Annotated in this window: 50 protein-coding genes, 1 tRNA gene, 1 riboswitch and 1 other annotated feature (2 of these 53 cut by a window edge); of the genes, 6 read left to right on the top strand and 45 right to left on the bottom strand. The window is 36.8% G+C overall.

What is annotated here, in order from left to right:
* The 14 genes from KHA87_RS10420 to KHA87_RS10485 form a co-directional block, all read right to left on the bottom strand.
* Window positions 1-604, bottom strand: partial view of a rod shape-determining protein gene (locus KHA87_RS10420; RefSeq protein ID WP_213093988.1) — the 5' portion only. The gene continues 410 nt to the left of window position 1, outside the view; 604 of the gene's 1,014 nt are visible here — the first part of the coding sequence; the start codon lies at window positions 602-604; its stop codon lies off the left edge, out of view.
* 245 nt (window positions 605-849) lie between these two features.
* Window positions 850-1,521 carry a RadC family protein gene (radC, locus tag KHA87_RS10425; protein ID WP_213094316.1) on the bottom strand — a complete coding sequence of 224 codons (672 nt, stop codon included), beginning with the start codon at window positions 1,519-1,521 and terminating at the stop codon, window positions 850-852.
* 57 nt (window positions 1,522-1,578) lie between these two features.
* Complete coding sequence (locus KHA87_RS10430; protein ID WP_213094317.1) at window positions 1,579-2,142, bottom strand: Maf family protein; 564 nt, start codon at window positions 2,140-2,142, stop codon at window positions 1,579-1,581.
* A 118-nt stretch (window positions 2,143-2,260) separates the two neighbouring features.
* Window positions 2,261-3,253 (bottom strand): hypothetical protein, encoded by a 993-nt coding sequence (locus KHA87_RS10435; RefSeq protein ID WP_213093989.1) that lies wholly within the window; start codon window positions 3,251-3,253, stop codon window positions 2,261-2,263.
* A 118-nt stretch (window positions 3,254-3,371) separates the two neighbouring features.
* Window positions 3,372-4,121 carry a hypothetical protein gene (locus tag KHA87_RS10440; protein WP_213093990.1) on the bottom strand — a complete coding sequence of 250 codons (750 nt, stop codon included), beginning with the start codon at window positions 4,119-4,121 and terminating at the stop codon, window positions 3,372-3,374.
* The gene (locus KHA87_RS10445; protein ID WP_213093991.1) at window positions 4,118-4,759 is read right to left on the bottom strand and encodes a hypothetical protein; all 642 of its coding nucleotides are present in this window, start codon (window positions 4,757-4,759) and stop codon (window positions 4,118-4,120) included. The genes KHA87_RS10440 and KHA87_RS10445 overlap by 4 nt, the downstream gene beginning before the upstream one ends.
* Window positions 4,759-5,712 (bottom strand): type IV pilus biogenesis protein PilM, encoded by a 954-nt coding sequence (gene pilM, locus KHA87_RS10450; protein WP_213093992.1) that lies wholly within the window; start codon window positions 5,710-5,712, stop codon window positions 4,759-4,761. Before pilM ends, KHA87_RS10445 begins: the two co-directional genes overlap by 1 nt.
* Before the next feature lie 189 nt (window positions 5,713-5,901).
* On the bottom strand, window positions 5,902-6,645 hold the full coding sequence (locus KHA87_RS10455; RefSeq protein WP_213093993.1) for a prepilin peptidase: 744 nt from the start codon (window positions 6,643-6,645) through the stop codon (window positions 5,902-5,904).
* Between the two features lie 12 nt (window positions 6,646-6,657).
* The gene (locus tag KHA87_RS10460) at window positions 6,658-7,152 is read right to left on the bottom strand and encodes a type II secretion system protein (RefSeq protein WP_213093994.1); all 495 of its coding nucleotides are present in this window, start codon (window positions 7,150-7,152) and stop codon (window positions 6,658-6,660) included.
* Window positions 7,153-7,262: 110 nt separating this feature from the next.
* On the bottom strand, window positions 7,263-8,477 hold the full coding sequence (locus KHA87_RS10465; RefSeq protein WP_213093995.1) for a type II secretion system F family protein: 1,215 nt from the start codon (window positions 8,475-8,477) through the stop codon (window positions 7,263-7,265).
* Complete coding sequence (locus tag KHA87_RS10470; RefSeq protein WP_213093996.1) at window positions 8,478-9,518, bottom strand: type IV pilus twitching motility protein PilT; 1,041 nt, start codon at window positions 9,516-9,518, stop codon at window positions 8,478-8,480. It lies immediately after the preceding gene.
* Window positions 9,519-9,527: 9 nt separating this feature from the next.
* A complete protein-coding gene (locus KHA87_RS10475; RefSeq protein ID WP_213093997.1) occupies window positions 9,528-11,186 on the bottom strand; it encodes a GspE/PulE family protein in 1,659 nt (552 codons plus the stop codon).
* Between the two features lie 9 nt (window positions 11,187-11,195).
* Window positions 11,196-12,539, bottom strand: coding sequence for a VanW family protein (locus tag KHA87_RS22415; RefSeq protein ID WP_213093998.1), 1,344 nt, complete (start codon window positions 12,537-12,539; stop codon window positions 11,196-11,198).
* 87 nt (window positions 12,540-12,626) lie between these two features.
* Window positions 12,627-13,373, bottom strand: a complete 747-nt coding sequence (locus tag KHA87_RS10485) for a hypothetical protein (RefSeq protein WP_213093999.1) — start codon at window positions 13,371-13,373, stop codon at window positions 12,627-12,629.
* A 110-nt stretch (window positions 13,374-13,483) separates the two neighbouring features.
* Between KHA87_RS10485 and KHA87_RS10490 the strand changes: the two genes are divergently transcribed.
* The 3 genes from KHA87_RS10490 to KHA87_RS10500 are packed head-to-tail and all read left to right on the top strand — an operon-like array spanning window position 13,484 to window position 16,642.
* A complete protein-coding gene (locus tag KHA87_RS10490; protein WP_213094000.1) occupies window positions 13,484-13,987 on the top strand; it encodes a type IV pilus modification PilV family protein in 504 nt (167 codons plus the stop codon).
* On the top strand, window positions 13,929-14,570 hold the full coding sequence (locus tag KHA87_RS10495; protein ID WP_349305568.1) for a PilW family protein: 642 nt from the start codon (window positions 13,929-13,931) through the stop codon (window positions 14,568-14,570). The genes KHA87_RS10490 and KHA87_RS10495 overlap by 59 nt, the downstream gene beginning before the upstream one ends.
* Before the next feature lie 2 nt (window positions 14,571-14,572).
* The gene (locus KHA87_RS10500) at window positions 14,573-16,642 is read left to right on the top strand and encodes a right-handed parallel beta-helix repeat-containing protein (RefSeq protein ID WP_213094001.1); all 2,070 of its coding nucleotides are present in this window, start codon (window positions 14,573-14,575) and stop codon (window positions 16,640-16,642) included.
* 70 nt (window positions 16,643-16,712) lie between these two features.
* Here KHA87_RS10500 and KHA87_RS10505 read toward each other — a convergent pair whose 3' ends face one another.
* The 4 genes from KHA87_RS10505 to KHA87_RS10520 form a co-directional block, all read right to left on the bottom strand.
* On the bottom strand, window positions 16,713-19,547 hold the full coding sequence (locus KHA87_RS10505) for a vWA domain-containing protein (protein ID WP_213094002.1): 2,835 nt from the start codon (window positions 19,545-19,547) through the stop codon (window positions 16,713-16,715).
* Between the two features lie 135 nt (window positions 19,548-19,682).
* The gene (locus KHA87_RS10510) at window positions 19,683-21,383 is read right to left on the bottom strand and encodes a sensor domain-containing diguanylate cyclase (RefSeq protein ID WP_213094003.1); all 1,701 of its coding nucleotides are present in this window, start codon (window positions 21,381-21,383) and stop codon (window positions 19,683-19,685) included.
* A gap of 114 nt (window positions 21,384-21,497) precedes the next feature.
* The gene (locus KHA87_RS10515; protein WP_213094004.1) at window positions 21,498-22,781 is read right to left on the bottom strand and encodes a bifunctional folylpolyglutamate synthase/dihydrofolate synthase; all 1,284 of its coding nucleotides are present in this window, start codon (window positions 22,779-22,781) and stop codon (window positions 21,498-21,500) included.
* Window positions 22,782-22,983: 202 nt separating this feature from the next.
* Complete coding sequence (locus tag KHA87_RS10520) at window positions 22,984-25,629, bottom strand: valine--tRNA ligase (protein WP_213094005.1); 2,646 nt, start codon at window positions 25,627-25,629, stop codon at window positions 22,984-22,986.
* Between the two features lie 53 nt (window positions 25,630-25,682).
* Window positions 25,683-25,918: a binding site (T-box leader), on the bottom strand.
* A gap of 192 nt (window positions 25,919-26,110) precedes the next feature.
* Between KHA87_RS10520 and KHA87_RS10525 the strand changes: the two genes are divergently transcribed.
* Window positions 26,111-26,302, top strand: a complete 192-nt coding sequence (locus KHA87_RS10525; RefSeq protein ID WP_213094006.1) for a hypothetical protein — start codon at window positions 26,111-26,113, stop codon at window positions 26,300-26,302.
* Window positions 26,303-26,372: 70 nt separating this feature from the next.
* On the opposite strand, the gene ysxE is transcribed toward KHA87_RS10525, so the two are convergent.
* The 8 genes from ysxE to hemA form a co-directional block, all read right to left on the bottom strand.
* Window positions 26,373-27,407: a spore coat protein YsxE gene (gene ysxE / locus KHA87_RS10530; RefSeq protein ID WP_213094007.1), complete on the bottom strand. Its 1,035-nt coding sequence runs from the start codon at window positions 27,405-27,407 to the stop codon at window positions 26,373-26,375.
* Between the two features lie 122 nt (window positions 27,408-27,529).
* Window positions 27,530-28,684, bottom strand: a complete 1,155-nt coding sequence (gene spoVID, locus KHA87_RS10535; protein ID WP_213094008.1) for a stage VI sporulation protein D — start codon at window positions 28,682-28,684, stop codon at window positions 27,530-27,532.
* Between the two features lie 182 nt (window positions 28,685-28,866).
* Window positions 28,867-30,156, bottom strand: a complete 1,290-nt coding sequence (hemL, locus tag KHA87_RS10540; RefSeq protein WP_213094009.1) for a glutamate-1-semialdehyde 2,1-aminomutase — start codon at window positions 30,154-30,156, stop codon at window positions 28,867-28,869.
* A 21-nt stretch (window positions 30,157-30,177) separates the two neighbouring features.
* A complete protein-coding gene (hemB, locus tag KHA87_RS10545; RefSeq protein ID WP_213094010.1) occupies window positions 30,178-31,155 on the bottom strand; it encodes a porphobilinogen synthase in 978 nt (325 codons plus the stop codon).
* On the bottom strand, window positions 31,152-31,943 hold the full coding sequence (locus tag KHA87_RS10550; RefSeq protein ID WP_213094011.1) for a uroporphyrinogen-III synthase: 792 nt from the start codon (window positions 31,941-31,943) through the stop codon (window positions 31,152-31,154). Before KHA87_RS10550 ends, hemB begins: the two co-directional genes overlap by 4 nt.
* Window positions 31,940-32,875 carry a hydroxymethylbilane synthase gene (gene hemC / locus KHA87_RS10555; protein WP_213094012.1) on the bottom strand — a complete coding sequence of 312 codons (936 nt, stop codon included), beginning with the start codon at window positions 32,873-32,875 and terminating at the stop codon, window positions 31,940-31,942. Before hemC ends, KHA87_RS10550 begins: the two co-directional genes overlap by 4 nt.
* Before the next feature lie 13 nt (window positions 32,876-32,888).
* The gene (gene ccsA, locus KHA87_RS10560; protein ID WP_213094013.1) at window positions 32,889-33,722 is read right to left on the bottom strand and encodes a cytochrome c biogenesis protein; all 834 of its coding nucleotides are present in this window, start codon (window positions 33,720-33,722) and stop codon (window positions 32,889-32,891) included.
* 5 nt (window positions 33,723-33,727) lie between these two features.
* On the bottom strand, window positions 33,728-35,083 hold the full coding sequence (gene hemA / locus KHA87_RS10565; RefSeq protein ID WP_213094014.1) for a glutamyl-tRNA reductase: 1,356 nt from the start codon (window positions 35,081-35,083) through the stop codon (window positions 33,728-33,730).
* Window positions 35,084-35,495: 412 nt separating this feature from the next.
* Between hemA and KHA87_RS10570 the strand changes: the two genes are divergently transcribed.
* Window positions 35,496-35,978: a LiaI-LiaF-like domain-containing protein gene (locus KHA87_RS10570; RefSeq protein ID WP_213094015.1), complete on the top strand. Its 483-nt coding sequence runs from the start codon at window positions 35,496-35,498 to the stop codon at window positions 35,976-35,978.
* A 74-nt stretch (window positions 35,979-36,052) separates the two neighbouring features.
* On the opposite strand, the gene yihA is transcribed toward KHA87_RS10570, so the two are convergent.
* The 18 genes from yihA to KHA87_RS10660 all read right to left on the bottom strand — a co-directional run bounded on the left by yihA (window position 36,053) and on the right by KHA87_RS10660 (window position 55,056).
* Window positions 36,053-36,634 carry a ribosome biogenesis GTP-binding protein YihA/YsxC gene (gene yihA / locus KHA87_RS10575; RefSeq protein WP_213094016.1) on the bottom strand — a complete coding sequence of 194 codons (582 nt, stop codon included), beginning with the start codon at window positions 36,632-36,634 and terminating at the stop codon, window positions 36,053-36,055.
* On the bottom strand, window positions 36,631-38,955 hold the full coding sequence (gene lon / locus KHA87_RS10580; RefSeq protein WP_213094017.1) for an endopeptidase La: 2,325 nt from the start codon (window positions 38,953-38,955) through the stop codon (window positions 36,631-36,633). The genes yihA and lon overlap by 4 nt, the downstream gene beginning before the upstream one ends.
* A gap of 238 nt (window positions 38,956-39,193) precedes the next feature.
* Window positions 39,194-40,861, bottom strand: coding sequence for an ATP-dependent protease LonB (gene lonB, locus KHA87_RS10585; RefSeq protein ID WP_213094018.1), 1,668 nt, complete (start codon window positions 40,859-40,861; stop codon window positions 39,194-39,196).
* 213 nt (window positions 40,862-41,074) lie between these two features.
* Window positions 41,075-42,337 (bottom strand): ATP-dependent protease ATP-binding subunit ClpX, encoded by a 1,263-nt coding sequence (gene clpX / locus KHA87_RS10590; protein WP_213094019.1) that lies wholly within the window; start codon window positions 42,335-42,337, stop codon window positions 41,075-41,077.
* 573 nt (window positions 42,338-42,910) lie between these two features.
* Window positions 42,911-44,194 carry a trigger factor gene (gene tig / locus KHA87_RS10595; RefSeq protein WP_213094020.1) on the bottom strand — a complete coding sequence of 428 codons (1,284 nt, stop codon included), beginning with the start codon at window positions 44,192-44,194 and terminating at the stop codon, window positions 42,911-42,913.
* A 167-nt stretch (window positions 44,195-44,361) separates the two neighbouring features.
* Window positions 44,362-45,369 carry a tetratricopeptide repeat protein gene (locus KHA87_RS10600; protein WP_213094021.1) on the bottom strand — a complete coding sequence of 336 codons (1,008 nt, stop codon included), beginning with the start codon at window positions 45,367-45,369 and terminating at the stop codon, window positions 44,362-44,364.
* A 124-nt stretch (window positions 45,370-45,493) separates the two neighbouring features.
* Window positions 45,494-45,570, bottom strand: a tRNA-Arg gene (locus KHA87_RS10605).
* 556 nt (window positions 45,571-46,126) lie between these two features.
* Window positions 46,127-46,636 carry a metallophosphoesterase gene (locus KHA87_RS10610; RefSeq protein WP_213094022.1) on the bottom strand — a complete coding sequence of 170 codons (510 nt, stop codon included), beginning with the start codon at window positions 46,634-46,636 and terminating at the stop codon, window positions 46,127-46,129.
* A gap of 16 nt (window positions 46,637-46,652) precedes the next feature.
* Window positions 46,653-47,264, bottom strand: a complete 612-nt coding sequence (locus KHA87_RS10615) for an XTP/dITP diphosphatase (RefSeq protein ID WP_213094023.1) — start codon at window positions 47,262-47,264, stop codon at window positions 46,653-46,655.
* Complete coding sequence (rph, locus tag KHA87_RS10620) at window positions 47,257-48,015, bottom strand: ribonuclease PH (protein ID WP_213094024.1); 759 nt, start codon at window positions 48,013-48,015, stop codon at window positions 47,257-47,259. The genes KHA87_RS10615 and rph overlap by 8 nt, the downstream gene beginning before the upstream one ends.
* 122 nt (window positions 48,016-48,137) lie before the next feature.
* Complete coding sequence (locus tag KHA87_RS10625) at window positions 48,138-49,181, bottom strand: GerMN domain-containing protein (RefSeq protein WP_213094025.1); 1,044 nt, start codon at window positions 49,179-49,181, stop codon at window positions 48,138-48,140.
* Window positions 49,182-49,275: 94 nt separating this feature from the next.
* On the bottom strand, window positions 49,276-50,082 hold the full coding sequence (gene racE, locus KHA87_RS10630) for a glutamate racemase (RefSeq protein WP_213094026.1): 807 nt from the start codon (window positions 50,080-50,082) through the stop codon (window positions 49,276-49,278).
* A gap of 10 nt (window positions 50,083-50,092) precedes the next feature.
* Complete coding sequence (locus KHA87_RS10635; protein WP_213094027.1) at window positions 50,093-50,551, bottom strand: MarR family winged helix-turn-helix transcriptional regulator; 459 nt, start codon at window positions 50,549-50,551, stop codon at window positions 50,093-50,095.
* 148 nt (window positions 50,552-50,699) lie between these two features.
* A complete protein-coding gene (locus KHA87_RS10640; RefSeq protein WP_055739090.1) occupies window positions 50,700-50,924 on the bottom strand; it encodes a helix-turn-helix domain-containing protein in 225 nt (74 codons plus the stop codon).
* 174 nt (window positions 50,925-51,098) lie between these two features.
* The gene (locus KHA87_RS10645; RefSeq protein ID WP_213094028.1) at window positions 51,099-51,545 is read right to left on the bottom strand and encodes an acyl-CoA thioesterase; all 447 of its coding nucleotides are present in this window, start codon (window positions 51,543-51,545) and stop codon (window positions 51,099-51,101) included.
* A gap of 136 nt (window positions 51,546-51,681) precedes the next feature.
* A complete protein-coding gene (sdhB, locus tag KHA87_RS10650) occupies window positions 51,682-52,449 on the bottom strand; it encodes a succinate dehydrogenase iron-sulfur subunit (protein WP_213094029.1) in 768 nt (255 codons plus the stop codon).
* A 78-nt stretch (window positions 52,450-52,527) separates the two neighbouring features.
* Window positions 52,528-54,279, bottom strand: coding sequence for a succinate dehydrogenase flavoprotein subunit (gene sdhA, locus KHA87_RS10655; protein WP_213094030.1), 1,752 nt, complete (start codon window positions 54,277-54,279; stop codon window positions 52,528-52,530).
* Window positions 54,280-54,426: 147 nt separating this feature from the next.
* Window positions 54,427-55,056, bottom strand: coding sequence for a succinate dehydrogenase cytochrome b558 subunit (locus KHA87_RS10660; RefSeq protein ID WP_213094031.1), 630 nt, complete (start codon window positions 55,054-55,056; stop codon window positions 54,427-54,429).
* A gap of 665 nt (window positions 55,057-55,721) precedes the next feature.
* Here KHA87_RS10660 and KHA87_RS10665 point away from each other — a divergent pair.
* Entirely contained in the window at window positions 55,722-56,183 is a 462-nt protein-coding gene (locus KHA87_RS10665; protein ID WP_249310257.1) for a YslB family protein, read from the top strand.
* Between the two features lie 56 nt (window positions 56,184-56,239).
* On the opposite strand, the gene KHA87_RS10670 is transcribed toward KHA87_RS10665, so the two are convergent.
* Entirely contained in the window at window positions 56,240-57,469 is a 1,230-nt protein-coding gene (locus KHA87_RS10670; RefSeq protein WP_213094032.1) for an aspartate kinase, read from the bottom strand.
* 159 nt (window positions 57,470-57,628) lie between these two features.
* A riboswitch (Lysine riboswitch) is annotated at window positions 57,629-57,671 on the bottom strand (it continues 139 nt past the right edge of the window).

Genomic DNA, 57,671 nt, shown 5'->3' on the forward strand with positions numbered 1-57,671 from the left:
CACCGATAAGCAGATTATACGTTTTTCTTATATAGCTGATTATAGAATCATCCATTTCATCCCCAGCAATACGGATGGATTGGCTTGTAACAATACCTCCTAATGAGATAATCGCTACTTCTGTTGTTCCTCCGCCAATGTCCACTACCATGCTTCCTGTTGGTTCCCAGACAGGCAGATTTGCACCGATTGCTGCCGCAAAAGGCTCTTCTATCGTATAGGCATCTCTTGCACCAGCTTGCCTTGTAGCGTCAATAACCGCTCTTTCTTCCACTGCAGTAATCCCGGATGGAACACATATCATGACGTAAGGCTTACGAGCAAATGCTCCCTTTTTTGATGCTTGTCTTATATAATATTTCATCATCGTAGCAGTCGTTTCATAATCAGCAATTACGCCATCCTTCATAGGACGCGTCGCTACTATATTTCCAGGAGTACGCCCAATCATATTTTTGGCATCATTTCCAACTGCTCTAATTTGCTTTGTGTCCGTTTCAATCGCTACAACGGAAGGCTCGCGAACTACGATGCCCTTTCCCTTAATAAACACTAATGTATTTGCTGTCCCTAGATCAATTCCAAGATCTCTACTACCAAACATGGATGTATCTCCCTTTCTAACTAAAATACTTCTTAGGAATAATAAAAATCAGTCTATTTGTGTATTTAAAAAGCACAGGACTCCCTTTTAGCTTGTGTACTTTACGCAAAAATATTTTATCAAAGTGGTGTTTTTCCAAAAACCATAAACAATATTATAACGTATCGACAAAAAAATGCATAGTGCTGCAAGATTGTTTCGGGCAGTATTTATTTTAAAAATATCTAGCTTTTATTAAAAATCGGTTACAAATATCCTTTTTCTTTTAAACTCACGTATTTTTTATCTCCGATTATCAAGTGGTCTAAAATATCAATGCCTATGATTTTTCCGCATTCCACTAGTCTTTTCGTAACCTCTATATCTTCTCTGGAAGGGGCCGGGTCGCCTGAAGGATGATTATGGATGCAAATGATGGATGCAGCTGAGCGCCGGAATGCTTCTTTGAAAACTTCGCGGGGGTGTACAATGGAGGCATTTAAACTACCTATAAATATCGTTTGTTTATGCAAGACTTGATTCTTAGTGTTCAAATACAAGCAAACAAAATGTTCTTGTGACAAAAATCGCATATCATTCATGACAAAATTTGCCCCATCTTCAGGACTTCTTATAACATACCTGTCATCATATGAAAGATTCGCTATCCGTCTCCCTAATTCAAGAGCAGCCAATATTTGCACAGCCTTTGCCAGTCCAATGCCTTTAATATTTATTATTTCTTCAAGAGATGCTTCCTTCAGCAAATTTAAGCCTTCAAATTTTTTCAGCAAACGATTTGCCATTTGGATAACGGACTCTTGTTTTGTTCCGGTCCGCAGCAATATAGCAAGCAGTTCCTGATTAGAAAGGCTTGCAGCACCGTTTTGAATAAGACGCTCACGGGGTCTTTCATCCAACGGAAAATCCCGTATCATTAATTTCTCCAACTGATTTTTGACCTCCTTTTAGACGAATATTCGGCGAATATAGTTTCAAATTAATTTATTTTCCTTTAAAAATTGATTCAACCTAGAGATAGGTAGTCCAACCACCGTATAGTAATCACCGTTAATGGATTTTACAAATAAGGAGCCCAGCCCTTGAATACCATAGGAGCCAGCTTTATCAAATGGCTCCCCGCTATCCAAATAAGTATCGATTTCTTTTTTTGTTAATTCCCAAAACGTTACTTCTGTTTTTTCATAAAAGGTTTGAATGGTTCCTTGATGAATTACGGCAACCCCAGTATAAACAAAATGTTGCTTTCCCGATAATCTTTCCAGCATCGTTTTGGCCATTTCACGGTCTTTTGGTTTTCCTAGAATTTCGTTATTCAATACAACGACTGTATCTGCTCCAATCACTATCTCTTCCTGATAGTCTGAAGCAATGGCTTTTGCTTTTCGTGCTGCTAATTCCATAACAGCTTCTTCATGTGTTTGGTTTTCAGAAAGTTGTTCGTCGGCATTACTAGTGATTGAATCAAACGGGATTTGCAGCTTTTGGAGGAGTTCTCTTCTGCGAGGTGATTGCGAAGCTAGGATTAGTTTTGGCATATCATTTTCCCTTTCTACTTGAATTTGGAGATACATCCAATTTCATCCTATCAAAAAAACTCGTTAGAAACAACGGATTAATCAAAATAGAGAGGATAGATTATAAGCTATCCTCCCGCTACATATCACTATATTCCTTTAAATATGATAATAGGGCTTGCTCAGCATTTAATATTTCCTTTTGATCATTGTTCTTTTGAAACTTCAATAAATGCTGATAGCACACTGTTTGGGCTGTATATAGATTTTTTAGGTGATTATTTTTTATATCCTTTAAACCTTCGAGCTGTTTATAAGCGTTTTCCATTTTTGATAATTCGTCTGAACTTATTGTACTAGACAAATAGGCATCAGATGTAATGCCAGCCATCAGTTGAAAGAGGGTGCCTGTTTGATTGATAAAAGTCTTTTCATCCTTTGTTGATATGTCCAATTTCTTTTCGTCAAACGTTATTTGTTTTGCAAATACCTCAACATCTTGCTTTTTCAGCTCGGTAGCTAATTGCTTTGCCGATGCTAAATCTCCTGAAACCCCAATGAAAATATATTGTTTTCCATCCAGCTTCAATATTGCTGTTGGTAACCCTTTTGCCTTTAATTCATTCGCAGGACCAGATGCATCTGCACCATTAAAAACACCACCTTGTATTATGGAAGTTGTTAAGGCTGGGAAAGCAACGGTGTTTTTTTGCTGCTGAAGTGCTCCTGTAGGAATAGTTTCCTTATTTCCTAACGATTTTTGTGAAATTCCTTCACTTTGGTTGGCAATAACCTTTAGCATGATAAGTCCAAATAAGACGCCGATCGAAATGGCTGTTCCTGCAGAAATAATAATGGTTAATAAAGGAGAGCGGGAATTTTTTTGGAAGCTTTTAATTGCTTTGCCTGTTTCAAGCGCCGGTTCATAATAGATCTTCTTAAACTCAGGAACAGGATTTTCCTCCACCTCCGGCAATACCCAGTCAAACTGTTCTTCCTCGACAGTATTTTCAGTCGTTGCGGCTGCCTCTATATCACTTTCATTCCATTTGTGAATGGAAACCTCCTCCTGAAATGGACGATCATCACCATTTATTTTTATTTTGATTTGATTCGCTGGTTGCTTGTCCATTTTTTTGTCCCTCCCGCACATGTATTTGTTAAATGCTAACATACGCGAAATAAAAAAGAACAAGACTTTTGTCGTCTTGTTCACTAAGGTTTTCGTCAAAGTTTTTATGCTTTAAAACTTAAGGGGTACCGTCACTTTGGTGGTCAGCATTTGGAAAGTTTGGAAAAGGATCTACTTTACCGCTCGCACTTGGTACATCCATTTTCGGAAGCTGATCCACTAAATCCTGCAATGATGGCATATAAAATGCGGAAGCAGTTACATGAAACACGATGGAAGTGTCCGCTTGTCCATTCAATACTTCCTCCGTTGGCCCATTGAAATCAATCTTTTGAATATCCGTTATTCTGGATAAAGATTGCAGTTGGTTAAGAAACTCTTCCATTTCAAAATAGGTTGGCGCTTTCACTGATAATGTGAACGGAATACTTTGCATACCATTTGGCACTGTCCCTTTTGAGGCATTATTTTTACCCTGTTGATCCTCCGATGAGTTATCAAGATTATATCTATCTTGAAGGACATCCGTTTGATTTTCATCCATATTAAAATTGATTTCTTTTATTTCAGCTCCAGAGATCGTTTCTGCCTTTTGTATTTGTATAAGTAATTGATCCGTTAATGGCTTAACTGGCACCTTTTTTTGCAGGGACAAAGTACTCTCATACGTTTCATCATTAATTTGGCCAACCTTAGATTGGAGGATAGCGTACCCTCTTTTCTCCGTTTTGAGTTCCATCTTTTTTTGATCTAATAATAAATTGGCAGGCTGATAAATTTTGAAATATAAAATTGTAATAATGCTTCCAAACAATATAAAAGCTAACAAAAGGAGAATGATTTCCTTCTTTTCTATACGAAGGGTCATGATCCGTCCCCTCCTTTTTTCACTTTCTCTTTTATATATTCAAGATCTAATTGGATCTTGTAATCTCCAATATATCTCGGAAGAACATTTTCTTTCTTATCCGCATCTTGTTCATTTGCAACAGTGCTATTTTCACCGTTCAGACTGGTTGCATCCGTCAATTCTGCCGTGGTAATCGATGTTATGGATGCATACTTAATCCATTTAGCTGCTGTTAACCTGCTTAAATAATAGGCAGCATCATTGCTTGTATCAAATTGCACTTTAACCTCTAACGAACCATCATCATTTAATGTGAAAGATTGATAAAATCCTCTTTCCGGCAGTAAGGCAATGAGATGCTTTAAAATCCATACCATATTGATCAGCGTTTTTTCTGCCCACTGTACAGCTGATGCTAATGTTTCACTGGAAGAGTTATTTTCGTAATGGGATAGCTTTTGCTGTAAAACCTGACTGAATTTTTTAGTTTCATTGATTTGCCTCTGAACGGTTTTAATATTGGTATTAATAACATGGGCATGAACTAGAAGAAAAATAGATATTAAGATTGTTATTAGCAAAAGTACAAGCATCATATAGTACGGTGCACGTGATCTCGTTTCTTTTTCTTGTAAAAGATTAATTTCTACTAACATTAGTGCACCTCTTTTAACGCTAGTCCAAGTGGAATACTGAATCGATTAGGAATCACCGTACTAGAAGCATTCTTCCCAAACAATAGCTCAATTTCAATGTCAAGCCTGTCTGCTAACATAGCTCTAAAGGTTTCTATGCTCGGATGGTCTCCACTTACTAAAATCCGATTTACTTCATGATTCCCATTTTGCAAATTATATTGGTAAAAGGACATTATTTGTGTAACATCCTTCAAAAGATCCTCTAATTGAAGCGAGGAATTGGAAGAAAGTACAGATGATTCCTTAACCTCCACCACATCTTCTTCTTTTATAATTGGTACAGGCCGCATAAAAACCGGGATATGCTGATGAAAAATAGATATAGTAAGCAGCATTTGGTCAAAATGTAAAAGCATAAAGTGATCCTTATCATTTGTCCTACCTACCGCATGATATAACCGATAGAGGGATAAAGGAGAAATATCTGCAGCCTTAGGCTTCAGTTTTGCTTCCTCTAAAATAGTTTTATATGATTCTACGACACTTTCCTCTGTTGCTACTAAAAGTACTTCTCTTTTTTCACCTTCCTGTGGCAAAGGATACACATCGAATAGCGGATTCTCAAAGGGAAGATGGATAGTGGTACCAATTTCCAAAAATAAATAACCCTTAAGTTCATCCTCTTTAATATCGGAAGGAATGATTTGTTTGCGAATCGCAATTAACGAATCAGGCACAATAAATCGAACCGGTTTCCTTCTCATCCCGCTTTCCTCCACAATATCCTCCAGAATCAAGCGAAGCAGTTCTTTATCAAGGATATGTCCATCTTTAATAACACCGCTATTTAAGAAACGCTCACCATATTGCTGGACTACCAAAGGAGAACGTGTCTTTAACTCAACATATCGAATTACATGGTCGCTAAAGGCCAAATTTAAGGTTTTTTGTTCTCGTTGCCAAAATGCCATATCAAATTCTCCTTTGATGATTAGAAAGGCTGTTTTCGTATAAAGTATTGTTTTTCATATATTGTTATAAATCTTAATATAGTCAAGCTAGAGGCAGCTATTCTTAAGAAGGATATTCATTCATAACTGAAGATCATTGTTTAATAATATTTTCGTCTGAAAAAGTAGCAAAGTTTAAGAATAGAGCCATTAGAAAAAGGAAAGGTACCATGCAAGGATTTCGTCGTAAAAGAAATACGATGTCAGCGCACCCATTACTATAAATGGGCCAAAAGGGATCGGTTTCCCTTTTTGAAAGATACGAAGCAAAAGCCCAATTCCACCGATTATCGCTCCATAAAAAGTGGCGAGGAAAAAGGTTAAAAGAACTAGCTTCAGTCCTAATACAAAACCAAGCAGGGCAAATAATTTAATATCCCCTCCGCCCATTCCTCCTTTGCTAATTACAGCAATAGCGAGCAATAGCAAGAAGGCAAGAGCAGCCCCCAACAGACTGTCCCACCATGGATGGAGTGGATAAATGATTCGTTCCATCAAAAATATACCCGCGAAGACAAGTAAGATTTTATCCGGAATCAGCATATATGCGATATCCGATACAAAAATAATGATAAGAAGGGAAATTAGCGTCCAGGCAATAACAAGTTCCATACTCCATCCAAACTGAATAAAGGCATAGACAAATAAAATGGCAGTCATCAATTCTCCAAGCGGATAAAGCGGAGAAAGCCGCCCTTTGCAGTGGCGACATTTCCCTCCTTGGATGATATAAGATAAAACAGGTATTAACTCGAGCGGAGTTAATGTTTTATGACAATATGAGCATGCCGAACGCGGCTTTACAATTGACTTTTTAACTGGTACCCTCATGCCTACGACGTTAAAGAAGGAGCCGAGGAGGAGGGCGTAAAGTGTAATTAATAAAATGTACATATTTCAATCCAATTAATTATTAGATGGCGTTTTTGGAATTTCAGTTAATTTAACTACATTTGCTCTTTTTAATCCTTTTTCAGTAGCAAAGATGCCTCTCTCAGAATTTACTAATTTTACAGTGTACGAAAAACTAGTTCCACTTTTTGAAATTTGCACATATGAGCCAGAATCATCATTCTTATCTGCAGTACCCGTATTGTATCCTGCTTTATCAGGATCAGTTATTTCATCAATTAAGTTCATCTTATATAAATCCTGTAATGATAATACTTTAGTAGTAGAAGTTCCAAAATCATCTGCATTTCCAGAAACCCAAATCTTTGCCGAACTAATCATTTGTTGCGCATTCGCTACATGTGCATCCTTCTTCGAGTTATCTATCAACCCGCCAATACTAGGAATCGCAATAGCTGCGATGATTCCCAAAATAACAACTACCGCCAATAATTCGATAAGTGTTAGACCGCTTTGTTCCTTTAATTTCTGCTTCAGTTTCTTTATCAATTGTTATTCCTCCTATTATCTTATTTTCTATGAAAAAAGTACTATTTTCGATAATTATAGCTGATAGATTCATAAATATCGACAACTTTTTTTGTCGACTTTTGCGCTAATTATTGGTATGTTTGCACGTTATTATAGATATCAAACATCGGTACGATGATAGCTGTTACGATGGTTCCGACAAGACCCGCCAAGACAACGATCATAAGTGGTTCGATGAGTGATTTCAAGCGATCGGTAGAAGCCTCTACTTCCTTCTCATAGAAGTCTGCAACCTTTGCAAGCATCGCATCAAGTGAACCTGTTTCTTCACCGATTGCAATCATTTGTGCAATGAGCGGCGGAAAAGCCCAATGCTTTTTCATCGGCTCCGCCAATGATTGTCCCTTTTCTAATGCATCCTTAGATTGATGGAGAACTCTCCCTATAACGTCATTCTCTACTATTTTCTCTACCATTGCTAATGCTTGTAAAATAGGTACGGAGCTAGAAAACATAGAACTAAGAGATCTTGTCATTCTTGCAAGCGTTGCCTTTTGCACAATCTTCCCGAAAAAGGGAATTCGTAATAGAAAGTAATCAAAATAATATTTTGTGACCTTATTTTTTCGAACGGTCATAATCCCGAAAACAATTAAAATGAACAACAGAACAATGAAATACCAATACTTTTGCATGAAGTTACTGGAGTCAAGGACAATTTGCGTGATTACCGGCAGCTTTGCACCAAAGTCTTTAAACATCGACACAAAGGTCGGGACAACTGCAACTAACAAAAAGATCACTACTCCAACCGCAATAAAAGCAACCACAATCGGATAGGCAAGTGCCGAAACAACCTTCTGACGTGTATGATGCTGCTTCTCGTAATGCTCTGCCAGCCTCTCTAGTGTATCATCCAAGCTGCCGGATGCTTCTCCAGCCTTTATCATATTAATAAACAACGGTTCAAATATTTTACTATGCTTTGAGCAAGCGTCTGAGAACGCCTTTCCGTCACGAAGCTCTTGTTCAATATCCGTTAATGCTTTGCTTAATTGCTTGCTTTCTGTTTGTGCGGACAATATTCTCGTAGCATCTACGATCGTGACTCCCGCTTTAATTAATGTTGAAAACTGTCTTAGGAAAATGACGATATGCTGCAATTTAACCGGTTTTCCAATGGAAATATCCTTTGTCAGCCATGTCTCCGGAATTTCTTGGACCTCGATTACTCGAATGCCTTGATTCTTTAATTTGAGCATTGCTTCCCGCTTAGAAGAAGCATTCAAAGTGCCGTTTTTCTTGCCAGATTGATCCCGACCCACATATTTAAAACGTGCCATCTATAAAATCTGCTCCTTTAAAAAGGGTAGCACGGATTCCCGTGATATTTTTCCTAATTGGACTAATTCCTTAATATGTGTTTCCAACAATTGCATGCCGCTATCCCTTGATGTTAAAAGAATATTAGGGATTTGGTGGATTTTTTCACTGCGAATTAAATTTGCTATTGCCGAATTATTAAGGAGAATTTCCATCGCTGCCCGCTGTTCCTTTTTATCAGGTGTTGGAAACAGCCTTTGAGAAACGATTGCCACTAAAACGGAGGCAAGCTGTATCCTAATCTGAGACTGTTGTGTCGGCGGAAAGACATCAATAATTCGGTTAATGGACGACGCTGCACTAGATGTATGCAAGGTACCAAGAACTAAGTGTCCTGTCTCAGCAGCTGTAATCGCGGTTTGAATCGTTTCCATGTCTCGCATTTCCCCAACCAAAATGACATCGGGATCTTGGCGTAACGCACTGCGCAAGCCATTTGCAAAATTCTTTGTATCAAATCCAACCTCTCTCTGATCTATCACCGAATGTCTATGCTTATGCAAATATTCGATTGGATCCTCTAAAGTGATTATATGCCTTCGCATCGATTCATTCATATAATCAATCATGGAAGCCAAGGTGGTTGATTTTCCACTCCCGGTTGGTCCGGTAACCAGGATAAGTCCTTGTGGCTTAGCAGCTATTTTTTTCAATACTGGAGGTATATCCAGTTCATCAATCGTCGGTATTTTTGTCGGAACAATTCTGATTGCCATCGAAACACATCCGCGTTGATGGAAGGCGTTAATACGAAAACGCGAAATACCTGGAATGCCATAAGAAAAATCTAACTCTCCATTTTCCTTGAAATTATTCCAAAGATGTTCCGGAATAATAGCCTTCGCCATTCCTTCCGTATCTGCCGGCAGCAAAGCATCTTTCCCATACCGTTTCAATTCACCATTTATTCTAACCACCGGTGCTGTTCCGACGGTTAAATGAATATCAGATGCTTTTAACTCAAAGCCTGAACGCAGCAAATAATCAATTTTTTCCTTCATATTCCTCACCTATTCTGTATTAGCAACCCTTAATACTTCTTCTGTCGTCGTAATCCCTTGCTTAACCTTGTACAAACCATCATCGATGAGAAAAATAGTCTTATTCTTGAATGCCAATTGCCGCATATTCGAAAAGCTTTCATTATTCATGAGCACTCGACGCATTTCATCGTTTATTTCTAAAATTTCATGGATGGCAATCCGTCCACGATAGCCTGTCATATTACAGGAAGAACATCCGCGGCCGCGAAAGACCTTATCGATTTTCATATTTCTTTTCGCAAAAATCTCCACTTCTCTTTTGGTAGGAAGTTGTTCCTCACCGCAATCCCGGCAAACACGCCGTACAAGCCGTTGCGCGATAATCCCGCTTATCGAGGTGGCAACTAAAAAAGGCTCTACTCCCATATCTAAGAGTCTCGTAATGGTACTTAAAGAATCGTTCGTATGGATCGTGCTTAAAACTAAATGCCCAGTTAAAGCCGCACGTATCGAAACCTCTGCAGTTTCCTTGTCACGAATTTCCCCCACCATTATGATATTTGGATCCTGTCTTAATATGGATCTGAGTCCAGTGGCAAAGGTCATACCTATATTTGGATTCACCTGAATCTGATTAATACCCTCTAATTGATATTCAACCGGATCTTCAATCGTAATGATATTTACTTCTTCACGATTTAAATGGTTTAAAGCAGCATATAGCGTTGAGGATTTCCCAGATCCTGTCGGGCCAGTGATTAGCACGATCCCTGATGGATTTTCAATTAATTGCTTAAACCTTTGAAGATGTACTTTATTAAATCCTAATTGATTAACATCGTTCAAGGAACTTGCCAAGTCTAAAATCCTTAATACGATCTTTTCTCCATATACTGTCGGAAGGGTAGAAACCCTTAGATCAACATGCCGAAAATCCATACTTGTTTTAATCCTTCCATCCTGCGGAATACGATGTTCGGTAATATCGAGATTTGCCATAATTTTGATTCTAGCGGTTAACATGCTTTGCATATTTTTCGGCAAGGTTCTTTCAGAATGTAGGATACCATCTATTCGGTAACGAACTACTAGTTTCGTTTCTTGTGGATCAATATGAATATCACTTGCTTTTTGCGAAACGGCATTGGAGATTAATTGATTCACCATTCGAACGATTGGGGAATCCTGATCCGTTATGGTTTCTTCTTGAACAGGTTCATTATCGATAGTAGCTTCGAGATCCTCGAACCCTTCTTCTGAATTGTAATGTTTATTAATCGCCTTTAAAATATCGTCCTTGGTTGCGATGGCGGTTTCGATTTGAAAGCCTGTTGATAGCCTCAGGTCTTCCAGCAAATAAAAATCCATTGGATCTGCCATTGCAACAAATAAGCGATCCCCTTCTTTTCTTAAAGGGATAATCAATTCCTTTTTGGCTACTTCCTTTGGTATCAAGGTAAACAGCTTTGTATCAAATGGATAACGGTACAAGCTTACATGCGGAATGCCAAGCTGGAACTCTAACACCTCTATTAATTGCTGTTCGGTTACAAAACCGTGCTCTAAAAAGACTTCGCCTAGCTTTTGACCAGGCTTTTTTTCCTTTAAGGCAGTCTGTAATTGTTCTTCTTTTATTAATCCTGCTTCAACGAGCAAATCACCTAATCGTTTTCTCGTCTGCTTCATGCCTGCTCCCTACTTTTGTCCAAGATTTTGATTGTTTTTGCTGGAATTTGTATCTTGATTACTTGAAGTCTGATTATTTTTGTCATTATTATCTTGCTGCTGTGAATTAGAATCACCTTCTGCAGTAGTTTCACTTTGATTATCGGTCACATTATCTGCATTTCCGCTTTCCGTTTGACCACTATCGGTTAAAGGAGTCTTCAGAGGACCATATACTCTTACAACAGGACTAGGAGGATAGAAATCCTCACCTATTATGGTGCTTTCTAATCGTTTACCTGATTGATTACGAACTTCCCGCACCATTTTGATTAAAGTACCGTCTTTGCCATTTTCTTTTGTCACATAAGAGCCTTCTGCCACAAATGGACTGTACTGTTTCACTAGTTTCGGCGCGAAAGTTTGTTTATCTTTTATAAAGTAACGGTATTGATAGACAAAAGGCATGCCTTTTAAGCTAGCATACAAATTGTTGTCTATCATTTGAAGCTCGATAATATAACTTATTTTATTTGGATTTGCGAACGTAAAATCTTCATGAAAAGCAGGATCCACTTTCGCCTCATAACCTAGATTAATATAATCGGGCAAGCTTGTACTTTGATTTCTTTCTATTATAGAAAAATTGGTTTGTAAAATAAGTTCATACATTAACGAGGAAAGAATGCTTAAATCCTTCGCAGATGCTTCGGAAAAGTTTTTACTGCGAATCAAATCAAGCACGGAGAACTCAGAACTTTCATTTACTTTTATATTAGAAAATTTATTTATGAATGCTTTTATTCCCGCTGAAGGTTTAATATTTTGATGGAATGCCTCGGCAACAATAGTTTGGTACTTTGAATCTGATACTAGATACTGATCTAATGAAATATCGAATGGATCTACAGCTAATGCGGTAGCTCTATCTGCTAATATAGTTTTCAAGAGAGCCTTATTAATAGTTGCAGGATTTAAGCTAGGGACATTTTTACTTATTACCTGATCTAGCTTGTCATCCGCAATACTTACAGAGATAGGTTTTTTCATCCCGCTTTTTAAATTTGCCATCGTATGATTAATATCAAATTGAAAAAGGGAGTGTGGGTCAACCTTTACACTTACCTCCATATAACGAAGCGTACATTGAAAACTATTTTCCCATTCATTGATTTTTTCCGTTAACTCATTTCTTGCTTCTGCTTTTGATTTCCCACCAAGCTTTAAAGGTCCAATCATTGTACCGTCTGCAAGAACCTGATCATGATTAGAAATTGATCGATAAGCCAATGCGCCATAATGTGAAAAAGCAAGAAGATATACTGTGCAAAGAGTTAGCACAGCAAAAATTTTTAACATGTGTTTGTAGTTCACATTCGACGCTCCCCTCATAACTGTTCCAGTTCCATCGATAAATTATCTCTAACAAGCTGTACCATAATAATATCCGTTCTTATCTATTTATTTTGAGCCCTTTTCTTCCAATTCTATGTATGGTATGATACCATCTTCTTCCACTTGGTCTGATTCATTTGATTCCAATAAGAGATCTTGATTAGTATTAATGTCTAATAGTTCTTCCCAATCTTCTTTGTCCTCACTTGAGGCAGATATCTCATCCAGTACCAAATTTCCTTGCGTTTGTTCGATATCTTCTAACTCCATAATCCATTTTTCCATTTCACTTAGACCCAATTCATTAGCTTGTTCTTCTTCATGTGTTAAAGGCAGATCATCTAAAATTAGATAATCCTCCACTTCTTGAAAGTCATCTGTATGTTGATTCAAGAAAAACTCTTCTTCCTCCAATACATTAGGGGACAAGATTTCCTCCATGTCCTCTACCGTTTCCATGTCCAAATCATGTAAGGATGATGGATAGGTGGCCTTAGTGTCGACATCCACCTTTCTTCGCTTTTGTTCCGTGGCGAAATCTAATGCAATATCCTTCATTCCCGAATTGCTTGTAACCGTCCGATTGGGAATTCTTTTCGCCAATATATATGAAAATAGTAAAAGCAAAAGAAAGAAAGATAGAATCAATTGCCAAGATTGAAAAATACGATCCGCTAATATACCAATACTCGCTACGAGTAAAGCAATGATTACCATTAACCCCTTCTCTTTTACACGAAAACCGATTGGTAAAAAGTACATAATGGGCAAAAGGATGATAAGTCCTATCATTCCAATAATTCCAGTAACCATTACATCACTCCTTCACAAGTGTATAGACCTATAAAAAATGTCAGAAAAAGTCTGATTTTGATTAAATATATTGTATAATAAAGTCGAGGTTTTTGAAAGAAGGTGTTGGGTTGAAAGCAATAAAATTATTGCGGAAACAAGAGGGTTTAACATTAATTGAAGTTTTGTTATCCATTACCATTTTATCAATAATTTTGTTTTCTTTTATGAGATTTTTCCTACAGGCGGGAAACTTTACAAATTTAAATGAAAAAAAGACCGTTGCAGTTAATGTTGCCCGAAATGTATTAATGTTTATGAAGCAGCAAAGCTTTATTGAGATTAAAGATAAAATTGCCAAGCTACCAGAAGAAAACGGGCATTTTAATCTGTATATTTGCGACAATAAATATCAATATTTCAACAATACAGAAACACCCCTCACCTCATGTAAATCCATTCAAATTAATAACGAAGACTATAAAGTATCTCTATACTCTAATTTGGAAGATTGCAAGGCTGAAGGAAATTGTAACTACTATATCCCAATTACAGTAGAAGTGCGGTGGAGTATACGTGATAAAATCTATAAAACTACGATTGATGGAACAATTGAAAGCGAAGATCTTCGATAATAGAGGCATTACTTTAATAGAATTATTGGTGACTGTTGCTATTTCAGCGATTTTTATACCTGTTATTTACGGTACATTTATTACTGGGTATAAAGTGTACGAAAAAATTTCAATCGAATCTCAGTTACGTGATGACGCAGATTACATATCCTCTATGATTATGAATTCCCTTTATTCCATGCCCTTTAATGAGATAACTTCTTGCGATGGATCAAAGGATGATAATTGTTTCGAAATTAAAAATACAGTAGAAACCCAATTAAAAGGAGCGGGTGATAAAGGCTTCATTGATGTGGAAAGAGGAAAAAAGAGTACAGAAATTAATCAATTAAAAATACAGCTTGTGCCGTTTGAAAAAGACGGAATAACGTTACAAGGAATAAAAATTGGAGACCAGCTTCTCACAACCCAATCAAACTTCAATGGTTCAAAATTTATTATTCATTGTGGAGATGAAAGCTCCAATGGAGTATGCACAGAAGGCGGTACAATCGAATTACAGCTTCAGGTATCTAATAATAGAAACAGTAAAAATCTTCATTTAAATAGTGACTTTGGTTTTTATGCCAGAAAGGGGAACTAACAATGTTCACCAATGAAAAAGGAAATACTCTCATTACTGTTTTACTTACGACAGTTGTATTTTTGACAATTGGTCTTGCGCTAGTATCTGGCACGATAAACGGATCCAAAAGAACAGAAGTACGAAAAACAGATATTCACATTACCTATGATGCCGTAAAAGCCATTGATCAAATAACAACTGATTTATCGATTGCTTTATCTTCTGATGCTACTCTTGCCGTGGACAGTCTTACTCCTGACAGTATAAACAGCAAACTAAAGTCCGTGTTACCTAATATCGTTAATAAAAATATTGATTTTCCATCATTTGAATGTATTAATATCGCTGATACTACTGGGGATTCGGTCCGCTATTTATTAAATAATACATGTAAAAATGAAAAAGGAGCTATTACTCAAACGTATAAGCTGGATGAATCGTCCACCTTAACTAGAGCATTAGAAATTATAATAGTTACAAAAACACCGAACGAAAGCGACGGATATATTTCACGTACGATACGAAAAAAAATAATAATTTCACCAATGCCCAGCTTTTTAAAATACGTGGCAGGTACGAAAAAGGAGCTTGTCTTAAATGGCTCACCCAATTTTATAGGAAATGTATATGCAAATATATTAACGATTCATAAGGATGCAAACTATGAGCTTGGGAACGGCACGAAATTATCTGTTTCCACTCCTTTACCGTCCATTCATGGGGATATTTATTCTAATTCTCCTTCTATTTTACCTGTATTAGTAAAACAGAACTTTTATAATGGAGAGGTTCCTGCTTTAAAAAACGACAGTCAATTTGCTGATATTAATTTTGATGAGGCATTTAGAGACCAGGTTGATCAGTTTTTTACAACAGTTGGATTTTCCGGTATGCAATATGGCGATATTGGTAGTTCATTAAAAAACAGCATTATTAACCAATTTCAATTAGATAAAATTTCAGATGTACCTGATATATTGAAAAACCAACAATTGAATGCTGAAAATCAAATAACCTCCACCGGAAATTTGCCGAAAAGCGCATATAAATTAATAGATTTTAATACAGAAACACCTTTAAAGGTTCCAGGCACCCTGATCGTTTCTAACACTGATCAGGATATACAGTTAAAGGATCTATATGTGAATGGAGACTTATACGTATATTCAAATAAAAATATTAGTCTAAGTAATATTGTCGCTTCAGGAAATATTTATTTAGAAAATTCAAATGGGAATATCACAATAAATGGAAATATATATGCAGCAAATTCCATAGTTATTAATAATTCACAAAGCTTATCTATTACTGGAAATCTTGTATCCGCAAATGATTTATCGCTTATAAACAGCGGAAATTCCCTTGTTCAAGGAAATTTATTAGCCGGGTACAATCTTTCTATTGAAAGCAGCCATAATTCGGTGATAACAGGAAATATGTTTTCTGGTAGTAATATGAGCTTAAAATCGATCGACTCATCCCTTTCCATTAACGGGACACTGCTTTCAAATGGGAACTTTACTGTGAAAGGAAATAACAATGACAATGGCAAAGAGGACGATGAAGTAATCTTTGATTCGGTAGTTTATGCAAACGGAGCAGCTACAATTTCCAATGTAAATATTTTAGGAGCCAACCAGAATCAAAAAGAGCTAATCTTGTTGTCAAAAGGTAAGCTCATGATTACGAGGATGAATGAATTTAATAATTATACAAATGAACAGGAGGTGGCAGGAGATAATGGACTTCCTCCCAATTCATCGAATATTAAACCGCTGCAAGCTTTCTTTTATACAGAACAAAATGCTGAGCTTTATGGAGTCGGCTCCCTATTTTATATAAATGGCGGGATATTTTCTGCCGGAAATATTATAAATGAACAAGATCAAAATAATCAGCTTATAATAAACGCAATACGTGGTAGTGTTAAAAGCATAGATGAAGTTAGATATAAAAATGAAGCGGATCAGCAAGGGCATTTTTCCAGATTCATTGTAAACTATGACAAAGAGGTTCTATTAAGAAAAATTGATGCACTGCCTAAGGTTAAAACGTTAACTCTCTATTCAGATGACCTAATTATTAAGTAACCTCACTATCAGCTTAATATTTCAAAAAAAGGAAATGCAGCTGCCTGCATTTCCTTTTTCATTATTCACTCTACCATTTCCCATCCGAGTCATCAGTAGAGCCTCCGCCGCCATTATTTGGCTGTACTACTTCAAATACAGCAGTATCGGTGATAGCAGGGTTATCATCTGATATGATTTTAATGGTTGAATAACCAAGCTTATTTGCTTGTAGCCACCATGTACCATCCGCTTTCTTCACTATCTGAATAACACTGTTAGAAGAAGAAGTAACATCTCTAAGCCATTTATTTGTAGCATTATCAGGAGTAAATAAAATATTTGGCAAAATCGGAATATTATCACCGAGCAATAATGTATATTTGGCTTTTGTAAATCGCATATCAAGAAGCTTGACATATGGGTTCTTGACTATAATAGGAACTTCAACATGAATATTGGAACCGTCGGTTGAATTTATTATCAGCTTTGCAGTTCCTTCACGAACGCCTAAAATACTATTACCATTTATTGAAGCATTTGAATTAGAAATAGACATATTAAGATTCATGTTTAATGCATCATTAGGTACAATAGTCACGGTAAAGTTGACTGATGTTCCCACATTTACTTCTATTGGATTTGGTGTAACGGTTATACTTGTGATCTTCTTATTGATGAAAATAAACTTTTTCACTGCTTCTGGATCACTAGTAAATCCGCCTGTTGTTCGCACATCTACCTCGACATTTCCGTAGAAGTTGGCTGGTATTGGAATGGTATCGCTCGGATTAAAGCTTGTCCAATTCGTGGTACCTGTATCAGATATTATTTTGTATTCATAAGCTACATTTTTACCGGCCACTAAATTGGTAATATTAAACTGAGCGGAACCCGATGTTGATGAACCATCAGGCAAGATTTTTCCTGTGGCTGTTTCAGACATTTGAAAATCAGTTTTCAGATAAATATATCCTTTTGTATTGTCTGAATAGGTAATTTCTATTGTTTGATTATTGTTTTTCAAATCCATTCCCATAATAGGCTTATTAGATATGTTCGGTGTTTTCTGATCTGTTTCAGCAATAACAGCCTGGGTATTTGATACTACTTTTTGTACCTTTCCACCATAATCACCAATAAAGCTGTAATCTGAGCCATCAATATGAACTTTCATCCCTACCATTCCGGTTGATGCAGAAAGTGACAATTGCTGACTACCGAAACGGGAATCATTGTATTGTAAATTTGCAATTGGCATGGCTGTATATGACATCGCCCAATTTGCCTGCAAATTAATAGAAAAGGAAAATTCATTTGTGCTAAAGCTTCCTAGTGCATATGTTATTGATTTTGGAATGGTTATCTGGACAACTCTTTGTCCATTTTGATTGATTTCTTGAGCAGTAGCACCAGTTAAGATAGATGCTCCACTTAAAATATTCACTTGTGAATTGACTAAAGTTATACCAACAGGAAGCGGTTGGTATATCTTCATTCCGGAAATGGTTCCACTTGCCGTTAAATTAAGCAAGCCAGTCGGATTTAATGTGTACTTCACAAAGAATTGGTTTCGCTCCGTATTTGTTGATCCTAATTTCACTAAGCTTTCCGGAGGAAAAAACTGATTACCTACTAATTCAACTGCACTACTGAATGTAGGAGCAACATCCTTCTTCACATCCACTGTAACAGGTACATGTTTTTTCTCCACTTGCTTTCCATTTAAATCAGTATAGGACAAATTTATATCATCAAAAGTATAAGTTCCCTCTTGACTGAACGTAAGTGGCAAGGAAACATTGATTCCATTTGGGGATGGATTACTATTGATTGGATAGCTAAAGTTAAAAATAATATGAGCAATATTGTTGCTGTCTACAAATGCATTTGCCCCATCCTTCACCTTCACTTTTCCGTTAAACTTGCTTAAATCGACAGTAACCTCACCATTTATTGCCGGCGCATCAAATTGAGAAGTGATTCCTGTAAATAAACTGGTCAAGCTGTTAGTGTTCCCTTGTGCTGCAAAACCGCCTGTTTTCTTAGCCATAGAGTCTAGGAGTTGGTAATTAACATCTCCTGGTTTAGCAAAAGCGATGCTGTACATCGTAATTTTATTAGCCCCTAGAGAATCGGCCGTATTCAATGCCTCGCTGTTAATCGTACTTTGAATTCTAGTGTAATTTGTATCTAATACAACACTAGATCCCTTCTTATTATTATAAAATCTCTTAGCTGTATGGTTGGTATATAATTCGTAATTAACAGTTGTATAATATGGCGTTTTATATGAATTATCCGATACTAATTCAGTCTTTTTAAGTATGGTAGGTTCACCATCAGTAAGTAAAATGACATATTTTTTCGTTTTAGTCACAGGTGATGTTTGGTCTAATATTGACTGTAAAGGCTGTGTATAGTTGGTTCCTCCGTTACTTGCAGAATCTAAATATGGAACAATGCTTTTAATATTAGCAAGACCTTCAGAAGGTTGGATTACTACATTTCCGTATCTACTATAAATTACCTTTCTACTAATATCTGAGTCAAAAGGTATAAAATGATAAGAATCATTTGATTGAGAATTATTACTAAAGAAGTCTACTGCAGTAGAAAGTGCATTTTCCGCACTGGTAGCCTTCATTGCACCATTAAAGTTATCGGCCATGGAACCTGAAGTATCATGAACAAAGTAAACTTCAATCGGCTGCCTCTGTTCATTTGTGGCCATGCCTTTTGGAGTGATGCTAATATCCAATCTTCCCTCAGCATCACTATTAACTGGCTTTATATATTCTTTTGCTGATGGTTGAACGGAAAAATCAATATACGGCCCACTCGTCGCAGCGCTTATTCTATGTAATTGGAAGGGCAGAAATAAAACGAATAGAAAAGTTACAACGAAAATAGCTTTTCTTAGCATAAGGCACATCCATTCTCTTAGATATTTATTAGAAACAATCTATTATTTTACCATTATAACAATTTGCCTAATACTATTGTAGTACTCTAAGCGGATAGATGAATATTATTAATGCTATTCAGATTAAAACAAACTCTACTTCACATACTCCGCCACTCGATTTTTCCCTGCTCTTTTTGCACCAATATAAAGGGCACGATCAGCATGTCGAATTAGTGATAAGGCATCATCAGCATCAAAAGGTGCAGTTGCCACACCAATACTAACCGTTATATTGATACTCACTTGAGACATGTCATTATCCAATGAATTCGTAATCATAAAAGGACGGTTGGCTATGGTCAAACGGACCAGTTCTGCAAGCCTCATGGCAGCATGCTTATTAGTATCTGTGAGCAGGATGACAAATTCCTCTCCGCCATAACGTGCAACAGTTCCCCGATTGCCAATTAAGCTTTTAATACGCTTAGCCATCATCGAAAGAATTTCGTTTCCGCTTTGATGTCCATATGTATCATTAATCATTTTAAACGAGTCTATGTCCAGCATAATAAGTGATAATTCCTTACGAAATCCTTTATTTAACAGTTCAAATTCATTTGATAATAGATTATCAAAATAGCGATAATTATATAATTTAGTTAAAGAACAATGTTCACTAATCATCTTCGTTTGTTCATAATGCCTTGCATTTGAAATAGCGACGACAAAATAGGAACAAAGAATATCTAAAATTGGGAGTTGATATTTTTCATACTGCCCGCTTTTAGTGGATGCCAAAAACAGTACTGCTTCGACTTTCTTTTCCTTGAAAATAGGAACACATAAAATACTTTCTGCATTATCGGGCATATATCCAGAGGCGAAATTTTCCCATTCCTCTCTACTATTATAGAAAACTGGTTTTTCATTAGCCCAAACTTGACCGCTGATTCCTTCATACCTTTTGATTGGCGGAATAATATCAGGCTTTTGAAGTCCAAATTCCACGCCACGCAAAAGTACCATTTCATCGCCCATTACGTCTAAAATATATGTATAGTCTACCGTTAATGTTTGGGAGACCTTCTGAACAAATAGATCCAGAACCTCATTAACCTCCAGACGCTCTGTTAATTGGTGGCCAATTTCTGCTGCCTTATGTAAATAATCATTGATTCTTTCAGAAGAATTATATAGTCGCAAAACATAGCCGAATCCCATAAAAGGAAAGAATATTAACAGAAAGCCGGCATATCCAATAACTCCATTTAAGTAATATAAAGTTATGCTTAGAGGCACCACGATACATATAATCATTATTTCCCATAAAAAATCTAAGGCAAAAAGGTTTCGTTTCTTCCCCACAAATGGACCGGAAATTACTAGAAATAACTGATTAATAAATACATTCGCGATGGCATAAATAATAATCGGAAGAATATTATCATGAAGAGTTGTGAAACCTGTTTCCCCGCCAATTGCATAATAAAGCAGACCGCTTAAGATAGAGATCCCAAAAAACATAATAGAATTAAAAGGATAGCGGTATGCTTCCTCTTTTTTCACCTTCAGAGAAATTAACACTACAATGATGGAAAACTGAGTTAAAATTAGTTCAAAAAACAATCCATAGGATAAAAGCCCCGCCATAGTAACCCATTGAAACATATAAATAGGGTTGGAGCTAATATTAATCGGAAAATACGATACAATTCCTGTCAAAATGCAAAAAGCAGCAATAACTAGAAAGCTTACATGCTTTGGAGGAAAAAGATGATAGGAATAATAAACACCAATTGGAACAACAAGTAGCCAAAGTACTATCGTAATCGCCAATTTTTTATCTATTTTCATCTTTTTCACCACCTTTCGCATAGTAAATAAGTCACAATGTTCTAAAATATTCTATCAAACTGGATATAGAATGTCACTATTTTCAGAGAATATTTTCTATTAAAATATTACGAATTAAGAAATAATGTTTTTCAAAAATGGTTTTATTTCCGCCAAAAAGTAGAGAGACCCGCAAATGATAAGCATTTCATTGTTATTCAAGCCTTTGATTAAATCAGTTAGAATTGGTTTCCAATCAGCATAGGCAGTTCCGTTTTCTACCTTGCTTAATTCAGCAAGTTTTGCTGCCGATTCAATTCGTGGCGATTGAAATTGTGTAAAATAAAAATCTGCCTCTAGTTTCCTTAGCTCCACAAACATTTTTGTTAATTCCTTATCCCTTAATGCCGCAAATAATACCTTTTTCTTTTTAGTTGAATATCGCTTATTAATTGCTTTAACCAATGCTTCAACACCTTCAGGATTATGGGCTCCATCTACTAATATTAATGGATTTTTTTGCACAATTTCCATGCGCCCCGGCCACATGGCATTTAATAATCCTCTTCGCACAAACGCCTCATCAATATCTAAAAGTACAGAAACCATGACCGCTAGTGACGCATTTTTCGTTTGATGATAACCAATCATTCCAATCTCCAAGTCTTTAAGGGTTCTATCCTTTACAGAAAAGCAAAAACTCTCCCCTGTTTCTATCGAATGATTCTCTCCTACTTGAAAATCACGGCCAAGCACGTACATAATTGAATTCATTTTTTCTGCTTTTTCTTCTATAACAGTCAGAGCCCCATATTGTTCTACTGCAGTTATGAGAGGAATATTCTTCTTAATAATCCCCGCTTTTTCAAAAGCAATTTTCTCTACAGTATCCCCTAAAATATTTACATGATCTAAACCAATATTGGTTATAACTGTAAGTATTGGCTCTAGTATGTTTGTGCTGTCTAATCTACCTCCTAAGCCTACTTCAAAAACAGTATAGTCAACAGGATTCACCTTGGAAAAATAGTAAATTGCCATAGTGGTAATCACTTCGAACTCCGTCAATGGCCCAAGCTCTGTTTCCGCCAATTCCTCCACTAGTGGTTTTATAATATTTACAAGATCCATCATTTCACTATTGGAAATTGGAATGCCGTTTAAACTAATTCTCTCATTAAATGATTCAATCGCTGGTGATGTGAAGGTTCCAACGGAATATCCAGCCTCATTTAATATGGAACGTATATAGGTTACAGTCGATCCTTTACCATTCGTTCCGCCTACGTGGATGACTTTTAAATCCTTTTCTGGGGATCCAAGCTTTTCCATCATCCATTTCATGCGATCCAGTCCCGGCTTCATGCCAAACTGCAGACGTGACAATATCCAATCTAACGCTTCTTCATATGTATTCATTAACACTACACCTTCTTTTTAAATCGCTGATTTCGTATATCGCTATAAATCCTCGTATAGTCGTAGCTCGGGGCATCTTTTCTTATGAAAGTTACAGGTCATTACAAAGATTTCGTCTGTAAGAGCAACAAAGTTTAAGAAAAGAGCCTTAATAGAGGGAAGACGAATCCCATAATGTGATTCGCCTTCTTTATCTTACTTATTATTCCCCTTTTAATTCTGCAATTCTAGCTCTTACCACAGCTTGTTTTTCCAGATAATCCTTTTCTTTCGCGCGTTCTTCTTCCACAACCTTCTCAGGTGCTTTGCTTACAAACTTTTCATTGCTTAGTTTCTTCTGAACTCGCTCCACTTCCTGTGTCCATTTATCCAATTCTTTTTGGAGACGGGCAAGTTCTTCGTCAATGTTGATTAAGCCTTCAAGTGGAAGGAAAATTTCCGCTCCTGTAACAACAGCAGTCATTGCTTTTTCGGGAGCTTGTAATTCTACATCTATTACTAATTCCTCAGGATTACAGAAGCGCTCAATGTATGCTTTGTTAGAATTTAAGGTTTGCAGAACCGTTTCATCCTTCGCTTTTATCACCATTTTAATCTTTTTGCTTAGCGGAGTATTAACCTCTGAACGTATATTACGAACGGAGCGTATAATTTCTACTAAAAGCTTCATTTCATTTGCTGCTTGTTCATCATGGAGGTCTTGATTCACTTGTGGCCAGCTAGCAACGGTAATAGAATCGCCTTCATGAGGAAGGTTTTGCCAAATTTCCTCGGTAATAAACGGCATGAATGGATGGAGCAGTCTCATTGTATTGTCAAGTACATAAGCTAAAATAGATCTTGTTGTCTTTTTCGCTGCTTCATTTTCACTGTATAATGGAAGCTTAGCCATTTCAATATACCAATCACAGAAGTCATCCCAAATGAAGTTATATAGGGCTCTACCCACTTCACCGAATTCATATTTGTCAGCGAGCTTCGTTACACTTTCAATTGTTTCATTTAAACGAGTAAGAATCCATTTGTCCGCAACAGATTTTTCCCCAGATAGATCAATTTCTTCAAAGGTTAGCCCATCCATATTCATTAGGGCAAAACGCGATGCATTCCAAATCTTATTTGCAAAATTCCATACGGATTCAACCTTTTCCATGCTGAAACGCAAATCTTGGCCAGGAGAGCTTCCTGTAGAAAGGAAATAACGTAAAGCATCTGCACCATATTGGTCAATTACATCCATTGGGTCAACACCGTTACCAAGGGATTTACTCATTTTTCTGTTTTGATCATCTCGAACAAGACCATGAATTAATACGTCTTTAAACGGCCTTTTACCTGTAAATTCCAATCCTTGGAAAATCATTCGAGAAACCCAGAAAGTTAGGATGTCATAGCCGGTAACTAATGCATTTGTTGGGTAATAACGTTTGAAATCAGCAGCTTCTTCATTTGGCCAGCCCATCGTTGAAAACGGCCATAATGCAGAACTAAACCAAGTATCCAATACATCATTATCCTGCTCCCAATTTTCAATATCTTGCGGTGGTGTCACATCAACATAGATTTCCCCAGTTTGCTTATGGTACCATGCCGGAATGCGATGTCCCCACCATAGCTGCCTAGAAATACACCAATCGTGGATATTTTCCATCCAGCGCAAATAGTTATTTTCAAAGCGTTCTGGAACAAAAGTAACTTTATCCTCAGTGCTTTGTAATTCAATTGCAGTTTTCGCAAGTGGCCCCATTTTAACGAACCATTGTGTCGATAAATATGGTTCTACAATCGCATCACTGCGTTCAGAATGTCCAACGGAATGCAAGTGATCTTCGATCTTAAATAATACTCCTAGCTCCTGCAAGTCTTTTACAATTTGTTTACGGCACTCGAAGCGATCCAATCCTTCGTATTTACCAGCATTTTGGTTCATTGTACCGTCTTCATTCATTACCAGGATACGAGGAAGATTATGACGATTACCAATTTCAAAATCATTCGGGTCATGTGCAGGTGTAATTTTTACCGCCCCTGAACCGAATTCCATATCCACATAATCGTCACCAACAATTGGAATTTCACGTCCTGTAATTGGCAGGATTACCGTTTTACCAATTAAATGCTTGTAGCGGTCATCTTCCGGATGAACAGCAACTGCAGTATCACCAAGCATCGTTTCAGGTCTTGTTGTAGCAATTTCGATAGAGCCTGAACCGTCTGCAAGCGGGTAATTCATATGATAGAAGGCTCCTTGAATATAATTGTAGATAACCTCAATATCAGAAATAGCTGTTTTAGTTGCAGGATCCCAGTTAATAATATATTCGCCACGGTAAATGAGACCTTTTTTATACAATGTGACAAATACTTTTTTAACCGCCTCAGATAAACCTTCATCAAGGGTAAAACGTTCACGGGAATAGTCTAATCCAAGCCCCAATTTTGCCCATTGCTTGCGGATAAATTCTGCATATTCTTCTTTCCATTTCCATGACTCTTCCAGAAATTTTTCGCGTCCAAGATCATAGCGGCTTTTCCCTTCTTCGCGCAATTTCCCTTCTACTTTTGCTTGAGTAGCAATACCTGCATGATCCATTCCTGGAAGCCATAAAACATCATAACCTTGCATTCTTTTCATTCTAGTTAAGATATCCTGCAGTGTTGTATCCCACGCATGGCCCAAATGAAGCTTTCCAGTTACATTCGGAGGCGGAATCACAATCGTATAAGGCTCCTTATTCAGATCGTCCTTTGCTTCGAAAAACTTTCCGTTAGTCCACCAATCATATCGGCCTTCTTCCACCAACTTTGGGTCATATTTCGTCGACATCTTTAAATCATTTGTTTCCATTTTGTTTCCTCGCTTTCTTAAAAAGTACCGAAAAAATAAAAAGCTCCCATCGTCAAAAGGACGAAGGGAGCGGATTCGCGGTACCACCTTTTTTCACAGACATTCAGAACAAACATCTGGCACTTAAAACTCATAACGGCTCTTCACCGGCTTCAATTACTCCTAATGTTTCACTGAAGCTGCTCATGGGCGACCTTCTGATGTGTCATCACTTAGGAAATATTTCAGCAAGTAATTTCCCTCTCTTTAAGGAGACAGCCATCGTACTCTTCCCAATCAAAGCTTTTCAAATTATTATTTTCTATATAGTATCGAAAATTGATGGTTATAGTCAATTATTTTTTCCTATTTTATAAAAAATATTTAAATTCATTATTTCTAGCTCATTCCATACGGATCTTTCTTCCGAAGTGTTAGGCATAATCACCATTTTTCCCTTCTCTCATACATTATATGGTATAAAGATGGGGAAGGTGAGGAGATGAAAAAAAAGTTCAATCAACATACATTTCAATCCTGGATGAAAACATGGAAAGGAGTTTGTAAGCAGCTAATCATTCCCTTTGCAATATTCCAAGGCATTCGCACTATACTGATTCCTACAACCTTTGATGTATTGCTTTTAGCAATCTTTATATTAATCGCTCTTGCTTTTTATTTTGAATGGTTTTAAGTTTTATGTAAAGGAAGCCAAAATAAAACTAGTACAATACTTTTTAAGCAATTGATAGAACCCAACCCTTTTAATCCTTAGGCTTGGGTTCCGCTTCTTGCTTTGCGCGATTTTCCATTTCATTCATTCTGATTACAATATATTCTGTATTTTTTAAGAGCCAATAATTATATTGCAATTCCTTCACGAATTTAATTTCTGTCTTTTTTGTTCGTTGAAGCCGATATGCCTGCACGGTTCTGAAAATCGGGCCGGGATGTGCTAAATAGCTTAAAAACAACAATTTTTCTTCCTCACGAAATGGAAAATGTCCAAAATAAGTATATAGCCAGTCAATACATTCATCCATTCTCTTTGGATAGGTTTTCAACGTTCGGGATAAAAAAGGCAATAAATCCTGTAAGGGAGAAGCGATCTTCGAGTTTTCAAAATTAGAAAAGTAGCCGTAACCTCTATCATCATATAAAAAATGCTCCGTTGATATTTTTCCATGTGTAATTACCGTTCTACCCGTTGTAACCTCTTTGGAATTTTCATACCACTCCGTAAGTTTTTGTTTGGCAAAATCATGTGCTCTTCGTATATCATTATTAAACATACAAAATAGTAATTCGAAAGGAGACATATACCATTTCTTTTCACTAGTTTCTAAGAACTCTGTTAAGAATTCCTCTTCTCTTTCCCACTCATCAAGTGTATTTTCAAAATGAGCTTTCCGCTCTTCCGCTTCAATTTCTATATTTTTCATGGACAAGGTATGAAGTCTGGCGAGTTCCCGAAACATCTTTTGGTGCTTTTCATTTCTTTCCTCTTTTTCTTCATTTGAAAGCCAAGGCATCAAATAATATAAATAATTTTGCTGCAGGATAGCGTACCTGCCATCCAAGGTGGGATAAATGGGAACGATGCGATTATATCCTCTTTGATATAACAGCTGCACATTACGGACAAAATCGATTCCGCTCTGAGGAAGAATTTTTTTCAGTGCATAAATTCCATTATCAGAATATATTTTCCAAGTCCTTCCGTATTGCTCCACATATTTTGCTCTTATCCCATATTGATCCAATATTGCTGTTCTTTCTTCATTTGAAGAATCTTTCATTTCACCACCTGCTATCCAAAAAACGGCTATTCGCTTTTTCTATTGCATCCTACTTTTGAAGGTGGGATAGGTTTGAAGGTGAGAAAAAAGCTAAAAATCCTCACCTTCAATTTTTAGTTCTGCTATTTTTTTCCCGCATAAGAAGGAATATATAAAACTTGCCCTTCGGAAACGCTTTGATTAGATTCCAAATGATTCATTCTTAAAATTTGCTGTACGCTTATATCGTATTTTTCAGCCAAAAAGTCTATAGTTTCACCTGATTGAACAATGCACATTCTTAACTTTGCAGCTTTTTCTTCCTGCTTTCGGGCTAAGAAGTCGCTAAGTGAAATGGATTCATATTTTTCTTTTTTCTTTTTCTTCTTTTGCACTTCCATTTCTTCTACTTCAACTAATTCAACTTGTTCTTCCATTTGATATTCCTCAATGGTAACATTTAAGGATTCATCATCTTGATGCAGCTCTACTTCTGTAAAAGAGGATGATTCATCTTCCTCTTGTTTAGCCTTTTTCTTTTTTCGATCAAATGACTCTTCCTGTGATGGGTAAGAATGCTGGTATAGATTATAAGGATTGTTTTGCAAATGTGGTTCATGTACTTCAAATGGTCTCTGATTGTATGCATCTGTTGCATTCTCATCGGGAATTTTTCTTACCTCAACATTAAAAGGCTGAAATAAATCTTCCTCTACGTTATCATCATTTTTTATATCATTTGTTGAAAAATTATGAATAGGAACCAATTCTTCCTCTTCTTCCTCTTGTTCTCCAGCCCTAAATAATGCTGCTTCATATTCTATTTCTTCCTTCTCATTATCTTGAGGAATTCCTGCTGTGATATTTTCCTCTTCCTTTCTGAGACCAGAAATAGTTAAATCGGCATTCAGCTTCAAGCAATTATCTTCATAAATATCATAGTCAAAGGAGTCTACTGAAACGTCCAAGTAGGATAAATCCTCCACTTTATCTTTCGGGATGGTTATATCAACAGGAAATGGGTGTTCAAATTGATATACACCTTCCTCTTCCCGATAATCCACTGTTTGAACATATTTCTTTTGCCATGAAGTTTCTTGTTCTTCGACTTCTTCAGCATTGTTTCTATATTCTCCGCTTAAAAATAATTTCCCTTGAATAACGACATATTGCTCCTGCTCTTGGATGGTAATATGTGGATCAAGTGAAATGGATAAGAGCTCTTCAACTTCCTGTCCCCTTTTAAACCAAACAGATTCCTCTAATGAAAATCGTAAAGACGATTGATTTTCGGACAATGCGGCTTCCTCCCTTCAATTCCTATAGAAAATAAAACATTATGCCATTAACACTCTATGAGAAAATGAATCAATTTATGATTCTTACCGAAAATCTTTATTACAACTTTATTCAGGAACTTTATTCATTATTACAAAACAAAAAAACCACATCGAAATGTGGTCTTTTTGTTTTGTACTATTTATCCGCGCAGTTTGCTGAAGGTTTTTTCAGCAGCAACAATCGTCTTTTCAATATCCTCATCTGTATGTGTAGTGGAAAGGAATAATCCTTCGAACTGTGATGGCGGAAGGAATACTCCATTTTCAGCCATTTCACGATAATAGGCAGCAAATAATTCTAAGTCAGAGGTTTTTGCTGTTTCATAATTGATAACATCTTCATTTGTTAAAAAGATTCCAATCATGGATCCAGCGCGATTGATAGTATGTGGAATGTCATATTTTAATGCTGCTTCATGCAAGCCCTTTTCAAGCTTATCTGCTTTTCTAACAAATTCCTTATACGTATCTGGAGTTAATTGGCTCAGTGTTTCATAACCTGCTGTCATTGCCAATGGATTACCTGATAATGTACCTGCCTGATAAATTGGTCCGCTTGGTGCAATTTTTTCCATAATTTCTGCCTTACCGCCAAACGCTCCTACAGGTAAACCGCCACCGATAACCTTTCCTAAACAGGTTAGGTCCGGTGTAACTCCGTAATAACCTTGTGCACAATGATAATCCACACGGAAGCCGGTCATTACTTCATCAAAGATTAACAAAGCGCCATATCGAGTTGTAACCTCACGTAAGCCCTCTAAAAACCCAGGTTGAGGAGGTACTACCCCCATATTTCCTGCAACAGGCTCCACAATAATGCAGGCAATATCTTCCCCAAATTGCTGAAAGGCTGCACGGACTGCCTCTAAATCATTATAAGGTACAGCTATTGTGTTGCTGGCAATTCCCGCTGGAACTCCAGGACTATCCGGTAAGCCTAATGTAGCAACTCCAGATCCAGCTTTGATTAATAAGGAATCCCCATGTCCATGATAGGAGCCCTCAAATTTGATGATTTTATTTCGGCCAGTATATCCGCGAGCGAGTCTTAATGCACTCATGGTCGCTTCCGTCCCAGAAGATACCATCCTCACTACTTCTATGGAAGGAACACGTTCTTGAACAAGCTTTGCCAACTTATTTTCTAATAGCGTTGGGGCTCCAAAACTTGTACCATTTTCTGTAGCTTTTTTAAGTGCAGCGACAACCTGATCATTTGCATGTCCTAAAATTAACGGTCCCCAAGATAATACATAATCAATGTATTCATTGCCATCGATATCATAAATCTTTGAGCCTTTTCCTCTCTCCATGAAGATTGGATCCATCTTAACTGATTTAAAGGCGCGAACAGGACTGTTCACACCACCAGGCATAAGTGTTACTGCTTCCTGAAATGCCTTTTTTGAATTTTCGTATGAACGCATTTCGTATCCATCCCTTCCTGATTATTCGGCAAGCCAGCGAGCCGCATCTTTTGCAAAATAAGTTATGATTAAATCACAGCCTGCGCGTTTCATGCTTGTCAGCATTTCTAAGACAATGGTTTTTTCATCAATCCAGCCGTTCAATGCGGCACCTTTCACCATGGAATATTCACCGCTAACATTATATCCTACTACCGGCAAATTAAATTCATTTCGAACATCGCGTACAATATCTAAATAAGATAAAGTTGGCTTAACAATCAGAAAGTCTGCGCCTTCCTCTACATCTGACTGAGCTTCCCTGATTGCCTCCAAACGATTAGCAGGATCCATCTGATATGTTTTTCTGTCGCCAAATTGCGGTGTACTTCCTGCTGCATCACGGAATGGTCCGTAAAATGCAGACGCATATTTCACTGCATAGGACATAATAGGAACATCTGCAAAGCCTGCCTCGTCCAAGCCCTTTCGAATTGCTGCAACAAATCCGTCCATCATATTAGATGGAGCAATAATATCGGCACCTGCTTGTGCCTGGCTTACTGCGGTCTTTGCTAATAGATCAAGACTTGGATCGTTTAATATTTTACCGCCTTCAATTACACCACAGTGACCATGGTCTGTATACTCACATAGACAAGTATCTGCAATGATAAGCACATCAGGATAATGTTCTTTAATAAAGCGAGTTGCTTCTTGTACAATACCGTGGTTATGATAAGCTTGAGTTCCAACCTCATCCTTTTCTACAGGTATTCCAAACAATAAAACAGATTTAATTCCTAACGATACTACTTCATTCATTTCGGCCTTTAAATTATCCAAAGAAATCTGATCTACACCTGGCATTGAAGGAACTTCCTTCTTAATATTTTCACCTTCCACCACAAAGATAGGATAAATAAAATCATCTACATGCAAGTGTGTTTCCCTGACTAATGCTCTCATATTTGCAGTGCTACGAAGTCTTCTATGTCGTTTGAATTGCAAGTCTTTCATATTGTATTCCTCCCATTTATGTTAAATTTACATAAACTCTCCATCATATCTTCCATCGTATATTTTTCCGGACTAGCTGAAACCTTCCACCCATAACTCTCAACCGCTCTGTTCGTAACGGGGCCAATGCTGATAATTCTCATTGTTTTTGCCTTTTGCTCTCTTACTGGGTCATTTGCTACTTCCATAAAATGATGAAAGGTGGATGGGCTTGTAAACAATCCATAATCAAGCTTAACATTTTCAAGTAAATATATTAATTTTTCCTTACTTTCTCTCGGAAAAATAGTTTTATATATAATCCACTCATCTACGATCCAATGCAGTGATACTAAGGACTTGGCAATAACATCCCTTGCAAGATTCCCTTTCGGAATTAATACCCGTTTCGATTGGTTGCCAACATTGGTAAATTCGTTTGCAAAATCATCTGCGGAAAAAAAATCTGGCACAAATGAGACCTCTAACTGAAATTTTTCAATTGCCATTTTCGTCTTTTCTCCGACCGCTGCAATTTTTGTGGAAGGGGAAAGTGCTAAATTATGGTGAGCAAGCTGCTGAAAAAAGAATTTCACTCCAGTCTGACTTGTGAAAATGATCCAATTATATTGATCTATCCTTTTCAAATATTCTCGAGCATTTGGATCATGATTTTTCCGAAAATCTATTAGAGGAACCATATAGGGGGTTCCACCTAATTGCGAAATTTTATCGCAAAGTTTTTTCCCTTGTGTACCGCCACGAGGTATTAATATCGATTTCCCGTCGAGCGGTAAAAATGGATTCATGCTTGATCAAGCTCCTGTTTTACTTGATCAATCAAATCCTTTGCACCTTGTTGAATTAGCAACTCAGCAACTTGTACTCCAACCTTATGAGGATCGCTTCCGACTACTGTTTCCTTATAAATAGTTTTTCCATCGGGAGATGCCACCAATCCAGTCAAGGAAATCTTATTCTCTTCCTGGAGCATAGCAAAACCTGCAACTGGTACTTGACAGCCGCCTTCCATTTTATTTAAAAAGGCACGTTCTGCTGTTACAGTGATGGCTGTAGCATCAGAGTTTAATTTAGCTAATTGTTCAAGCAGCTCATGGTCATTGGAACGGCATTCAATTGATAGAGCGCCTTGGCCTACTGCCGGTAAACAAATCTCCGGATCTAAGTATTCCGTCACCACATCAGCGCTCCATCCCATACGCGACAAACCTGCAGCAGCTAATATTATTGCATCATATTCATCCGTTTTAAGCTTTTCTAAGCGTGTATCAATGTTTCCGCGAATCCACTTAATTTCTAGATCAGGTCGTTCCGCTAAAATTTGCGCACCTCTTCTTAAGCTACTTGTACCAATTACAGCACCTTTTGGGAGGTCTCTAAGTGTCATAGAACCTTTTGATATAAGGGCGTCACGATGGTCTTCCCTCTCAGGAATACAACCTATTGTTAGGCCATCCGGCAAAACGGCAGGCATATCCTTCATACTATGTACAGCCATATCGATATCCTTATTTAACATTGCCTGTTCAATTTCCTTTACAAAGAGCCCTTTTCCACCGACCTTTGATAAGGTGACATCTAATATTTGATCGCCTTTTGTTACGATTTCTTTAATTTCAAATTCAAAAGGTACTCCAAGCTTTTTCAACTGATCTTTTACCCAATTAGTTTGAGTTAATGCTAGTTTACTTCTTCTTGAACCAATGATTATTTTCCTCATACACTATTCCTCCCTATGAATACCAGAAATGAAAAGCAGACAATCTACTAATTAAAAAAAAGTTAATTAATACAATTAAAAATGCAGCAATATTTAAAAATGCCAGGTTTTTGCCAAACATATTTTTTCGTTCTCTAACATAGATAATCAAACTATAAATAATTAACAGTATAAAGGAACCGATAATTTTCGAATCATACCAATGAAAATTATGGAGCTTTATTAATGCCCATTGAAGTCCTAAAATTAAGCTTAATAACAGCATTGGAACTCCAATTAAGTTTAATACATAAGACATTTTCTCCAGTTTAGCCAGATCATTCAGACGCCATAACCTATGGCCCCATTTTTTCTCCTTCAATAGCTTATACTGTAATAAATATAACAATGAAAACACAAATGAGAGTGAAAAGGCAACATAAGAAAAGATCGCCATCGTAATATGTATTAATAACAATTCAGAAACCAACTTTTCACTCATTGTTTCCGTAGGCATTTGGATCGGTGCAAAAGTATGAATCGCCATAATAATAAAACCGATAATATTAATGAAAAAGACAGTGAAATCTACTCGCAACAACCGATTTATAATAAGCGATAAGGTAAGCAATACCCATGCATAGAAATAAAGTCCTTCAAATATTGTAAGGACCGGAAAACGCCTTGTATGAATCATGTACAAAAACAAAAAAATTGTTTGAAGAACCCAAACAATTGCAAGTAACCAGAAGGCAAATCGATTTGCCTTCCGATTTTGTTGTAAAAAGTCAATAAAATATAGCAGGATACTAACCGCATAAAGAATAATCATTCCTTCATGCAGCCGCGACATTATGATTTCAAACATCGCTTTCACCTAACTATAGTAGCTGGTGAAGGATGTTGATTCATGTTAAAGGATGTTGTTCTCTCGACTAGTAACGAATCTTCTGTTTTGGCTACTGGTTCTTGGATATTAAATATTCTTTTAAACAGTTCAATTTGCTCACGAGCATTAGGTTCAGCAGCTATTTCCTTTACTTGGGAAATCGGTTCTTTTAAAAGCTGATTCACAATGCTTTTCGTGTGCTTACTGATTACTTTTTTCTCTCGTTCAGTCAAGTTTGGCATTTTACGTTCAATGCTTTTCATTGTTTCTGCTTGAATTGCCAATGCTTTTTCACGTAAAGCGGAAATTACCGGAACTACTCCGAGCATATTTACCCATTCATTAAATTGAACTATTGCTTCTTCAATCATCAACATAATCTTATCAGCGGCTTTTTTCCGTTCCACAAGATTGGCTTCAACTATCCCCTCTAAATCATCAATGTCATATAAGAAGATATTTTCCATATCCGCGATTTGTGGATCAAGATCACGAGGCACTGCAATATCCACCATAAATAATGGTCTGTTTTTGCGCAGTTTCACTACGTTCTCCATCAACTCTTTTGTAATGACATAATCCTTAGAACCAGTGGAGCTTATTAAAATATCCGCCTCTACAAGTGCACATTGCATTTCCTGTAAGGTTTTAGCAGTTCCATCAAAACGATCCGCTAAGTTTTTCGCCTTTTCAAACGTTCGATTAATAACCGTTACATTCGTTGCCCCACTGCCATGAAGATTTTCTATCGCAAGCTCACCCATTTTTCCTGCTCCGACGATAAGAACATGCTTGTCTCTTAAATTGCCGAATATTTTTTTGGCAAGCTCCACTGCAGCATAGCTCACAGAAACAGCATTAGAGCCAATTTCCGTTTCGGAATGGCCTTTCTTAGCAAGTGTTATCGCTTCTTTAAATAGATGGTTAAATACCGTTCCGGTGGATCCTTCCTTTTGTCCCATTAAAAAGCTGTTTCGCACCTGTCCGAGAATTTGAGTTTCCCCTAATACCATTGAATTCAATCCGCAAGTAACCTTAAAAAGATGCTCTACTGCACCATCTTGCTCATATATAAATAAATACGGTGAAAACTCATCCTTATCCATGTGGAACCATTCAGATAAGAAATCTTTAATATAGTAGCGCCCTGTATGAAGCTGATCCACAACGGCATATACTTCCGTTCGATTACATGTGGAAACAATGACATTTTCTAATATGCTCTTTTTCTCTTTTAATGCTGCCATTGCCGACTGTAAATCCTCTTCATTAAAGGAAAGTCGTTCACGAATTTCAACAGGGGCTGTTTTATAGTTTAAACCCACTGCGATTATATACATATTAAAAGACCCCCCGATACCAATATCACACTTAAATTATACGAATCAAATATATAAATTCCATTTCTATTATAACATGTACTACATTCACTGCTTTTAAAAAATGTGAAAAGAAAATGAATACTATGATATGATAAATTAGAAATGTGTAAGCGACTCGCTCATCAGCGTACGGATTTCGTAGTCTTCGACTGAGATAAAGGAAACACAGCGAGGTTGTTCACGAGCTATTGAAAATTGAACTACCATTTTCGCCTGATGTTGACTTATCGTAGGGAGGAGACGTAGAAATCCGCTAGCCGATAGGCGCTGAAACTAGACAGAGTTTAATCTTGTCAAAAATAAGTTTCCTTATGTACAGTATCAAAAATAAATACGATAATCAAGCAATCAGGTCGAAAGTAGGATATATATGAAAAATCAAAAGTTTTTTGACGGTATTATTTTAATTGGATTTGGTCTGTATTATTATTTTTCCCAAAATCACATTCAAATATTTAAAGAATATATTACGTGGCCAACACTTTTTATGATAGTGGGAATTGCTTTCTTAGTTCAAGGTTATAATGGTAAAAATAATGAAGCAATTCTGCCAGGTGTGATCTTCACCGGTTTCGGTTTTCATTTTCACGTAGTTCATAAGCTAGCTATATGGCCAAATAATATTGGAGTCCTGCTTCTCATTATTTCATTAGGCTTTTTGCTTCAATATCAAAGAACACGCAATGGACTATTTCAAGGGCTACTATTTCTCGCTCTTTCTATTATTCTTCTATTCTATGATAAATTAGTTAGTACACTCGGACTGCTAGAAAATCGAGTGGAAAGTATTTGGAAGTACAGTCCTATTGCTTTAGTTATTATAGGGATTATCTTGTTATTTAGAAAAAAATAAAACCCAGCTATAAACTGGACCTCCAATTGATCGTGTCTAGCAATCGGGGTGCAGTTCACATAGCTGGGTTTTTTCTACATCCTTTTTTCGATAGATTTCCAAGCAGCTTCTTTTCCTTCACCTGTTTCGGATGAAAAAATGATGATTTCATCTGTCGGGTCAAATTCCAATACTTCTTTTGTTACTTTTAAATGCTTTTGCCATTTTCCCTTTGGAATTTTATCTGCTTTTGTTGCTATTACTATACAAGGTATTTCAAAGTGCTTAAGAAAGTCATACATCATTCGATCATCTACTGTTGGTGGATGACGTAAATCAACAATGAGAATAACGGCTTTCAACTTTTTCCTCGTTGTTATATATGTTTCAATCATTTTCCCCCATGCTGCACGTTCCGTTTTGGACACCTTGGCATAACCGTAACCGGGAACATCTACAAAATAGAGAGCATTTTCAATTATATAAAAATTTAGTGTCTGCGTTTTTCCCGGCTTCGATGATATTCTAGCCAACGCCTTTCGATTCAGCATTTTGTTAATAAAGGAAGATTTCCCAACATTCGATCTTCCTGCAAGCGCAAATTCCGGTAGTGCATCATCTGGATATTGCTCCGGTTTAACAGCACTTATTACAATTTCAGCATTATTTACCTTCATTTCCCCTCACCTACAAGCGCAATTTTCAGTACTTCATCTGCATGAGAGACAGGGAAAAATTCCAAATCATTTCGAACACTTTCCGGAATATCGTCCAGGTCTTTCTCATTGTCTTTCGGAATAATTATCTTTGTTAATCCCGCACGATGAGCACTCAACGTTTTTTCTTTTAATCCACCAATCGGGAGAACTCTACCCCTTAAGGTAATTTCACCTGTCATACCAACTTCCTTCCGTACAGCTCTTCCAGTTAGGGCTGAAACTAAAGCGGTTGCTATCGTAATCCCAGCAGACGGTCCATCCTTTGGAACCGCACCTTCTGGAACATGTATATGAATATCGTATTGTTCATGGAAGCTTTCTTCCAGATTCAGTTCCTTCGCCCTGGACCTTACAAAGCTAAATGCAGTTTGGGCAGACTCTTTCATTACATCGCCTAACTTCCCGGTTAACACAAGCTTCCCTTTACCTGGAGAAAGGGAGACCTCGATTTGCAATGTATCCCCGCCGACAGTTGTATATGCTAAGCCAGTTGCAACACCAATTTGATCCTCCAGTTCCGCTTGCCCATAGCGAAATCTTTTCTTGCCTAGAAACTCCTCTACATTTTTATCCGACACTATAATTCGTTTTCGATCGGATGAAACAATGATTTTTGCAGTTTTCCGGCAAATAGTTGCGATTTCTCTTTCAAGGCTGCGGACACCAGCTTCTCGAGTGTAGTACCGGACAATGGTTTGAATGCTTTCATCCCGAATTTGCAGCTGTCCTTTTGATAATCCATGTTCCTTCATTTGTTTTAACAATAAATGATCTTTAGCAATGTGAATTTTTTCTAATTCCGTATAGCCTGCTATTGATATGATTTCCATCCTATCCCTTAAAGGACCAGGTATTGAACCTAAATCATTAGCAGTTGTGATAAACATAACCTTCGATAGATCATAGGTTTCTTCAATATAATGATCACTAAAGCTATGGTTTTGCTCCGGATCCAAAACTTCAAGCATGGCTGCAGAAGGGTCCCCTCTAAAATCATTGGACATTTTATCTATTTCGTCTAATAAAAAGACTGGATTAATTGTCCCTGCTTTTCTCATACCCTGGATGATTCGCCCCGGCATCGCCCCAACGTATGTTCTGCGATGGCCACGGATTTCCGATTCATCTCTTACTCCTCCAAGAGATACTCGAACAAATTTTCTTCCTAGTGATTCAGCAATGGATCTTGCCAAGCTTGTTTTCCCAACACCCGGTGGTCCAGCAAGACATAGGATTGGCCCGCGCAAAGATTGCGTTAGCTTTTGCACCGCTAAATATTCTAATACGCGCTCTTTTACCTTTTCCAATCCATAATGTTCCCGATTTAATATATCCTCTGCTTTAGCAATATTAAGGTCATCTTCTGTAGCTTGATTCCAAGGAAGGGCAACTAGCCACTCTATATAATTTCGGATTACCGAGCTTTCCGCGGAACTGGATGGAACTTTCTCATATCTATCCAATTCCTTTAGTGCCGATTTTTTAACATGTTCTGGCATTCCTGCCTGTTCAATTCTTTCTGTTAAATCGGCAACCTCACCTGTTTTCCCTTCTTTATCTCCTAGTTCTTTCTGGATAGCTTTCATTTGTTCCCGTAAATAATATTCCTTTTGTGTACGTTCCATGGACTTTTTCACTCGTTGTCCAATTCGCTTTTCAAGATTGAGAACTTCCTTTTCATTATTGATGATTCGAATAACCGTATTTAGCCGTTCTTTAATGTCTATAGTTTCTAATATGGTTTGTTTTTGTGAAAGCTTTAATGGCAGGTGCGAAGCAATAATGTCTGCCATTCTTCCTGGTTCTTCAATATCTGTAACAGTTGCAAATGTTTCTGCAGATATTTTTTTAGATAATTTTATGTATTGTTCAAAATAATCAAGCAATGTTCGTGTCAACGCTTCTGTCTCAGCATCTTTTTCTTCCGATTGCTTTAAAATATCTAATGTGACTGCATAATAGCTGTCCAAATCGTAGAACTTCTTTATTTTTGCACGATCGAGACCTTCAACTAATACCCGAATTGTTCCGTTGGGCAATTTCAGCATTTGCTTTACTTTCGTTAAGGTTCCGATTTGGTAAAGATCTTCCTCTGTAGGCTCATCTATTGATTCATCTTTTTGTGTCGTCAAAAAAATGAAATGATCATTCATCATGGCTTCTTCCAACGCTTGAACGGAATGTTCACGCCCAACATCCAAGTGAAGAACCATTGTAGGGTACACTAGCAATCCTCTTAAGGGAAGTAGAGGAACTGTGTGTTCTTTTTTCTTTGTCAATATGTGCACCTCCAATAAGTAATACTCTGATCAGGGCATAAGTCACCCTAATGAATCTTTTAACAATTCTATCGTATTTATGAGCAAGTGTCCATTTACTAGAATTCATCCAAACGAACTACTTTTCATTTATGTTTTTCCCTTTACTAGTATTTAATATAAACCGATTTTATGAAAAAAATCGGCATCTAAGGCCGATTTTCCTTAACATTTCATTTTATTTTGTTGCAAATAAAATTCAGACGCTTTTTTTGCCCATTTGCTCCAAAGAAGGAGGGATAAGAGATTCTTTTTCGAATCGATTTATAAGGGCTACATTTAAAACTTCCTCCAACTTGTTCACTGGAATTACCTTTATATCCTTCATTTCCTGAAATATCGTTTGCATATTGTCTGCCGGAATGATGACGGTTTTTGCTCCAGCTTGTCTTGCAGCTTTAACCTTTGCCACTACACCACCTATTGGCTTAACATTACCATGAATACTAATTTCCCCTGTCATTGCTACAGAGTTATCTACAGGGATTTTATAAATTGCTGAATAAATTCCCGTCGCCATTGCGATTCCTGCAGATGGCCCATCTATTGGAATGCCGCCTGGAAAGTTGACATGGATATCATATTGATCGGCCGGGACACCCATTGTTTTTAACACAGTAATAACATTTTCAATGGATCCTCTTGCCATACTTTTTCTTCTTACTTGTTTTCCTTGTCCCCCAATACTTTCTTCCTCTACGATCCCGGTAATATTAATAGTTCCTTTATCCTTAGCTGGAATTACAGTAACTTCAATTTCGAGAAGAATGCCGCTATTTGGTCCAGTTACTGCCAAACCATTTATTAAACCAACTTTTGAGTGATCGTTAATCTTTTTCTCTAATCTCGGAGTAAGCTGGCTTGACTGAATTACCCATTCAATATCCTCATCTAAAATATGCATCCTGTCTTCCTGTATCGCAATTCCAGCTGCAATTTGAACCATATTCACTGCCTCACGACCATTTCTGGCGTAGGAAGCTAATATCTCTATACCTTTTTCAGATATGGTAATTTTCACTTTTTGTGCCGCTTTATTCGCCACTTTCTTAATTTCATCCTGGTCAAGCTCCCTGAAAAAAACTTCCATACAACGTGACCGTATTGCTGGCGGAATTTCGTTTGGGGTTCTAGTTGTTGCACCGATTAAACGAAAATCAGCAGGTAATCCATTTTGAAAAATGTCATGAATATGGGATGGGATTTGGGTGTTTTCTGCATTATAATACGCACTATCCAAAAATACTTTTCTATCCTCCAACACCTTTAAAAGCTTATTCATTTGAATCGGGTGAAGTTCCCCAATTTCATCAATAAATAATACCCCACCATGAGCATTTGTTACCGCTCCTTGCTTTGGTTGCGGAATTCCCGCCTGTCCCATAGCCCCTGCGCCTTGATAAATTGGGTCATGAACGGATCCAATTAAAGGGTCAGCAATTCCTCGTTCATCGAACCTGGCTGTTGTTGCATCAAGTTCAACAAATACCGAGCTTTGCTTAAATGGTGATTTCTCATTTTTTTTTGCCTCTTGTAAAACTAAACGTGCAGCTGCTGTTTTACCGACTCCCGGAGGTCCATAAATAATGACGTGTTGAGGATTTGGACCACATAACGCTGCTTTTAGCGCCTTAATACCATCCTCCTGTCCAACAATATCGTCAAAAGTAGTTGGTCTTACACGTTCCGCTAACGGTTCCGTTAATGAAATAGAACGCATTTTTCGAAGTTGATCCATTTCTTTTCGTGATTCTCTATCGATCGAGATTTTTTGGGTTTTTTGACTTTTTAATAGGTTCCAGAAATAAAGACCTATAATTATTCCAAAAAATAATTGAATTAATAAAGCTATCCCAGTCCAGCTCATTGTATTCCCTCCAAGCACGAGTTTCCAATTTCTATACATTTAGTAACCGATTTGTGAAGCTATTCTATAAGCTAGTATCTCCGTGACAAGAAGGGAATAAACCAATTTTCAGTGCCAAAATTTTGTCATACACATGGAAAGGAAAATCATTTATTCTGAATTTCAAAATAAAAAACCTAGTCAGAGTAACATCTCAACTAGGTTTCATTCGTTTTATGCTGATTTTTCATTTCCTAACATTACTGTACCATCCTCAAGAACAAGCTTAGGAGGTTCGTTGTTAAGAACTGCTTCTTTCGTAATAATACACTTTTTAATATCATCTCTTGAAGGCAAGTCAAACATTACATCGAGCATTATGGTTTCAATGATGGACCGTAGACCGCGTGCGCCTGTCTTTCTCTCAATTGCTTTCTTCGCAATTTCTGTTAAAGCCTCATCATCAAATTCTAATTCCACATTATCAAGCTCAAGCATTTTCTTGTATTGCTTTACTAATGCATTTTTTGGCTTTGTTAAAATATCGATTAAAGCTGCTTCGTCAAGTGGTTCTAGACTTGCAATAATCGGCAAACGGCCAATGAACTCAGGTATAAGACCGAAGCGGAGTAAGTCCTCTGGTAACACTTTAGAAAGCAATGCTTTTTCTTCAATATCTTGTTGCTTAGTCTCACCGCCAAAGCCAATTACCTTTTGACCTAAGCGACGCTTAATAATTTGTTCGATACCATCAAATGCACCGCCACAAATAAATAAAATATTGGTTGTATCGATTTGAATAAATTCTTGATGTGGGTGTTTTCGTCCACCTTGTGGAGGAACACTTGCAACCGTTCCTTCAAGAATTTTCAATAACGCTTGTTGGACTCCCTCACCAGAAACATCACGAGTAATGGACGGATTCTCTGATTTACGGGCAATTTTATCAATTTCATCAATATAAATGATGCCTTTTTCTGCTTTCTCAACATCGTAATCAGCTGCTTGAATCAGTTTAAGAAGAATGTTTTCAACATCCTCTCCTACATATCCGGCCTCTGTCAAAGATGTTGCATCAGCAATGGCAAACGGTACATTAAGAATTCTTGCCAATGTTTGGGCAAGCAGTGTTTTTCCGCTTCCTGTCGGTCCAATTAAACAAATATTACTTTTAGCAATTTCCACTTCGTCGATTTTGCTGTTGGAATTGATTCGTTTGTAATGATTATAAACTGCCACTGCTAGAGATTTTTTGGCTTTATCCTGTCCGATTACATATTCTTTAAGAATTTCCCTAATTTCCATCGGTTTTGGGATATCTTTATATTCTACTTCTTCTTCCGTACCAAGTTCCTCTTCCACAATTTCCGTACATAATTCAATACATTCATCACATATATACACTCCTGGTCCTGCAACTAATTTCCGGACCTGATCTTGCGTTTTACCACAGAAAGAACATTTTAATTGTTGCTTTTCATCGTTGAATTTGAACAATTAGTTTCACCCCTTAATTTATGCTGCGAAATCATTAAATGCATAAAACCCGCAATTAAAAATGACTGACTGGTTGCTGGACTTATTTAGATATTGGAAAATCTTATTATCCAATTATCTCTCCCATATGTAACCGTTATTGTTAGGTCATTTCAAGACAAAATTGATATGTATTGCATTGTACCATATTTTTATGTAAGACAGGAAATGATAAAGCTTATTAAATTATTATTCGTCATGAAATGGGAAAAATCCTACTTACTCCAGATTTTCCCGAAATAAAGCTTTATATTCGGTTATATATGGATTTTTTTTGAATGTACTATTTATGTTATGTAAAAAACTTAATTTTTATAAAGGTGTTTTCGTCTAGAGTTCGCATTTGTTGCAAATTTTGTTATAGATAGGTGAGACATCTTTTCTTAAAAAGAATATCCTTCTTTTTAACATAAGGGGAAATGTCGTTTACGAAAGTAGAGTAGATTAAGAAAACAGCCTTTATAAAACAAGGCACGATAATTTCGCGCCTTGTTTATATTTTACTAAGTATATTATATTATTTGTTTACAATTATTAAGCAGCTTTTGCATTTTCAACAAGGAATTCAACAGCCTTACGGATTCTTACATCATTTTTCACAGTATCTAAGCCACCGATGGCAGTTTTAATTGCATCTGCAGTCATATTATACATTTCAGTCATTTTATTGATTTCTTCTTCTGCTTCTTCATCAGAAACCTCAATATTCTCTGCATTTGCAATTGCTTCCAATGTTAAATTAATACGTACACGCTTTTCTGCATCTTCTTTCATTTGAGCACGAAGCTGTTCTTCATCTTGACCAGAGAATTGGAAGTATAGTTCAAGATTCATACCTTGCATTTGTAAGCGTTGGCCAAATTCTTGTAACATGCGGTCTAACTCAGTGTTAACCATTGCTTCAGGAATATCAATATCTGCATTATTAGCAGCTTTTTCTACAACTGCATCCTCTAAAGCATGTTTCGCTTCGTGTTCTTTCGCTTCCACTAATCTTTTCTTTGTCTTTTCTTTCAAATCTGCTAATGTTTCTACTTCATCATCCACATCTTTTGCAAATTCATCATCTAATGCAGGAAGCTCTTTCGCTTTAATTTCATGAACTGTTACTTTAAAAGTAGCAGGTTTTCCAGCTAATTCAGCTGCATGATATTCCTCAGGGAAAGTTACTTCCACATCTTTTTCTTCTCCTGCTTTAGTGCCTACTAATTTTTCTTCAAATCCTGGAATGAAGCTTCCAGAACCAAGCACTAGAGAATAGTTCTCTGCCTTGCCGCCTTCAAATGCTTCACCATCTACGAAACCTTCAAAATCGATAACAACAGTATCTCCATCCTCTGCTGCACCGTCTTCTTTAATTACTAGTTCAGCTTGTCGTTCTTGAAGAGTTTTCAATTCATTCTCAACATCTTCGTCAGTTACTTCTGTGCTTAATTTTTCTACTTCTAAACCTTTGTAATCGCCAAGCTTCACTTCTGGTTTAACAGTTACAGTTGCTTTAATAATTAATTCTTTTCCTTTTTCCATTTGCTCGATATCAATTTCTGGACGATCTACAGGAAAAATCCCTGTTTCTTCAACCGCGTTAGCATAAGCATCTGGAAGAAGAATATCAAGTGCATCTTGATATAGTGATTCTACACCAAAGCGTTTTTCAAATAAACTGCGTGGCATTTTTCCTTTTCGAAAACCAGGAATATTTACTTGTTTCACCACTTTTTTGAATGCAGCATCCAAACCTTTGTTTACTGTTTCTGCATCAACTTCAATAGTAAGAACCCCTTGGTTCCCTTCTTGCTTTTCCCATTTTGCTGACATACCTTTCCCTCCAACAATCTATATTTGTAATAAAATAATTGGTTTCAATAGATAAGCTACTTATTCAGGTTTACCCTATCCATTTTTAAATAGAAAAAAGAAAGCTGTTGAAATTATTATACAACCATTACATTATAACATAGGTTTTATGTGTTTCAATAATAGAGCTAAAGAATAGGCAAAGAAATTTCTTCGAGTTTGTGGAGAAATTCTAGACTTTTTTTAAAGGCTGTTTCTTTAATTTCATACACTTCCCTAATTTTCTGGTTATCTATTTGTTCCCCATATAATTCCTGTCCTAATGTTTGATAGCTCGCCGCCCATAATGTTACCTCCTCCGGATCTAACTCAAATGGATATAATAAAAAGAAATGCTTATCCATTATTGTTTTTATTTGTTCGTATAACGAGGGGTTTTCCTGTTCTATTTTTATTTGTAATTGTTCATTTAACTCCTTATAGAAAGGAGTTTCAAATAATGGGGGAAGCTCTGCTGGAATTACCATGTCTGAATAATGAAATTTTTGGATCTTTATTTTTTTCTCATTACCGTGCTCTTTCAACAAATTAAGAATCATCGTTTGTAAAAAAGGATGTTGATTCGAGTCATTCAAAATCTGTATAAAATCGTCTATGTACGGCTGAATATTGGTATTCATCAATTCGGCTGTTGCAAATATTTGTTCTTGTAGTGGCATTGATGTTAAATCTAATTTATTTTCATTACTAATAGTGAAATTATTCATTCCGATGTCTGATCTTCTTTCACTAAACTCCATTAACTTTTCGTAATGCTCTAGTTTATGAAAAGGTACTTCCTTCTCTTCCAATAATGCATTTATCGTTTCCGCTGCTTTGTTATATTCTTTAAGGTGTATAAGTACTAATAAATATATATCAATGGTTTCAAAATAATCTCCAATTCCTGTTTTTAACATTTGTTCGCATAATATTTTTGCCTCCGTATAGTTACCTGTTTCAAAAAGGGCAACAAGTAAAGCGGCTTGTATTTCTGGGCTCTCCTCATCCATTTCCCTTGCCTGAAGTAGAAAGCTTAATGCCGCTTCGAAGTTTTTCAGATCTAATTGTTCTATTCCCATAGAAAGAAGTCGCTCTGGTAACCCTGGAAAATATACAATATTCTCTTTTTTTATGTATTTTTTATACTTTTTCATGTTTGTTACCGCCTTTACCATAATCGGGAATAGTGTAGCATTTTGAAAGAAATATTACAAAATAGGAGAGTTACTTTAGAAAAAACAAAAAAAGCTTACCCATGGTAAGCTGATATGTAGTGAATGGCGTCCCAGGAGGGATTCGAACCCCCGACCCACAGCTTAGAAGGCTGTTGCTCTATCCAGCTGAGCTACTGGGACATGTTAAGAATATAAAATTATTATAGAATGTAAAGCAAAGTATTTGTCGTCCCGATTTCAGAAAGCCTATTCAAGATGCAGCTCAATCGGTACGCTGATGTAATGCTACGCAGCATATTCGATCGTGCTCTATCCAGCTGAGCTACTGGGACATGTTAAGAATATAAAATTATTATAGAATGTAAAGCAAAGTATTTGTCGTCCCGATTTCAGAAAGCCTATTCAAGATGCAGCTCAATCGGTACGCTGATGTAATGCTACGCAGCATATTCGATCGTGCTCTATCCAGCTGAGCTACTGGGACATGTTAAGAATATAAAATTATTATAGAATGTAAAGCAAAGTATTTGTCGTCCCGATTTCAGAAAGCCTATTCAAGATGCAGCTCAATCGGTACGCTGATGTGAATATAACAGTTAAATTATGAATTCATTTAACTATGTAATTCTCAAAGACATTTTTTATTATATTTGAATATCAATCGAATGTCAATGGTTTTCAATAAAAATATTAAAACTTCCCTATTGCAGCAATAATTTACTGCAATAGGTTATCATTATAATACAAACTGATGTCTTAATGGAAGTAATTCTTGATGAGTATTTGTATAAAATTTAGTTGTGATTTGGTTTCCGTCTTTTTCAATAATAGCATAGGTTTTTTCTTGTCGTCCGCGCGGCATAAAAATACTGCCCGGATTTAAAAATAATGTTCCATCTATTACTTCAGCACCTAATGCATGTGAATGGCCAAAAAATACAAAATCTGCTCCAACCTCTTTCGCTTTATACGAGAGATTCATTAAGGTCATTTTGACATTGTAGTGATGTCCGTGCGTAACAAATATCGTATTTCCTTCCATTTTTTCTGTTAAATCAAGAGGAAAGGTGCGATCATAGTCACAATTACCTCTAACACTTAAAAAACCTTGCATTTCTATACTGCTGGCCATCAATTCAGAATCCCCACAGTGGATCATAGCATCGACTTTTTGTTCATACTCTTTCTTTATTTCGATTAGTTCGCTAGTTAGTCCATGACTGTCGCTCACCACTAGTAATTTCATTCCCCATCATCCTAATCTAAATTAATAAATCCTTTATTTCATGGAATAATTTTTGTATTGCTTTTGCTCGATGACTTAATTTGTTTTTTTCTTCTGAGGATAATTCTGCCATCGTCAATCCCTTCTCCTTAATGAAAAAGATAGGATCATACCCAAAACCATTTGTTCCACGTTTCTCTTTTAATATTTCCCCTTCACAAACGCCTGAGACAGTTATCGTTTTTTCATCAGGAATAGCCAATGCGATAGCACAATAAAATCTTGCTGTTCTATTCTCTTGAGGTACATCTTTTAATTCGGAAAGAACCTTATTTATATTCGCTTCATCATCCTTATTTTCACCTGCAAATCTTGCAGAAAAAACACCAGGTCTTCCATTTAATGCATCAATTACTAAACCACTGTCGTCGGAAATAACCATTGTATGGAATTGCTTTGATATAGCTTCCGCTTTTAATAATGCATTTTCTTCGAAAGTATTTCCTGTCTCTTCTATATCAGACACATCGGGAAAATCAAGCAAGGTAAGAACCCTAATATGATAAGGAGCAAAAAGCCTTTCAAATTCCTTTGCCTTTCCCTTATTTTTCGTAGCTATAATAATTTCTTTATTATGTAATTTATCCATTTGCTTTCACATTTCCCTCTATTTTCTCAGAAATAGTTCCAAGAACTTGCTTTTGTATCGCAAAAATTTCGTTTAATCCTAGTTGAGCCGCTTCTAATAATTGCTGCAATTCCTGAACGGAAAATGTTGATTCTTCGCCTGTTCCCTGAAGCTCCACAAATTGCCCTCTTCCCGTCATAACAACGTTCATATCTACTTGTGCCTGGCTGTCTTCTGAATAGTTCAAATCTAAGATTACTCCAGTTTCTTCTAAGATCCCTACACTGGTAGCAGCCAAAAAATCCGTTATAGGGAATCTTTTGATCGCTTTTGCTTCAAATAAGCTATCGAGTGCGAGTGCCATTGCAATAAAAGCCCCAGTAATAGAGGCTGTTCTCGTGCCACCATCCGCTTGAATAACATCACAATCAATCCAAATTGTACGTTCGCCAATTAACTCTAAATCAACAACAGCTCTAAGGGCTCTTCCAATTAAGCGTTGTATTTCCATCGTTCTTCCAGTAACTTTCCCTTTTGAAGATTCCCTAATATTTCTTTGTTCCGTTGCACGCGGAAGCATGGAATATTCGGCAGTAATCCAGCCCTTCCCACTGCCCCTCATAAAAGGAGGAACTCTGTCTTCAATGCTTGCATTACAAATGACCTTAGTATCACCAACCGTAATGAGCACAGATCCTTCTGGATGTTTTAAATAATTGCTTTCTATATGTATTGGCCTTAATTGATACCTATCTCTACCATCTACTCTCAAAAGCTCAACCTCCCTTTAATATCAAGCTGTTTTTTTAATTTTAAAAACATGCTTACACGAAAGAAGAGGCGGCACCTAAGCCAGCCCCTAGTTTATATCATTATTATATCAAAAATTTGCTTTTAAAAACTACCCGTGTTCACTTTTTCTGGTCTTTCTACCGGTTTTGTTAAAGATTTTCCTTTTTCATCCACCAGCTTCGTGTTGCCGTTTACCTCAATAGAAACATTTGTAATGTCCGGCAGCTCTGTTAAGGAAAGCACTAATGGTTCGAGAACTTCATCAGCAATTTGTTTTTGCTCAAAGCTACTGATTATTTCATCATTAAAGTTTAGCGTTACATTTCCATTATCCACCTTTGGATCGGAAAGTAATCTAACATCTGAATTGAATGCGCTAAGTAGATTAGAGTTTTGTCTTGGTCCTTTTGTCAGTGCACTTACAACAGCCTTAATATCATTTTTTTCACTATTTGCAATCCGTTTTGTAACTGGAACGTAATACACTTCATTTGCATTATTTTGGGCCGGATAATAAACAGTTACCGGGTGGGTATTTGTAATATCAACAACTCCGGAAGCATCTACATTAATTCCATCTTTTCTGGACAAACCAGCTGGATTAATTGGAGTATTGTTCACAGGCATTTGCGCAAGTTTATGTCCGTTTACTTGGATTTCAACCTTTTTCACTTTCTCGAATTGTGTAAGTGTCCAAGTGATAGACTCTAGGATTTTTTCCTCATCCTCCGCTTTATATTTTTTAAATTCATTGGAAAAATCCGCTATTGCTGTACCATCTTTAATATTAACATCTACCTCCGTATTGGCAGGGAGAACTGCTTGGAAGCCATTAGGAAGCAGCTCCTCCACAGGTCCTCCTTTTACTAAGTACTGCAATGCTTGTTTAGCGACACTTGTTTTATTTGGTAGCGGAAGCGTTTGAGCTACGACATAACCATTCTTGTCCAGCAAATACAGCTCTGTCATTACGGTATTTTCGTTTACCTTTTTACCTGACTTCATACTTGTTTTCGAATCATAAGTAATTTTTTGCGGTGGATCAATTTGCTCCTTTTTTTCACTATTGAACAATCCACATCCGGATAAATACACGCTCGAAGCCAGAACCGTTATAGCAATAGTGTTTTTTACCTTATTAGACACTTTATACCCCTCCTAGAGACAGTTTGTACTAATATCTATACGAGCTATCTGAATGAATTAGACCGGTTAAATAAAAAAAAGAAACCATTATTTATTAAATGGTTTCTCCTAAATAGATTGTTTCTACATTATCAATATTCTGTTCTAACCAATCCGAAGCAATAATAGAAAATAGTTTACTGGAACCAGTCGTGAAAAATTTATGCTTTGGTTGAGTATCTTCAAGGTTAAAAATATCATGAAAATAAAGGATCGTGCTCACTTCTCTGGCTGTTTCTTCACCAGAGCTTATAATACGAATATGTTTTCCCATTGTCTTTTTTATAAGGCTTTCTAACAATGGATAATGTGTACATCCTAAAATTAATATATCCATATCGGCTTTTTGAATTGGCTCAAGAGACTCGAAGACAATTTTCTCTGCCAACGGACCATGATACTCTCCACTTTCCACTAACGGAACAAATTTAGGACAGGCCAGTGATGTCACCTGTACACGTCTATTTACCGATTTTAAAGCCTTTTCGTATGCGCCGCTCTTAATCGTTCCTATTGTTCCAAGAACACCTATTTTAAATGTTTTTGTATTTTTCAATGCTGCTCTTGCTCCTGGGTAGATTACTCCAAGAACCGGAATCTTAAGAACGGATCTTATTTCGTCTAAAACCACTGCAGTCGCAGTATTACAAGCTATTACGAGCATTTTAATATTATGTCTCATTAAAAAGCGGGTCATTTCCCAGGTAAAGGCTTTTACTTCCTCTACCGGTCTTGGACCATATGGACAGCGGGCAGTATCACCAACATAATAAACCGTTTCGTTTGGCAATTGTCTCATAACCTCTTTTACTACTGTTAGCCCGCCAACCCCTGAATCAATAATCCCTATCGGCTGTTTCAACCATCTCGCCTCAATCTGTCTTCATTTCTTGGTGTAATTTTATTAGATTATCTTTTAAATTTAATACTTCATCTGCCGAAAAGTTCTTTAATATATCCTGCAAGTAATTTTGACGTTTTTTAATTACTTCGCCAATCATATCTTTACCCTTATCCAACAAGTGAATCCTAACCACCCTGCGATCATGGGCATCTTTAACCCGAACAACTAACTCATTCTTTTCCATCCGATCGATTAAGTCAGTAGTTGTACTAAATGCCAAATACATTTTATTAGATAACTCACCTATAGTCATATCACCTTCCTCAAATAACCATTGAAGAGCCACAAATTGCGGGGGAGTGATGGTATAATTACTAAGGAGTTCACGACCTTTTTGCTTAATAATCGCGGCAATGTATCGAAGGTCTTTTTCTATTCTAGCAACAACATCTAACTCATGTTGAATTAATTCACTTTCATTAATCATGTCTTTAGTGAACCTCCATTCAAAACAAATAAGCTTTCTAAATGTATTGTCACCTTTTTTAATCGAAATTTCAAGAATGATTTTATTAGGCTATGTCAGATAGGCCCACAAAAGGGGAAAACCGACTGCATTCGGCAGTCGGTTCCGGTTAAAGCTTCAGCTCTCCCATGCGAAGAAGTTCTACCACAGCTTGAGAACGCCCCTTGACCCCAAGCTTTTGCATGGCATTGGAAATATGATTTCGAACTGTTTTTTCACTAATAAACAATTCGCTTGCAATTTCTTTCGTTGTTTTATCTTGGACCAGCAGTTCGAACACTTCTCTTTCTCTTTTTGTAAGCAGCGGTTTGTGTGTGAATTCGTTGTCCTTCAACTATTGTAACCCTCCTTGCCTTCGCCAGCTTTAAACCGCGGGGATGGGTATTTTGATTGTCAGAATATCATATGTGAATTAAATAATGAGAGTGACATCTAGAGACAACGAAAATAAAGAAAAAAAGGAAAATGTGCGTTTTTCTTGGTAAAAGATAAAATATTTTTGTTTATATCATTGGAGCAGCTTTAATTTTTCCTCTTCTTCCCATGGTACTCCTTTACCTGTAATAGTTGACATTTGCACCATCGCTCCTCTGCCAACCAAGCAAACCTCTTCCTTTTGATTAATGGCTAAATAATGAAGATCAACAGAAGAATTTCCAACTTGATTTGCTTTTACAAAAAGTTTTAGTGTATCTCCAAAAAAGACTGGTTGTAAAAAATCACATTGCAAATCGGCGACAACTGGGATCGCATTCTTGTTATTTGTTACCCAGTCCTTCATAAATCCCTTATAATGTAAAAACTCTATTCTTGCTTCTTCAAAATATGTAAAAGGGACTGTATTATTTAAATGGCCAAACATATCTGTTTCAGAAAATCTAACTTTTATAAAATGAGAAAATGAAAATTCATTTTTCCATGCTGAAAAATCCTCTATATAAGATATTTTCTTCAATTGTATATTCCCCTCTTCCAAAAATGAATGAACGCTCATTCTTTTATTATAACTTGAAAGATTAAAATGAAAAAGAAGTATTCGAAATTTCGCATAAAAAAAGATCTTCAGCCAGTTGACTGAAGATCTTTTTAAATTAATCCACCATATGGTCGCTTCCGAAGAAGTTCTTGAACATTTGGAATGTAGTTGCACGATTTAGAGCAGCAATAGAAGTTGTTAAAGGAATACCTTTAGGACATGATTGCACACAGTTTTGAGAGTTACCGCAATTTGCAAGTCCTCCATCTCCCATAATTGCTTCTAAACGTTCATCTTTGTTCATTGCGCCTGTTGGATGTGCATTGAAAAGACGAACCTGTGATAATGGTGCTGGACCAATAAAGTTTGATTTGCTGTTAACATTTGGACATGCTTCCAAACATACTCCGCAAGTCATACATTTTGAAAGTTCATAAGCCCATTGACGCTTTCTCTCTGGCATACGTGGACCTTCCCCAAGATCGTAAGTACCGTCAATTGGAATCCATGCTTTCACTTTTTTAAGTGAATCAAACATACGACTGCGGTCTACCTGAAGGTCACGAACAACAGGGAATGTACGCATAGGTGCAAGTCGAACTGGCTGTTCTAGTTTGTCCACAAGGGCAGAACAAGATTGTCTTGGCTTTCCGTTAATAATCATGGAGCAAGCTCCACATACCTCTTCCAAGCAATTCATATCCCAAGTAATCGGTGTTGTTTTTTCACCTTTAGCATTAACCGGATTGCGGCGAATTTCCATTAAAGCTGAAATAACGTTCATATTTGGACGATACGGAATTGCAAATTCCTCCTCATAAGGGGCTGAATTTGGATTGTCTTGACGTGTAATTATAAAACGTACCGTTTTTTGTTCACTCATCCTTATTTCTCCTCTTTCTTTTAAGAATACCTGCGTTCACGAGGCTGTATAAGGGTTACATTAATATTAATATTAATATTAATGTTTTTTCGTATAGTCACGTTCGCGAGGTTTAATTAAAGATACATCAACATCCTCATAACTGAATTTAGGTTCATTATTAGCTGCATCGTAGCTAGCCATAGTTGTTTTTAAAAAGTTCTCATCATCACGAGTAGGGAAATCTGGCTTGTAATGAGCACCACGGCTTTCATTACGATTCAATGCACCGATTGTAATGACACGAGCAAGCTGTAGCATATTTTGTAATTGACGCGTAAACGCTGCTGCCTGATTACTCCATTTGGCTGTATCGTTTACATTGATGTTTTTATAGCGTTCCATCAATTCAAGAATTTTGTCATCTGTCTTTTTAAGCCTGTCATTGAAACGAACAACCGTAACATTGTCCGTCATCCATTCGCCAAGCTCTTTATGAAGAACATATGCATTTTCAGTACCATTTAAGGACAATATATTATTCCATTTTTCCTCTTGATCCTTGACAGCATTATCAAAAATAGTAGATGATAATCCATCTGTACTTGTTTCTAAACCTTCAATATAGTTAACTGCTTCTGGACCAGCAACCATACCGCCATAAATAGCGGATAATAAGGAGTTTGCACCTAAGCGGTTTGCACCGTGTTGTGAATAGTCACATTCTCCACAAGCAAACAACCCTTCAATACTAGTATGTTGCTTGTAATCTACCCATAGTCCACCCATTGAATAATGAACAGCAGGGAAAATTTTCATTGGTACTTTATGTGGATCTTCCCCAACGAATTTTTCATAAATTTCAATAATACCGCCTAGCTTCACATCAAGCTCATGTGGATCCTTGTGAGAAAGATCAAGATAAACCATATTTTCACCATTGATTCCAAGCTTCTCATCTACACATACATGAAAAATTTCACGTGTTGCAATATCACGTGGAACTAGGTTTCCGTATGCAGGATATTTTTCTTCAAGGAAGTACCATGGCTTACCATCTTTATATGTCCAAATACGACCGCCTTCTCCACGAGCAGATTCACTCATTAGACGAAGTTTATCATCCCCAGGAATCGCGGTAGGATGTATTTGAATGAATTCACCATTCGCATATGTTGCACCTTGTTGGTACACGATAGATGCAGCGGAACCAGTATTAATAATAGAGTTAGTAGATTTACCAAAAATAATACCAGGGCCACCTGTTGCCATAATAACTGCATCGGCTTCAAATGCTTTAATTTCCATTGATGTTAGGTTTTGAGCAACGATACCGCGGCAAACCCCTGCATCGTCTTGAATAACCCCTAGGAATTCCCAGCCTTCGAACTTATTTACAAGACCTGCAACTTCATGACGACGGACTTGTTCATCTAGAGCATATAAAAGCTGCTGTCCAGTTGTTGCACCAGCAAATGCTGTACGATGATGCTGAGTTCCACCAAAACGTCTGAAGTCTAATAATCCTTCTGGTGTACGGTTAAACATAACTCCCATACGGTCAAACAAATGGATGATGCCAGGTGCTGCTTCACACATTGCTTTAACCGGAGGTTGATTTGCTAAGAAGTCTCCACCGTACACTGTGTCATCAAAATGAATCCAAGGTGAATCTCCTTCACCCTTTGTATTCACCGCACCATTTATTCCACCTTGCGCACACACAGAGTGAGAACGCTTCACTGGTACGACAGAAAACAAATCTACTTTTTTTCCTGCTTCCGCAATTTTAATTGTTGACATCAAGCCGGCTAATCCACCGCCGACTACGATGATTTTACCTTTACTCATCGTGACTCACTCCTTTATAAAACTACAAAACCGATATTAGGACTCCTGATAAGAAAAAATTATATCAAAAGCTTATAGTGCCTAATCATTTGTTATTTTTGTATTCATTAGGATTAGCCTAACAAATATTCAGCATTTGTTCCTCTCTTAAGCAAACCAGCCAGGATAAGCAAATGCAAATAATGCACGTAAACCGATAACAGACAATACAACAAACACAACTAACATTACATAAGAAGAAATTTGTTGTGATCGTGGTGATTGTGTGATACCCCAGCTTACAAGGAATGACCATAGACCATTAGAGAAATGGAAGATAGTCGCAAGTACTCCGATTATGTAGAAAATAAACATAACTGGATTGGATAAAACATTCTCCATCATATGGAAATCAAGTGTTTCTTGGCCTAATGCAACTTTAATTCGAGTTTCATAAACGTGCCAAGCAAGGAAAATAAACACGATAATACCAGAAACACGTTGCAATAAAAACATCCAATTTCGGAAAAATCCAAGTCTGCTCACGTTATTTTTTGCTGTAAAGGCAATATAAAATCCATATATTGCATGGAACAGCAGCGGTAAATAAATTAGAAAAATTTCAAGGAAAATTAGAAACGGCAGACTTTCCATAAACGAAACTGCATGGTTAAAGGATGCTTCACCATGTGTTGCAAAATGGTTCACCACTAAGTGGACTACTAAGAAAGCACCGATAGGAATAACACCTAGCAATGAGTGTATTCTGCGATTTACAAATTCACGATTTCCGGCCACAATTTACCCCCCTTAGATTTTAGAGCGTGCATAGTAAAAACTTTTCATCATTTTTGCACTTCATTATACCTTACTATGCATCCAAATTTATGCTTTTATGTGACATAACCATTTTACTCCCGGTTAGTTTAAGCGTCAAGGAAACGTATACAGAAAAAAGTCGGAATTTGTCTATACTTTTAAACTTTCTTCCACATATATTTTTAAGTGATGTGCTTTGAATTATATAATCATTTTTCACATGAACTCTTGCTCTTCAAGTAAATGGCTGGAACATACTGTATAAGAAAATCCGGCATCTTTAAATAAAATCTTATAGAAATCTAAATCTAATATACATTTTTAGCTTTTCTTTACCATATAAAGCAACAAGGTTAAAGAAAAGGGAAATTTTTCAAGCCCAAAATGAAATTATTGGTTACGATTTTGTAAAATTTTTTATCAAACTGACCGCTATTTTTGTATATAATATGCTTATAGAAGGCTTGTTTCAATTTAATTGTGGCTTTTCGTCATTATTTATAAATGCTAACATAGGTTGGTGTCGAGGCATCTTTTCTTATGGAATTTTCCATTTTTAACTTGAGGAGGGTTGTAACCAAGACCTTTCGTATACAAAAACAACAAAGTTTAAGAAAAGAGCCTTATAGAAAGAGGGGAATAACTTGAGAGCGTCATTACAATTAGAGCAAGAAAGTATGGAGAATTCTGAACAGCTTACCATACCTGCCTTTGGCTATGAATTGATCCGGGAAGTATTAATTCCTGAATTGCTTGGTAAGGAAACACCGGAAATTTTATATTGGGCCGGCAAGCACTTAGCTAGGAAGTTTCCGCTAATATCTATGGAAGAGGTTATTTCTTTCTTTGAGGAAGCCGGATGGGGATTGTTAAGAGTGTTAAAACAAGATAAGAATGGAATGGAATTAGAGATTTCAAGCCCGATTATTTCAAGACATTTAAAATTAAAAACGGACTCATGCTATAAACTCGAAGCGGGTTTTTTAGCAGAGCAAATTCAAACGCAAATGAAAGTAAGAACAGAAGCGTATGAAGAAATTATTAAAAAAACTCAATCAGTCCGATTCATACTTCGTTGGGACATGAAGGATACAGTCACAGAGTAATAAAAAAATCTGCATGAAAAAAGCCTGTAATCAGGCTTTTTTTCATGCAGATGCTATCATGCCTCTTGCCGTACAGCATCAAGACCAAATTCAGTATGGAGCACTTCTGCAGCTTTTATCATTTCGGATTCTTCTAATACAGTAGAAACCTTAATCTCGGATGTACTGACCATTTTTATTTGAATATCATTTTTGGTCAGACACTCAAACATTCTTGCTGCTACACCAGGATTTGATATCATTCCAGAACCAATAATGGATACTTTCGCAAGTCCAGATTCATATTCAAAATGATCAAAGCCAAGCTCTGTTTGCTTCGCCTCTAACAATTGAATAGTATCATGTAAATCATCGTGCTTAATGGTAAAGGAAAGATACGGATTTTCACCAACAGTCAGGTTTTGGATAATAATATCAACATTTATATTGTGACTAGCTAATGTTGTAAAAATACTGGATAAATTGGTATTTTCGTTATTTAAGCCAAATACAGTAATCCTAGTAATTTCATCCTCAAATGCTACGCCACGCACAACTAAACTTTTTTCCACTTTAACTTCCTCCTCAATAACGGTTCCTTCTTCGTCTACCATGCTTGAACAAACTTCCAGCTGTACATTGTAATTTTTGGCAAATTCTACAGCTCTGGAATGAAGCACTCCAGCTCCCAGATTTGCTAGTTCCAGCATTTCATCATAGGAGATAGCAATTAATTTTCTTGCTGAAGGGATAAAGCGCGGATCAGAGGTAAAAACACCTGTTACATCCGTATATATCATACATTTATCCGCATCAAGCGCAGCGGCTAAGGCTACTGCTGTTGTATCAGAACCGCCTCTGCCAAGAGTTGTAATCTGTAAATCGCTGGTGATTCCTTGAAAGCCTGCAACAATAACAATGCGTTTAGCATCTAACTGTTTTTTTATAGCCGATTGATCAATATTTAATATCCTTGCATTGCTAGGTACATTCTCGGTTAAAATCCCCGCCTGCCACCCAGTTAGTGAGATGGCTTCGTAGCCTGCTTCTATTAATGCAATGGACAATAACGAAATAGTAACTTGTTCCCCTGTCGATAAGAGCATATCCATTTCACGCTTATTCGGATAAGTTGAAAGCTCTTTAGCAAGTGAAACAAGCTGATCGGTTGTTTTCCCCATGGCAGAAACAACAACGACCACATCATTACCTTTCTCCTTCTCAGCAATTACCCTCTTTACAGTATTTTTAATTCTTTCGATTGTCGCGACGGATGTACCGCCAAATTTCTGTACAACTAAACCCACTATATTCGCCCGCTTTCTTTTTTCTATTCTTCCGGTGTCAAATTAGGTTAACAAATAACACTTGCCATATTCCTGCAGAGCTAAAAAAGAGCAATGAGAAACATATCTCATTGCTCTAGTGAATACGTATAAAAAGGATGTCTAATACGGTAAACACAAAGACGAGATAGCTCTCCAAGATGTTATATACACCTTGACAATT

The organism is Bacillus sp. FJAT-49736 (assembly GCF_018343615.1).
Lineage (GTDB): Bacteria > Bacillota > Bacilli > Bacillales > Bacillaceae_C > Margalitia.

Bases quoted from the DNA above. Each gene is read 5' to 3' on its own strand.
- radC (WP_213094316.1), bottom strand. From the start codon at position 1,521: ATGATACGGGATTTTCCGTTGGATGAAAGACCCCGTGAGCGTCTTATT.
- KHA87_RS10430 (WP_213094317.1), bottom strand. From the start codon at position 2,142: ATGCCAAAACTAATCCTAGCTTCGCAATCACCTCGCAGAAGAGAACTC.
- KHA87_RS10435 (WP_213093989.1), bottom strand. From the start codon at position 3,253: ATGGACAAGCAACCAGCGAATCAAATCAAAATAAAAATAAATGGTGAT.
- KHA87_RS10440 (WP_213093990.1), bottom strand. From the start codon at position 4,121: ATGACCCTTCGTATAGAAAAGAAGGAAATCATTCTCCTTTTGTTAGCT.
- KHA87_RS10445 (WP_213093991.1), bottom strand. From the start codon at position 4,759: ATGTTAGTAGAAATTAATCTTTTACAAGAAAAAGAAACGAGATCACGT.
- pilM (WP_213093992.1), bottom strand. From the start codon at position 5,712: ATGGCATTTTGGCAACGAGAACAAAAAACCTTAAATTTGGCCTTTAGC.
- KHA87_RS10455 (WP_213093993.1), bottom strand. From the start codon at position 6,645: ATGTACATTTTATTAATTACACTTTACGCCCTCCTCCTCGGCTCCTTC.
- KHA87_RS10465 (WP_213093995.1), bottom strand. From the start codon at position 8,477: ATGGCACGTTTTAAATATGTGGGTCGGGATCAATCTGGCAAGAAAAAC.
- KHA87_RS10470 (WP_213093996.1), bottom strand. From the start codon at position 9,518: ATGAAGGAAAAAATTGATTATTTGCTGCGTTCAGGCTTTGAGTTAAAA.
- KHA87_RS10475 (WP_213093997.1), bottom strand. From the start codon at position 11,186: ATGAAGCAGACGAGAAAACGATTAGGTGATTTGCTCGTTGAAGCAGGA.
- KHA87_RS10485 (WP_213093999.1), bottom strand. From the start codon at position 13,373: ATGGTTACTGGAATTATTGGAATGATAGGACTTATCATCCTTTTGCCC.
- KHA87_RS10500 (WP_213094001.1), top strand. From the start codon at position 14,573: ATGTTCACCAATGAAAAAGGAAATACTCTCATTACTGTTTTACTTACG.
- KHA87_RS10505 (WP_213094002.1), bottom strand. From the start codon at position 19,547: ATGCTAAGAAAAGCTATTTTCGTTGTAACTTTTCTATTCGTTTTATTT.
- KHA87_RS10510 (WP_213094003.1), bottom strand. From the start codon at position 21,383: ATGAAAATAGATAAAAAATTGGCGATTACGATAGTACTTTGGCTACTT.
- KHA87_RS10515 (WP_213094004.1), bottom strand. From the start codon at position 22,781: ATGAATACATATGAAGAAGCGTTAGATTGGATATTGTCACGTCTGCAG.
- KHA87_RS10520 (WP_213094005.1), bottom strand. From the start codon at position 25,629: ATGGAAACAAATGATTTAAAGATGTCGACGAAATATGACCCAAAGTTG.
- KHA87_RS10525 (WP_213094006.1), top strand. From the start codon at position 26,111: ATGAAAAAAAAGTTCAATCAACATACATTTCAATCCTGGATGAAAACA.
- ysxE (WP_213094007.1), bottom strand. From the start codon at position 27,407: ATGAAAGATTCTTCAAATGAAGAAAGAACAGCAATATTGGATCAATAT.
- hemL (WP_213094009.1), bottom strand. From the start codon at position 30,156: ATGCGTTCATACGAAAATTCAAAAAAGGCATTTCAGGAAGCAGTAACA.
- hemB (WP_213094010.1), bottom strand. From the start codon at position 31,155: ATGAAAGACTTGCAATTCAAACGACATAGAAGACTTCGTAGCACTGCA.
- KHA87_RS10550 (WP_213094011.1), bottom strand. From the start codon at position 31,943: ATGAATCCATTTTTACCGCTCGACGGGAAATCGATATTAATACCTCGT.
- hemC (WP_213094012.1), bottom strand. From the start codon at position 32,875: ATGAGGAAAATAATCATTGGTTCAAGAAGAAGTAAACTAGCATTAACT.
- ccsA (WP_213094013.1), bottom strand. From the start codon at position 33,722: ATGTTTGAAATCATAATGTCGCGGCTGCATGAAGGAATGATTATTCTT.
- hemA (WP_213094014.1), bottom strand. From the start codon at position 35,083: ATGTATATAATCGCAGTGGGTTTAAACTATAAAACAGCCCCTGTTGAA.
- KHA87_RS10570 (WP_213094015.1), top strand. From the start codon at position 35,496: ATGAAAAATCAAAAGTTTTTTGACGGTATTATTTTAATTGGATTTGGT.
- yihA (WP_213094016.1), bottom strand. From the start codon at position 36,634: ATGAAGGTAAATAATGCTGAAATTGTAATAAGTGCTGTTAAACCGGAG.
- lonB (WP_213094018.1), bottom strand. From the start codon at position 40,861: ATGAGCTGGACTGGGATAGCTTTATTAATTCAATTATTTTTTGGAATA.
- tig (WP_213094020.1), bottom strand. From the start codon at position 44,194: ATGTCAGCAAAATGGGAAAAGCAAGAAGGGAACCAAGGGGTTCTTACT.
- KHA87_RS10600 (WP_213094021.1), bottom strand. From the start codon at position 45,369: ATGAAAAAGTATAAAAAATACATAAAAAAAGAGAATATTGTATATTTT.
- KHA87_RS10610 (WP_213094022.1), bottom strand. From the start codon at position 46,636: ATGAAATTACTAGTGGTGAGCGACAGTCATGGACTAACTAGCGAACTA.
- KHA87_RS10615 (WP_213094023.1), bottom strand. From the start codon at position 47,264: ATGGATAAATTACATAATAAAGAAATTATTATAGCTACGAAAAATAAG.
- KHA87_RS10635 (WP_213094027.1), bottom strand. From the start codon at position 50,551: ATGATTAATGAAAGTGAATTAATTCAACATGAGTTAGATGTTGTTGCT.
- sdhB (WP_213094029.1), bottom strand. From the start codon at position 52,449: ATGAGTGAACAAAAAACGGTACGTTTTATAATTACACGTCAAGACAAT.
- sdhA (WP_213094030.1), bottom strand. From the start codon at position 54,279: ATGAGTAAAGGTAAAATCATCGTAGTCGGCGGTGGATTAGCCGGCTTG.